Source organism: Stenotrophomonas sp. YJH_SMC_119 (assembly GCF_059368315.1).
On sequence record NZ_JCAFRP010000004.1, the window covers coordinates 167322 to 224279 of the forward strand.

Below are 56958 nucleotides of genomic sequence, written 5' to 3' on the forward strand. Positions count from 1 at the left end.
CCTGGCGGTACTCGGTCAGGGCCTGGGCCAGGTACTGCTGGGTCTGGCCGCCGATCTTCGGCACCCGGTAGCTGGGGTAGGCGTTCTTGTAGCCGGTGATGCCGTGGCACCCCTGGCAGGTGTAGGCCAGCACGCGGCCATTGTCGAAGTTGCCGGTGGGCGCGGCAGGCGCCGGCGCGGCGGCAGGAGCCGGGGCCGGAGCGGGTGTGGCAGGAGCAGGAGCGGGCTGTGCGGCGGCCCCAAGGGGCAGGAGGACGGCCAGAGCGAGACAAGCGGCGAGCGGCTGCGGGCGCATGGTGTCGTTTCCGGGGATTCGGGTCTGGTCGTTCCGGCGTGGGGTACGGAACGCCCCGAGTATAGCCTCAGGTTTCATCTAGCTGAAATGGGGTCGGGCCGACCAGCGGCGTGAAGACACCATGACCTTTGGGATATGGTGTTGCCGTGAAGTGGTGCATTACTTTGCTACCACACCTGTCCACGCATCCTCCAGGGACCTGACGATGTCGCACCCAACCTTCCTGTCCGGCCGTCGCAGCGGAATCTGCGCTGCCGCACTGCTGATCTCCACCTCCCTGCTGCTGGGCGGTTGCGCCGCAGGGCCCAATTCCGAAGCCAAGGCCGCCGAGACCAAGGAGGAGAAGAAGGTCGATGCGGTCCCGGTCGAAGTGGCCGTGGCCAGCCATCGCGCGGTCGCGGCCAGTTACACAGGCACCGCCGCGCTGGAACCGCGCGCCGAGTCGCAGGTGGTGGCCAAGACCTCCGGTGTGGCGCTGGCGGTGCTGGTCGAGGAAGGCCAGCGGGTCACCGCCGGCCAGCCGCTGGTGCGCCTGGACCCGGACCGCGCACGCTTGGCCGTAGCCCAGAGCGAAGCGCAGATGCGCAAGCTGGAAAACAACTACCAGCGTGCACAGAAACTGGTTGGTCAGCAGATGGTCAGTGCTGCCGATGTCGACCAGCTGCGCTTTGATCTGGAAAACGTCCGTGCGCAGTACCGTCTGGCGACGCTGGAGCTGTCCTACACCACCGTCGTGGCGCCGATTTCCGGCGTGATCGCATCGCGCTCGATCAAGACCGGCAACTTCGTGCAGATCAACACGCCGATCTTCCGCATCGTCGACAACTCGCGCCTGGAAGCCACCCTCAACGTGCCCGAACGCGAGCTGGCCACGCTGCGTGCCGGCCAGCCGGTGACGTTGGCCGCCGATGCGCTGCCGGGCCAGAGCTTCACCGGCACCGTCGATCGCATCGCGCCGGTGGTGGATTCGGGCAGCGGCACGTTTCGCGTGGTCAGCGCCTTCGATGGCGCCGCGCACGCGCTGCAGCCCGGCATGTTCGGGCGCATCCGCATCGATTACGACCAGCGTGCCGATGCGCTCGTGGTGCCGCGCCTGGCGCTGCTCGACGACGGTGAGCCGGCGGTGTTCCGGGTGCGCGAAGGCAAGGTCGCACGTGTTCCGGTCAAGCTGGGTTACGCCGAGGGCCCGTGGGTGGAGATCCGTGATGGCCTGGCGGCCGGTGATCAGGTGGTCACCGCCGGCAAGGTCGCGCTGCGCGACGGTACCGCGGTGCAGGTGATCGCCGATCCGAAGGCAAAGGCGAAGACGGTCGCAGCGGCCGCCAAGCCGGCAGACAAGGCCGGGAGCAAGCAATGACCGCCCCGGGCCACGACCACGGTGCCTCGCCGGCGAGCGATGGCGCCGCCGCCGGCATGCGCGGCGGCCTGGTGGAATTCGCCACCCGCCGCCGCGTGACCATCGCCATGTGCACGGTCACCCTGCTGCTGTTCGGCCTGATCGCGCTGGGCAACCTCAAGGTCAACCTGTTGCCCGACCTGAGCTACCCGACGCTGACCGTGCGCACCGAGTACACCGGTTCGGCGCCGACCGAAATCGAAACCCTGATCACCCAGCCGGTCGAAGAGGCGGTCGGCGTGGTCAAGAACCTGCGCAAGCTGAAGTCGGTTTCGCGAACCGGCCAGAGCGACGTGGTGCTGGAGTTCGCCTGGGGCACCAACATGGACCAGGCCAGCCTGGAGGTGCGTGACAAGATGGAAGCGCTGAACCTGCCACTGGAGGCCAAGGCCCCGGTGCTGCTGCGCTTCAATCCGTCCACCGAGCCGATCATGCGCCTGGTGCTGTCGAACAAGGTGGCGCCGACCAGCGATGCCGATGCGGTCCGCGAGCTGACCGGCCTGCGCCGCTATGCCGATGAAGACCTGAAGAAGAAGCTGGAGCCGGTTGCCGGCGTGGCAGCGGTCAAGGTCGGCGGCGGCCTGGAAGACGAGATCCAGGTCGACATCGACCAGCAGAAGCTGGCCCAGCTGAACCTGCCGATCGACACCGTCATCAAGCGCCTGAAGGACGAGAACATCAACATCTCCGGCGGTCGCCTGGAGGAGGGGTCGCAGCGCTTCCTGGTGCGCACCGTCAACCAGTTCGCCGACCTGGAGGAGATCCGCAACCTGCTGGTCACCACCCAGGGCTCGAACGGAAGTGCAGCCGACTCGGCATTGCAGCAGATGTTCAACATCGCCGCGTCGACCGGTTCGGCCGCAGCCATCGCGGCGGCTTCGGCGGCGCAGAGCGCATCGTCCGGTGGTGGCTCCAGCGTGGTCGCCAATGGCGTGCCGGTGCGCCTGAAGGACGTGGCCACCGTTCGCCAGGGTTACAAGGAACGCGAAGCGGTGATCCGCCTGGGCGGCAAGGAATCGGTTGAACTGGCCATCTACAAGGAAGGCGACGCCAACACCGTCTCCACCGCCGAAGCGCTGCGCAAGCGCCTGGAGCAGATCAAGGGCACGTTCCCGTCCGACGTCGAGATGACCACCATCGAGGACCAGTCGCGCTTCATCGAGCACGCCATCGCCGACGTCAAGAAGGATGCGGTGATCGGTGGCCTGCTGGCGATCCTGATCATCTTCCTGTTCCTGCGTGATGGCTGGAGCACGTTCGTGATCAGCCTGTCCTTGCCGGTCTCGATCATCGCCACCTTCTTCTTCATGGGCCAGCTCGGCCTCAGCTTGAACGTGATGTCGCTGGGCGGCCTGGCATTGGCCACCGGCCTGGTGGTGGACGACTCGATCGTGGTGCTGGAGAGCATTGCCAAGGCCCGCGAGCGTGGCCTGGGCGTCCTGCAGGCAGCGATCGTCGGTACCCGCGAAGTGAGCATGGCGGTGGTCGCCTCGACCCTGACCACCATCGCCGTGTTCCTGCCGCTGGTGTTCGTCGATGGCATCGCCGGCCAGCTCTTCCGCGACCAGGCATTGACCGTGGCGATCGCCATTGCGATCTCGCTGCTGGTATCGATGACGCTGATTCCGATGCTGAGCTCGCTGAAGGGCCGGCCGCCGCTGGCATTCCCGGAAGAGGCGCCGAACGAACCGTGGCAGCCGCAGAACCGCTGGCAGAAGCCGGTGGCGCTGGGCCGTCGTGGTGCCGTCGCAACCGCGCGCTGGAGCTTCTATGCGCTGGCCTTGCTGGTCGTGCGTGCGTGGCGGGGCGTCGTGGCCGTGGTCGGCCCGGTGATGCGCAAGGCCAGCGACCTGGCAATGAAGCCCTACGCCGGTGCCGAGCGCGGCTATCTGCGCCTGTTGCCGAGCGCGCTGGCCCATCCGGGCAAGGTGCTCGGCGTGGCCACGATCATCTTCGTGGCGACCATGGCGCTGGTGCCGATGCTCGGTGCCGACCTGATCCCGCAGCTGGCGCAGGACCGTTTCGAGATGACGGTGAAGCTGCCGGCCGGCACGCCGCTCAAGCAGACCGATGCGCTGGTGCGCGAGCTGCAGCTGGCCCACGGCAACGGCGAGGGCGTGGCCTCGCTGTACGGTGTCAGTGGCAGCGGCACCCGCCTGGATGCCAGCCCGACCGAGAGCGGCGAGAACATCGGCAAGCTGACCGTGGTGATGGAAGGCGGCGGCAATGCACGCACCGAAGCGGAGATCACCGAGCGCCTGCGCGACAGCATGGGCCAGCACGCGGGGGCACAGGTCGACTTCGCGCGGCCGGCGTTGTTCAGCTTCTCCACGCCGCTGGAAATCGAGCTGCGCGGGCAGGACATGGCGACGTTGGAAGTAGCTGGCCAGCGCCTGGCGGCGATGCTGCGTGGCAATGCGCACTACGCCGACGTGAAGTCCACGGTGGAAGAGGGCTTCCCGGAAATCCAGATCCGCTTCGACCAGGAACGTGCCGGTGCGCTGGGCCTGACCACCCGCCAGATCGCCGACGTGGTGGTGAAGAAGGTGCGTGGCGACGTGGCCACCCGCTACAGCTTCCGCGACCGCAAGATCGACGTGCTGGTGCGTGCCCAGGAAGGCGACCGCGCCAGCGTGGAGAGCATCCGCCGGTTGATCGTCAATCCGGGCAGCACCCGGCCGGTCACGCTGGATGCGGTGGCCGACGTGGTTGCCACCACTGGCCCCAGCGAGATCCATCGCGCCGACCAGACCCGCGTTGCGGTGGTCTCGGCCAACCTGCGCGACATCGACCTCGGCGCGGCCATGCGCGAAGTGCAGCAGATGGTGGCCGAACAGCCGCTGGGCGCGGGTGTCGGCCTGCACATCGGTGGCCAGGGCGAGGAGCTGGCGCAGGCGGCGAAGTCGTTGATCTTCGCCTTCGGCCTGGCGATCTTCCTGGTCTACCTGGTGATGGCCTCGCAGTTCGAATCGCTGCTGCATCCGTTCGTGATCCTGTTCACCATCCCGCTGGCGCTGGTCGGCGCGATCCTGGCACTGATGCTGACCGGCAAGCCCATCTCGGTGGTGGTGTTCATCGGCCTGATCCTGCTGGTCGGCCTGGTCACCAAGAACGCGATCATCCTGATCGACAAGGTCAACCAGCTGCGCGAGGCCGGCGTGGCCAAGCACGAGGCGCTGGTGGAAGGTGCACGCTCGCGCCTGCGGCCGATCATCATGACCACGCTGTGCACGCTGTTCGGCTTCCTGCCGCTGGCGGTGGCGATGGGCGAGGGCGCCGAAGTACGCGCGCCGATGGCGATCACCGTGATCGGTGGCCTGCTGGTGTCGACCCTGCTTACCCTGCTGGTGATCCCGGTGGTCTACGACCTGATGGACCGCCGTGGTGACGCCTACTACCGCGAGCGTGGCCGCAAGCACGCCGGCGAGATCGAGCCGGGCGCAGCAGGCAGCGCGGCGGGTGCGGAGGAGCCGGCATGAGTGTTGCCGAGTTCTCCATCCGCCGCCCGGTCACCACCATCATGTGCTTCGTGTCACTGGTGGTGATCGGCCTGATCGCCTCGTTCCGGTTGCCGCTGGAAGCGTTGCCGGACATTTCCGCGCCCTTCCTGTTCGTGCAGATTCCGTACACCGGTTCAACCCCGGAGGAAGTGGAGCGGACCATCATCCGCCCGGTGGAGGAATCGCTGGCGACGATGACCGGCATCAAGCGCATGCGCTCGTCGGCCACCTCCGAGGCGGCGCTGATCTTCATCGAGTTCAGCGACTGGGACCGCGACATCGCCATCGCCGCCTCCGATGCACGCGAACGCATCGATGCGATCCGCAGCGATCTGCCCGACGACCTGCAGCGCTACAACGTGTTCAAGTGGTCCAGCAGCGACCAGCCGGTGCTGAAGGTGCGCCTGGCCAGCACCAGCGACCTGACCACCGCTTACGACATGCTCGACCGCGAGTTCAAGCGGCGCATCGAGCGTATCCCCGGCGTGGCCCGCGTCGACATTACCGGCGCGCCGCCGAACGAGGTGGAGATCGCCATTGATCCGAACCGGCTCAACGCGCATGGGCTGAGCATCAACGAGCTGAGTGACCGCCTGCGCACGCTGAACTTCTCGATCTCGGCCGGGCAGATCGACGACAACGGCCAGCGCGTGCGCGTGCAGCCGGTGGGCGAGATCACCGACCTGCAGGAAATGCGCGACCTGGTGATCAACGCCAAGGGCCTGCGCCTGGGCGACATCGCCGACGTGCGCCTGAAGCCGGCGCGGATGAACTACGGGCGCCGCCTGGACGGCAACCCGGCGGTCGGGCTGGATATCTTCAAGGAGCGCAGTGCCAACATGGTGGAGGTGTCGCGCGCGGCGCTGGCCGAGGTTGAAGCGATCCGTGCCGAAGCGTCGATGCGCGACGTGCAGATCAAGGTGATCGACAACCAGGGCAAGGCGGTGACCTCCTCGCTGCTGGAACTGGCCGAGGCCGGTGCGGTCGGCCTGATCCTGTCGATCACGGTGCTGTTCTTCTTCCTGCGCCATTGGCCGTCCACGCTGATGGTGACCCTGGCCATTCCGATCTGCTTCACCATCACCCTGGGTTTCATGTACTTCGTCGGGGTGACGCTGAACATCCTGACCATGATGGGCCTGCTGTTGGCGGTGGGCATGCTGGTCGACAACGCCGTGGTGGTGGTGGAGAGCATCTACCAGGAGCGCGAGCGCATGCCGGGACAGCCGCGCCTGGCCTCGATCATCGGCACCCGCAACGTGGCCATCGCGCTCAGTGCTGGCACCTTGTGCCACTGCATCGTGTTCGTGCCGAACCTGTTTGGCGAGACCAACAACATCAGCATCTTCATGGCGCAGATCGCGATCACCATCTCGGTCTCGCTGCTGGCCTCCTGGCTGGTCGCGGTCAGCCTGATCCCGATGCTGTCCGCGCGCATGGCCACGCCCAAGCTGGTGCACTCGCAGACCGGACTGATCGCGCGGCTGCAGCGCCGCTACGCCAGGCTGCTGGACTGGTCGCTGCACCATCGCGGCTGGAGCCTGCTCGGCATCGTGCTGGTGGTGCTGGTCAGCCTGGTGCCGATGAAGCTGACCAAGGTCGACATGTTCGGTGGGGATGGCGGCAAGGACATCTTCATCGGCTACATGTGGAAGGGCGCCTACACCTATCGGCAGATGTCCGAGGAGGTGGCGCGCGTGGAGAACTGGATCGACGCCAACCGCGAGCGCCTGCACGTCAAGCAGGTGTACTCCTGGTACAGCGAGCAGGAAGGCAGCTCGACCGTGGTCACCCTGGACGAGAAGTACGCCAAGGACATCAAGGCGCTGCAGGAAGAGCTGCGCAAGGGCCTGCCGAAGTCGGCCCGCACCGACTACTTCGTTGGCAACCAGGGCGGTGATGGCGGCGGTGGCGGCAACCAGGGCGTGCAGGTGCAGCTGGTGGGCGACTCCAGTTCGATGCTGCAGGAGATCGGCCAGGAAGTGGTGCCGCTGCTGGCCCAGCGTGCCGAGCTGCGCGACGTGCGCATCGACAATGGCGAGAAGGGCGGCGAGCTGAAGGTGCGCGTCGACCGCGAGCGCGCCGCGGCGTTCGGCTTCAATGCCGAGCAGGTCGCCAGCTTCGTCGGCCTGGCCCTGCGCGGTGCGCCGATGCGCGAGTTCCGCCGCGGCGACAATGAAGTACCGGTATGGGTGCGCTTCGCTGGCGCCGAGCAGAGCAGCCCGGAAGACCTGGCCGGCTTCAGCGTGCGCACCGGCGACGGTCGCAGCGTGCCACTGCTGAGCCTGGTCACCGTTGACGTCGGTTCATCGGCGACCCAGATCGGTCGTACCAACCGCCAGACCACGCTCACCATCAAGGCCAACCTGGCCGAGAAGGTCACCGCGCCCGATGGCCGCAAGGCGATGGAATCGGTGCTCAAGCCGATGAACTTCCCGGCCGGCTATGGCTTCACCTTCGATGGCGGCGACTACGGCAACGACGACGAAGCGATGCAGCAGATGGTGTTCAACCTGCTGATCGCGCTGATGATGATCTACGTGGTGATGGCGGCGGTGTTCGAGTCGCTGCTGTTCCCGGCGGCGATCATGAGCGGCGTGCTGTTCTCGATCTTCGGCGTGTTCTGGCTGTTCTGGATCACCGGTACCTCGTTCGGGATCATGTCCTTCATCGGCATCCTGGTGCTGATGGGCGTGGTGGTGAACAACGGCATCGTGATGATCGAGCACATCAACAACCTGCGGCGCGGCGGCATGGGACGCACGCAGGCGCTGGTGGAGGGTTCACGCGAGCGCCTGCGCCCGATCATGATGACGATGGGCACGGCGATCCTGGCGATGGTGCCGATCTCGCTGACCAATACGCAGATGTTCGGCAACGGCCCGGAGTACGCGCCGATGGCGCGCGCGATTGCCGGCGGCCTGGCGTTCTCCACGGTGGTCAGCCTGCTGTTCCTGCCGACCATCTATGCAGTGCTGGATGACCTGCGCAATGCCGTGACGCGGTTGATCCGCCGCGCGCGTGGAGTGGAAATGGTAGAGCCGGGCGCTGCCCGGCTGTAATGCACATCAACGTGTTGTGGTGTGGGGGAGGCCGGTCGTAGTGGGGCGGCCTCCCCCTTTTTCTGCCGGGCATGGCGTGCCAACCAAGGTTGGCACCTACCAGAGCGCAGTCGAGCTTGGCTCGACGCTACACGGAACAATCAACCCGCCACCTTGCCCCACACCTTGAAGGTGGTCAGCCACAGGCCGAGCATGCTGCCGATGTTGGTCAGCATGAACGTCAGCACCACGCGGGTGACGCGGTTGCGGTACCAGCCCTTCAGGCTCTGCGCGTCGTCGCGCAGCTTCAGGAAGTCCTCGTACGCCGGCTTGCGCAGGCGCGCTTCCACCAGCGCCGAGAATGCGCCGGTCGGGATGCTCAGGCGGAACGGCTTGAACGGGGCCACCGCGATCGCGGTGAGGATGCTCAGCGGGTGGCCGCCTGCCAGCAGGCAGCCCAGGCCCGCCAGGCCGCCGGTATACATCGCCCAGGTCGCCAGCAGTTCGGTACCCACGCCGAGGCCGCCGCGGTAGAAGCCCACGCCGATGCCGGTCGCCACGATGGCCAGGATGCCCAGCGTGAACCACGGAATGTTGCGCTTCTTCGGCACCGCCTCCAGCTCGGCGCGCAGCGGTGCCGGTGCCTCGGTGTCGGTTTCCAGGTAACGCGCCAAGCCTGCCAGATGACCCGCACCGACAACCGCCAGCACTTCACGCTGCTGCGGGTTGTGTTCCTCGCGCAGGCGCGTGGCCATGTAGCGGTCGCGCTCGCCGATGATGGTCTCGTACAGTGCCGGGCTCTCGCTGGCAAACTCGCCGAAGCTCGATTCCAGCATGTCGCCCTGCTTGAGCTTTTCGATCTCGTTCTCGCCCACTTCCTCGGACGAGAACAGGCCGGCGCCGAGACCGGCAACCAGCTTCAGCTTGCCGAAGAAGCCCAGCCGCTGCGAGGCGCGGCGGAAGGTCAGGCCGACCTCGCGGTCGATCAGGTGCACCGGCAGGTCGCGTTCGCGCGCCAGTTCCACCGCGCGTTTCAGTTCCGCGCCCGGCTCGATGTCCAGCTGTTCGGCCAGGCGACGCTGGTAGGCGGACAGGGCCAGGTTGGCGGCGAACAGGGCGACGCGGCCCTTGCGGATCACCTCGACCAGGTCGAGCTTGGCCAGCGTGTCCGGGTCGCTCAGCGCCTGCAGGCGCTGCGGGTCCAGTTCAACGGCCACGGCATCGAAGCGGCCGCTGTCGATGGCCTTTTCCACCGCCTCGACGCTGGCGCGTGAGACATGGGCGGTGCCCAGCAGGGTGTAGCGCACGCCGTCGCGTTCAACAACGCGTACCGGCTGGCCGGCGAACAGGTCGTCGCCGGTCTCGGGAAGGGTTTCGGTCATGGGTTCATTCATTGGAAGGTGCAGTGTCGGCGCCATCGCCGAGCGCGCGCTGCATCTGCACGGTATCCAGCCAGCGGCCATGCTTGCGGCCGAGGCCACGGAACACGCCGACCAGCTCGAAGCCGAAGCGTTCGTGCAGCTTGATTGAAGCGGTATTGGTCGGTTCGCCGATCACCGCCACCATCTGCCGGTAGCCACGCGCCACGCAGGCGTCGATCAACGCCTGCAGCAGGCCGGTGCCAACGCCCTTGCCCTGGAACGCAGCATCGACGTAGACCGAGTTTTCCACGGTCCACTGGTAGGCAACGCGGGTGCGGTAGGTGTTGGCGTAGGCATAGCCGGCCACCTGGCCGTCAATCTCGGCGACCAGGTAGGGGAAGCCGCGGTCGATGATGTCGCGCATGCGGCGCAGCATCTCGGACGCGTCCGGGATGTCGTACTCGTAAGTGTTGACGAAGTCGGTCACTTCCACCGCGTAGATCGCGGTGATCGCGGCGATGTCGGCCGGGCCGGCATCACGGATGAGGACGGCCATGCGCGGGCTCCGGCTCAGTCGATGTAGCGCTTGAGCAGGTCGCCGTAGGCATCGATGCGGCGGTCGCGCAGGAACGGCCAGATGCGGCGCACATGCTCGCTGCGCTGCAGGTCGACATCGCACAGCAGAACCGTGGCATCGGTGCCGGCTTCGGCCAGGAATTCGCCCTGCGGGCCCAGCACGTGGCTGTTGCCCCAGAACTGGATGCCGGAGGCGCCCAGCGGCGAGGCCTCGTGGCCGACGCGGTTGCAGCTCAGCACCGGCAGGCCGTTGGCCACGGCGTGGCCGCGGTGGCTCAGCACCCAGGCGTCGCGCTGGCGGGTCTTCTCGTCCTGCACGTCGTCCGGGTCCCAGCCGATCGCGGTCGGGTAGAGCAGCAGTTCGGCACCGGCCAGCGCCATCAGGCGCGCCGCTTCCGGGTACCACTGGTCCCAGCACACCAGCACGCCAAGGCGACCCACCGAGGTATCGATCGGCTCGAAGCCGATGTCGCCCGGGGTGAAGTAGAACTTCTCGTAGAAGCCCGGATCGTCCGGAATATGCATCTTGCGGTACTTGCCGAGCAGCGTACCGTCCTTCTCGAACACCACGGCGGTGTTGTGGTACAGGCCGGCGGCGCGGCGTTCGAACAGCGAGCCGACCAGCACCACGCCGTGCTGCTTCGCCAGTGCGCCCAGGCGCTCGGTGCTGGGGCCCGGAATCGGCTCGGCCAGGTCGAATTCGTCCACCGATTCGTGCTGGCAGAAGTACGGACCGTTATGCAGTTCCTGCAGCAGCACCAGCTTGGCACCCTGCGCAGCCGCCTCGGCCACGCGTGCTTCGATCACCGCCAGGTTGGCGGCGGCATCACCGTGGTTGCGCTCCTGGATCAGGGCGACGGTAAGGGGGCTGCGCGAGTTCATGCGGGGCGTTCCTGCGGGGGAAAACCAGCATGTTAGCGCGGATGGGCGGCGACGGCGTGTCGCGCGCTGAATGGGTGCGCTCGGTAGTGCCGGCCGCTGGCCGGCAATCCCGTGGATCCATCAGGCGGTGCAGGGTTGCCGGCCAGCGGCCGGCACCACCGTCAGACCTTCAACAGCCCTTCCGGCAGCTGCATGGTGATGCAGTGCAGGCTGCCGTTCTGCCAGATCAGCGAGCGGCAGGGCACCTGCACGATCTCGCGGCCCGGGTGCGCCTGGGCCAGCACATCGCGGGCCAGGTCGTCGGCCGGGTCGCCATAGGCCGGCATCAGCACTGCACCATTGACGATCAGGTAGTTGGCGTACGACGCAGCCAGGCGGCGGCCTTCGTCGATCACCGGCTGTGCCCACGGCAGCGGGAACAGGCGGTACGGCTGCCCATCCTTGGTGCGCAGTGCGGCCAGCTCGTTGCCCATCGCCTGCAGTTCGGCGTAGTGCGAGTCGCTCTCGTCGTCACAGGCCTGGTAGACGATGCTGTCGGTCGAGGCGAAGCGGGCGAGGGTGTCGATGTGCGCGTCGGTGTCGTCGCCTTCCAGGTAGCCGTGGTCCAGCCACAGCACGCGGTCCTGCTGCAGCCAGTCGGCCAGGTCGGCACTCAGGCTGGCGCGGTCGCGGTCCGGATGGCGCTCGTGCAGGCACTTCCAGGTGGTCAGCAGGGTGCCTTCGCCATCGGTCTCGATGCCGCCGCCTTCCAGCGCGAACGGGATGCTGCGCACCGGCGCGTCGTTGAACACGCCGGCGTGGTCCAGCACGCCCACCAGCTGGTCATCCAGGGTGGCGTCGAACTTGCCGCCCCAACCGGTGAAGCGGAAATCCAGCAGCTGGAAACCGCCGTCGGCACGGCGCAGGGTGATCGGGCCGGAGTCGCGCAGCCAGGTATCGTCGTAGGCGGCCGTGGTGAAGTGGACCTTGTCCATGTCGATGCGGTTGGAGCGCAGTCGCATTTCGGCATAGGTCTCCACATCGTCGTCGGCCACGCAGATCAGCACCGGCTGGAAGCGGGTGATGGCCGCGACCAGGGCGATGTAGGTCTCTTCCACCTGGCCCAGGCGATCGGCCCAGTCGGTGTCGGCGGTGGGCCAGGCAATCAGGACGCCGCTCTGGGCTTCCCACTCGGCAGGAAAACGAAGGGTCTGGTTCATGGTCTCGCTACACAGGCCCGCCCACGGCGGGTAAAGGGATCAACGGATCGGCGGTTTCGGGCCGATTTCGTTCGGGTCCGCCTGGTTGGCCACCACGTCGATCACCTTCTGCTTCTCGAAGTAGACGGTGAACTGCGGGTACACCCAGCGGTTGATGGTCGGCCATTGCCGCTTCTGCCCACCACGCGGCTGCAGCTGTTCGCTCGGCGCGCCGAACTGCGCCTGTACCTGCTGCATGCTCTGGCCGCTCACGGGCAGGGCACCGGCCGGCTTCTCGCGGGCGCGGTCGACAAGCAGGGTATCGGCCAGCGCCGGTGTGGCGGCGGCCAGGGTGGCCATCACGGCCAGGGCGGACAGGTAACGCTTCATCTCGATCTACTCCCCAGTGGTCAAGAAAGGCGATTACAGCAAAATCAGCAGGAAAAAGCCGCATAAACAAAAAACCGCCCGAAGGCGGTTTCTTGCATCGGGTCGGCCCCGCGTAGGGCCAGCCGCAGCCGTGAAGGCTGTTGGGCTTAGCGCTGACGCGCCTTGAAACGCGGGTTCGACTTGCAGATGACGAAGATCTTGCCGCGACGACGGACGACCTTGCAGTCGCGGTGACGGGCCTTCGCCGACTTCAGGGAGGACAGGACTTTCATGGCATACCTCGGCGTAAACAGTAGTTGTTCGGGTGGAGCGTGGCCGCGATATGCGAAAGACAATCGGCAGTTGACGCTCGTTCAAGCCCGCCATTCTACCGGGCTTTTCCTCGTGGTTTCAAGTGGTTGCACAAAAGATCCCGCTGGGGGTGTCTGGCAGGGGCTAGAATGGCCCCTTCACACGCTCTGGGAACCCCATGAATCCACTCGCTCCCGTCCTGACCATCGACGGCCCTTCCGGGGCCGGCAAGGGTACCATCAGCCGCATCATCGCGCGCCGGATGGGCTGGCATTACCTGGATTCGGGGGCGCTGTACCGCGCGGTGGGCGTGGCCGCGAGCTGGGCCGACATCGACACCTCCGACGCCTCGGCGCTGGTGCGCTGCACCTTCGACACCCATGTTCAGTTTGTTGAACAGGGCGAGTCGATGCGGGTCATGGTCAACGGCACCGATGCCACCGACGAGCTGCGCCTGGAGACCACTGGCGCTCTGGCTTCTGCCATCGCCGCCATTCCCGAGGTGCGCGCCGCGCTGAAGGAGCGCCAGCGCGCATTCAGGGAGCTGCCCGGCCTGGTCGCCGATGGCCGCGACATGGGTACGGTGATCTTCAAGGACGCCCCCTACAAGGTCTTCCTGACCGCCAGTGCCGAGGAGCGCGCCGAGCGCCGGCATAAGCAGTTGAAAGACAAGGGGGTTTCTGTTAACTTTGATGACCTCCTGCGCGAGATCATGGCCCGCGACGCCCGTGATGCCCAGCGTACCGTGGCGCCCCTGAAGCCGGCAGACGATGCTGTCCTCATCGACACCACAGGCATCGGCATCGATGATGTCGTTGCCCGAGTGATGGATCTGCTTCCGGTTCCGGCTGCCTGATCCGTTCGCGCGGGAGCACTGCCAGCTGCATCGGTGGTGGTCGCGCAAAGCAGTGCTGTACCAGCTCCGTCGCGCAATGATGCGTGGCGGTTTTCCTACTACACACGACCTGCGTTTCCGGGGTCGACCAACAGGCGGGCGGTCGCCATTCCCCTGAAGGGGACGCCACCGACCCATGTGTCCAACAGAGTAAATCTAATGACCGAATCATTTGCCGAACTGTTTGAAGCCAGCCAGGCCAACCTGGCCAAGCTGAAGCCGGGCGCCATCGTCAGCGGTACCGTTGTTGAAGTCCGCGGCGACGTCGTGGTGATCAACGCTGGCCTGAAGTCCGAAGGCATCGTGCCGATCGAACAGTTCCGTAACGACGCTGGCGAAATCGACGTCGCCGAAGGCGACATCGTCAAGGTCGCCCTCGACTCGATCGAGAACGGCTTCGGCGAAACCGTCCTGTCGCGCGAGAAGGCCAAGCGCGCGATGGTGTGGGACGAGCTGGAAGAAGCGTTGGAAAAGAACGAAACCATCACCGGCCGCATCAGCGGCAAGGTCAAGGGTGGTTTCACCGTGGATATCAAGGATGTCCGCGCCTTCCTGCCGGGTTCCCTGGTCGATGTGCGCCCGGTGCGCGATCCGGCCTACCTGGAAGGCAAGGAACTCGAGTTCAAGCTCATCAAGCTGGACCGCAAGCGTAACAACGTCGTGGTCTCGCGCCGCGCTGTCGTCGAAAGCGAGCACTCGGAAGAGCGCGAGCAGCTGATGGACAAGCTGCAGGAAGGCGCGATCCTGAAGGGTGTCGTCAAGAACCTGACCGATTACGGCGCGTTCGTGGACCTGGGCGGCATCGACGGCCTGCTGCACATCACCGACATGGCGTGGAAGCGCGTGCGTCACCCGTCGGAAGTCGTGAACGTCGGCGACGAGCTGGACGTCCGCGTGCTGAAGTTCGACCGCGAGCGCAACCGCGTTTCGCTGGGCCTGAAGCAGCTGGGCGAGGATCCGTGGGACAACATCGGCCGTCGTTACCCGGCCAACAGCCGCGTCTTCGGCAAGGTCTCCAACGTCACCGATTACGGTGCGTTCGTTGAGATCGAGCCGGGCGTCGAAGGCCTGGTGCACGTCTCCGAGATGGATTGGACCAACAAGAACGTCAACCCGTCCAAGGTTGTGCAGGTTGGTGACGAAGTCGAAGTGATGGTGCTGGACGTCGATGAAGAGCGTCGCCGTATCTCGCTGGGCATGAAGCAGGTTGCCGCCAATCCGTGGGAAACCTTCGCTGCCACCCACAAGAAGGGTGACAAGGTGTCGGGCCAGATCAAGTCGATCACCGACTTCGGCATCTTCATCGGCCTGGACGGCGGCATCGACGGCCTGGTCCACCTGTCCGACATCAGCTGGAACACCACCGGCGAAGACGTCGTTCGCAACTTCAAGAAGGGCGATACCCTGGACGCCGTCGTCCTGGCTGTCGATCCGGAGCGCGAGCGCATCTCCCTGGGCGTGAAGCAGCTGGAGCAGGATCCGTTCGGCCAGTACATGGCTGCCAATCCGAAGGGCTCCAAGGTCGAAGGCGTGGTGAAGGAAGTCGACGCCAAGGGCGCGATCATCGAGCTGGCTGACGGCATCGAGGGTTACGTTTCGGCTCGCGACATCGCCAACGAGCGCGTTGACGACGCCACCCAGCACCTGAAGGTCGGCGACAAGATCGAAGCCAAGTTCGTGGGCATGGACCGCAAGGGCCGCACCCTGCAGCTGTCGATCAAGGCCAAGGACGACGCGGAAATGCGCGAAGTGCTGGAGGAATACCAGTCCTCTTCGGCTTCCAGCGGCACCACCCAGCTGGGCGCGCTGCTGCGTGCACAGCTGAACGGCAACAAGTCCGAGTAATCGGCCTTACGCTGTTTGTTGTTTCCTGGACGGCCCGGGCTTCTGCCCGGGCCGTTTCAGGCTGAGATGCCCCTGATGTGAGCCGGTGATGACCAAATCCGAACTGATCGAAATCCTTGCGCGCCGCCAGGCGCACCTGAAGGCCGATGATGTCGATCTGGCGGTGAAGTCGTTGCTGGAAATGATGGGCGGATCGCTGTCCGCCGGGGATCGCATCGAAATCCGTGGTTTTGGCAGCTTCTCGCTGCACTATCGTCCGCCGCGCCTGGGTCGCAACCCGAAGACCGGCCAATCGGTTGCCCTGCCGGGCAAGCACGTCCCCCATTTCAAGCCGGGCAAGGAACTGCGCGAGCGGGTCAGCAGTGTGCTGCCGCTGGACGCCGATCCGGCCTGAGCCCCGTCGCGCCACCGCGTGCGAATCCAGCCGCGGGTCGGATAAGCTACGGACTCCTGCCACTGGAGCTGTCGCATGAAGGTCTTTCGTCTGCTGGTCCTGCTGGCGGTCCTGATCCTTGGGCTGATCATTGGTGCGGTCAACATGACCGCGATGTCGATCAACCTGCTTTTCACTCAATTGCACACCTCGGTGGGCGTGGCGCTGATCGCTGCACTGCTGGTGGGTGTCGTGGTCGGTGCCGGCCTGGTACTGGTGAGCGTGGTCATTCCGCTCTACAGCCAGCTGCGCCGTGCCAACAAGTCCGTGGCGGCAACGCCGGCCGCGGGTGTTTCCCCCCAATCTTTTGATGGACGCTGATCGAAGATGGATTTCGTCACCGAGTGGCTTTGGTTTTTCCTGTTCGTTCCGCTGGCCGCACTGGCCGGGTGGGTGATCGGCCGGCGCGGTGGCCAGCGCCACGGTGACAACCAGGTCAGCCGCCTGTCCAGCACCTACTTCCGTGGCCTGAACTACCTGCTCAACGAGCAGCCGGACAAGGCCATCGAACTGTTCCTGCACATCGCCGAGCTGGACAAGGAAACCTTCGAGACCCAGGTCGCGCTGGGCCACCTGTTCCGCCGCCGCGGTGAAGTCGACCGCGCCATCCGCCTGCACCAGGGGCTGGTCAACCGCCACGACCTGAGCGACGCGCAGCGCGTGCAGGCCCTGCTGGCGCTGGGCGAGGACTATATGAAGTCCGGCCTGCTGGACCGTGCAGAGACCGTGTTCACCGAACTGGCGCAGCTGGACCAGCGCGCCCCGCAGGCGCTCAAGCACCTGATCGGCATCTACCAGGCTGAGCGTGACTGGGAAAAGGCGATCGACAACGCCACCCGCTTCGAAGACGTCACCGGCGAGCCGATGGGCAAGCTGATCGGGCAGTTCGAGTGCGAACTGGCCGAACGTTTCCGCGGCGCCGGCAAGCTGGAAGAGGCGAGGGCAGCGATTGCCCGGGCCTACCAGGCCGATGCGATGTCGGTGCGTGCCGGCATCATTGAGGGTCGCCTGGAAACCGATGCCGGCAATCCGGAAGCGGCCGTGCGCGCCTTCGAGCGCGCCGCGCGCAACGATCCGGAGTACCTGCCGGAGCTGCTGCCGGCGCTGATGCAGAACTATCGCAAGGTGGGCGATCTGGCAGGCGCACGTGCGTTCCTGTCGGAAATGACCGAGCACTACCGTGGCATCGCCCCGGTGCTGGCCCTGACCCGGCTGATGGAAGAGCAGGAGGGCGTGGCTCCGGCCCGAGCCTACCTTGGCCGCCAGCTCAAGGATCGTCCGTCGGTGCGTGGCGAATCGGCGCTGATCGACCTGACCCTGGCCGAGGGCGCCGATTCGACGGCGACCCTGCATGACCTCAAGCACATCACCGACCAGCTGCTGGTGCGCAATCCCGCTTACCGCTGCACCCGTTGCGGGTTCGGTGCACGCACCCACCACTGGCAGTGCCCGAGCTGCAAGGAGTGGGGCACGGTCAAGCCACTGCTGAACTACGCGGTGCTCTGATCCATGCCGTGGCTCGTGATGGGCGCGCTGCTGGGGCTGGCCCTGCTGAGTGCGGGGTTGACCTGGGCGGCACGGGGTTATGCCCTGCGCCAGCAACTGCTGGACCAGCCCGGCGAGCGTCGCAGCCATAGCGTGGCAACGCCGCGCGGTGGTGGCATCGCCATCGTCATCAGCCTGCTGGTCACCGCCGGTGCAGCGATGTGGGTCTGGCCTGAATCGACACCGAGCCTGCTGGTGGCCAGCCTGGGCCTGGTGCTGGTGGCGGGCATCGGCTGGTGGGACGACCACCGGCCGTTGCCGGCCATGCGCCGCCTGCTGGTGCACTTCATTGCCGCCGCGCTGCTGGCCGCCCTGGTCAAGGTGCATGGTGGAAGCTGGTTGCTGGCCGGGCTGGTGCTGGTATTCACCGCCTCGTTGATCAACATCTGGAACTTCATGGATGGCATCAACGGTATTGCCGCCAGCCAGGCCATTGTTGTTGCGCTGGGCCTGGCGCCGGTGCTGCCCTGGCCGTATTCGCTGGCCGCGGTGGCGCTGGGCCTGGCCTGCCTGGGCTTCCTGCCGTTCAATTTCCCACGGGCCCGGATCTTCATGGGTGATGTCGGAAGTGGCGCGCTGGGCTATGCAGTCGCCGTCGTCCTCGCGATCGCTGCGGTGCGTACCGATATCAACTGGATCCTGCTGCTGGTGCCGGCTTCGGCGTTCCTCGTGGACGCGGGCTTCACACTGGCGGCGCGCATCATCTCAGGACAACGCTGGATGGAACCCCATACCCAGCACGTCTACCAGCGGGCGGTGCAGGCAGGAGCCAGCCACGCCCAGGTGACAGGGATGTACTTTGCTTTGGGCCTGTTCAGTATTACAGTGCTTAATGTCTGCTCCAATTTGCAGCCGAGGTGGGAGGCTGTCCTGGCGGTCGCGTGGTTTCTCGCGCTGAGCGTCCTCTGGATCCTCCTGCGCAATGGATTGCGTCACCGACAAGGAAATACCTGACTTATGGCTTCACCCTGGCGGGACAGAATCCTCGGCCTGATGCCGCGTTCGGCCATCGTCTGCCACGACCTGTTCATGGTCTGGGCATGCTGGCAGCTGCTCCACGCCGGGCGGTACTCGATCCTCCCCAACGCGCCCTCGCTTCCGCTCTGGAATGTCGACACCACCCTGGTGCTGCTGCTGCAGGGCCTGGTGTTCTGGCGCGTGGGCCTGTATCGCGGGCTGTGGCGTTTCGCCAGCGTCAGCGACCTGCTGAACATCTTCAAGGCCAGCTTCATCGGCCTGGTCGGCATCGTGCTGGTGCTGATGTGGAAGCGTTTCGACGGCGTGCCGATGTCGGTGCTGGTGATCTATCCGTTCGCGCTGTCGGCGCTGCTGGGCGCGCCGCGCCTGCTGTACCGGGCCTGGAAGGATTACCAGGCACTGCAGTCGGATTCGAGCGCGCGCCGCGTGCTGATCCTCGGTGCGGGGCAAGCCGCCGAGACGCTGGTCCGCGATCTGCGCCGCTCCGGCAACTTCGAACCGGTCGGCCTGCTGGACGACGCACCGCACCTGCGCGGCGCCAAGCTGCAGGGCCTGCCGATCCTGGGCAGCCTCGATGATGCCCCGGCGGTGGTCCGCGAGACTGCGGCCAAGTTGCTGGTGATCGCCATGCCCTCGCTGGATGCCGCAGGCATGCAGCGGGTGGTCGCCATCTGCGAAAGCACCGGCGTGCCGTTCCGCACCGTGCCCAAGCTGAGCGACATCCTGCAGGGGCAGTCGCTGCCCGGCCAACTGAAGGAAGTGGCGATCGAGGATCTGCTCGGCCGCAAGCCGATCACCCCGGACTGGAACCTGATCCGGGGCTGGTTGGGCGGTCGCACCGTGATGGTGACCGGTGCCGGTGGCTCGATCGGCTCGGAGCTGTGCCGCCAGTGCGCGCGCCACGGTGCCGGCCGCATCATCCTGCTGGAGATCAGCGAACTGCTGCTGCTGACCATCGAGGGTGAGCTGCGTCGCAGCTTCCCCGATATCGAGATCGAAGCGGTGCTGGGCGACTGTGGCGATCCTGCGGTGATCCGCCATGCGCTGTCGCTGCATCCGGTCGACACCGCGTTTCATGCCGCAGCGTACAAGCATGTACCGGTGCTGGAACGGCAGCTGCGCGAAGCTGTGCGCAACAACATCCTGGCGACCGAGAACGTGGCCCGCGCCTGCCTGGAAGCGCGCGTCGAGCATTTCGTGTTCATCTCCACCGACAAGGCGGTCGATCCGGTCAACGCGCTGGGTGCCAGCAAGCGCTATGCCGAGATGATCTGCCAGAGCCTGGACCAGAAGTCCACGCACACCCGTTTCGTTACCGTGCGCTTCGGCAACGTGCTGGCCTCGGCCGGCAGCGTGGTGCCGCTGTTCCGCGAGCAGATCCTGCGCGGTGGTCCGGTCACGGTCACCGATCCGGAAGTCACCCGCTACTTCATGACCATCCCCGAGGCCTGCCAGTTGATCCTGCAGGCCGCAGCCTCGGCCTCGCACGGTGCGATCTACACGCTCGACATGGGCGAGCCGGTGCCGATCCGGCTGCTGGCCGAGCAGATGATCCGTCTGGCGGGCAAGCAGCCGTACAAGGATGTGCAGATCATCTATACCGGCCTGCGTCCGGGTGAGAAGCTGCACGAGACGCTGTTCTATTCGGACGAGGACTACCGCGCAACCGCGCATCCGAAGGTCCTTGAGGCCGGCGTGCGCATGTTCTCGCGCGATCTGGTGCTGGGCAACGTCCCGCGCCTGCGCGAGGCGGTGTGCAGCTACGACACCGAAACCATCAAGGAAGTCCTGTTCGCGACGATGCCCGAGTTCTCGCCAATCGAACAGGATGCTTACATTTCATCCGCTAAAGTCGTGCCCTTTCCCGCACGCGAGGCCAACAGGCACCAATGAGCAAGCGAATTCGCAAAGCAGTTTTCCCCGTAGCGGGTTTGGGGACGCGTTTTTTGCCAGCAACCAAGACCGTGCCGAAGGAGATGCTGCCGATCATTGACCGGCCGCTGATCCAGTACGCCGTGGATGAAGCAATCGAGGCCGGCTGTGACACGCTGGTGTTCATCACCAACCGCTACAAGCACGCGGTCGCCGACTACTTCGACAAGGCCTACGAGCTGGAGCAGAAGCTCGAGCGCGCCGGCAAGCAGGAGCAGCTGGAGCTGATCCGTCACGTGCTGCCCAATGGCGTGCGCGCGATCTTCGTGACCCAGGCCGAGGCGCTGGGCCTGGGCCATGCGGTGCTGTGTGCCAAGGCCGTGATCGGTGACGAGCCGTTCGCGGTACTGCTGCCGGACGACCTGATCTGGAACCGCGGCGACAGCGCGCTGAAGCAGATGGCCGATCTCAACGAAGCCAGTGGCGCCAGCGTCATTGCCGTTGAAGATGTGCCGCACGACAAGACCGCCAGTTACGGCATCGTCGCGACCGAGGCCTTCGATGGCCGCAAGGGCCGTATTTCGCAGATCGTGGAGAAGCCGAAGCCGGAGGACGCGCCGAGCGACCTGGCCGTGGTCGGCCGCTACGTGCTGAGTCCGAAGATCTTCGAGCTGCTGGAGCAGACCGGCAGCGGTGCCGGCGGCGAGATCCAGCTGACCGATGCGATCGCGCAGCTGCTGAAGACCGAAGAGGTGGATGCCTACCGTTTCGAGGGCACTCGTTTCGACTGCGGTACGCACCTGGGGCTGGTGGAAGCGACGATCCGCTTCGCGCTGGACAACCCGAAGCTGGCAGGGCCGGCGCGGGAGAAGCTGACGGCGATGTTGGCGGAATAAGGTTTATCAAGCGCTCCGTTCGCGGCGCCTTGATTGATACGTGGTGGGTGGTACGGGTGGGCCTTTGCAGGACACGCCGTAAACCCATCCATGGGGGCTCGATGGCGCCATCCATGGCGCCAACGGTCCTGCAAAGGCCCACCCGTCCCGCCTGCCAAGTTTCCTGCGGGCGCGGACGGGAAGGGCGGAATCAAGGGCGGGAGCACAAGCAAAAAAAGGCAGCCTATGGCTGCCTTTTTTGATTGTTGGGGTCAGATCCCTTTGCGCAGCAAAGGGCTCTGACCCCAGCTTTTGACCTTGCTTTTGCTAAACCCTCCGCCGCGCGGAATGTTGGGTGGCGCGGGTGGGTGAGGCTGACCGGGACTGTCAGCGGCATGGGCCAGGCGCATGCGCCTGGCGGGTTGGGCAGGGCGCCCAACCCCGGCCTTGCTGCGTGCGCAGGATTGCGCACGCTAGCAAGCCGCTGCCAAGCCCCCATGGGTGAGGGCGCTTTGCTTGCGAAGCACTGCTTCGCAAGCGCCCGAACGCACAGCCGCCAGCGGCTGGGCCGGTCTGGGGGTTCACGGCGTGTCCCGGGCAGCCTCACCCCACCCGGGCCCCACAGCCAACCGACACTCCAGCCGGCAACGCCTTGATCCTTACAGCGCCTCGAAAATACCCGCCGCGCCCATGCCGGTGCCGATGCACATCGTCACCATGCCGTACTTCTGCTGGCGACGACGCAGGCCGTGCAGCAGGGTGGCGGTACGGATCGCGCCGGTCGCACCCAGCGGGTGGCCCAGGGCAATCGCGCCACCCAGCGGGTTGACCTTGCTCGGGTCCAGGCCGCAATCGCGGATCACCGCCAGCGACTGCGCGGCGAACGCTTCGTTCAGTTCAATCCAATCCAGCTGGTCCTGGGTCAGGCCGGCCTGCTTCAGTGCCTTCGGGATCGCGGCGATCGGGCCGATGCCCATCACTTCCGGGCGCACGCCGGCCACCGAGAAGCTGACGAAACGGGCCAGCGGGGTCAGGCCGTAGTCCTTGATCGCCTGTTCCGAGGCCAGCAGCACGGCACCGGCGCCGTCGCTCATCTGCGACGAGTTACCGGCGGTGACGGTGCCGCCGAACTGGCCGTTGCGGAACACCGGGCGCAGCTTGGCCAGGCCTTCAGCCGAGGAATCCGGGCGCGGGCCTTCGTCGGTGTCGGCGATCTTGTTGCGGGTGATGATGCGCTGGCCATCGGCCAGGTCCGGCAGGTGCGAGACGATCTCGTACGGGCTGATCTCGTCCTTGAACTCGCCGTTCTGGATCGCGGCCATGGCCTTCTGGTGCGAGGCGAGGGCGAAGGCGTCCTGGTCTTCGCGCGAGACCTTCCACTCTTCGGCCACCTTCTCGGCAGTGATGCCCATGCCGTAGGCGATGGCCACGTGGTCGTTGTCGAACACGCTCGGCGCCATGGCGATCTTGTTGCCCATCATCGGCACCATCGACATCGACTCGGTGCCACCGGCCAGCATCAGGTCGGCGTTGCCCAGGCGGATCGCGTCGGCGGCCTGCGCCACGGCCTGCAGGCCGGAGGAGCAGAAGCGGTTCACGGTCTGTGCGGCGATGGTGTTGGGCAGGCCGGCCAGCAGCACGCCGATGCGCGCCACGTTCATGCCCTGCTCGGCTTCCGGCATGGCGCAGCCGATGATCGCGTCATCGATGCGGTTGACGTCCACGCCCGGGGCCTGGGCGACGACGCTGCGCAGCACGTGCGCAAGCATGTCGTCGGGGCGGGTGTTGCGGAACATGCCCTTGGGCGCCTTGCCGACCGGGGTGCGGGTGGCGGCGACGATGTAGGCGTCCTGGATTTGCTTGGTCATTGCAGTGATCTCTCGAATTTTTTAGCCGGGGTGCCGACCAACGGTCGGCACCCACCAGAGGCAGAGGAGTGCCAACCAGGGGTCGGCACCCGCCATCAATCAGTTACGCAGCGGCTTGCCGGTCTTCAGCATGTGCGCGATGCGGGCCTGGGTCTTTTCCTGCTGGGCCAGTTCGACGAAGTGCTTGCGCTCCAGGGTCAGCAGCCACTCTTCGTCCACCAGGGTGCCGCGGTCGACCTTGCCACCGCACAGCACGGTGGCGATGCGTTCGGCGATCTCGTAGTCGTACGGGCTGATGAAACGGCCTTCCAGCATGTTGACCAGCATCATCTTGAAGGTGGCGATGCCCACGTCACCGGCCACCTGGATGCGGCGTGCCGGCAGCGGCGGACGGTAGCCCGCTTCGGCCAGTGCACGGGCTTCGGCCTTGGCGATGTGCAGGGCCTCGTAGCTGTTGAACACCACCTTGTCGGTACTGCGCAGCAGGCCCAGTTCCTTGGCGTTGACCGCCGAGTTGGACACCTTGGCCATCGCCACGGTCTCGAAGGTCTTCTTCAGTTCGGCGAACACGTCACCGCCCGGGCCTGCGGCCTGCGAGGCACGCACGGCCAGTTCCTTCAGGCCGCCACCGGCCGGCAGCAGGCCGACACCGGCCTCGACCAGGCCGATGTAGCTTTCCAGGAAGGCCACGGTCTTGGCGCTGTGCATCTGGAACTCGCAGCCGCCGCCCAGGGCCAGGCCACGCACCGCTGCCACCACCGGCACCAGCGAGTACTTGATGCGCTGGCTGGTGCGCTGGAAGTTGGCGACCATTTCCTCGAACTGGTCGACCTTGCCGGCCTGCAGCAGGCCCAGTGCACCGGCCAGGTCGGCACCGGCGGAGAAGGGTTCCTTCTGCTGCCAGATCACCAGGCCCTGGAAGTCCTTCTCGGCGCGGCTCACGCATTCCTGCAGGCCGTCCAGCACCTGGTCGGACACGGTGTTCATCTTGGTCTTGAAGCTGACCACGGCGATGCCATCACCGTCGTGCCACATGCGCAGGCCGTCGTTCTCGAACACGGTCTCGCCCGGCGCGAACTTCTCGCCCAGCAGCGGATCCGGGAAGCGCTGGCGCTGGTACACCGGCAGCGACGAGCGCGGCAGCTTGGCGTTGCGCGACGGGCTGTAGCTGCCCTCGGCGGCATGCACGCCGTCGCGGCCATCGAAGACCCAATCCGGCAGCGGGGCATTGCTCATGCTCTTGCCGGCGACGATGTCATCGGCGATCCACTGCGCCACCTGCTTCCAGCCGGCGGCCTGCCAGGTTTCGAACGGGCCCAGCGACCAGCCGTAGCCCCAGCGGATGGCCAGGTCGACATCACGCGCGGTCTCGGCAATGTCGGCCAGGTGGTAGGCGCTGTAGTGGAACAGGTCGCGGAAGGTCGCCCACAGGAACTGCGCCTGCGGATGCTGGCTCTCGCGCAGCTTGGCGAACTTCTCGGCCGGGTTCTTGATCTTCAGGATCTCGACCACTTCCGGTGCGGCAGTGCGGTCGGCCGGGCGGTAGTCCTGCTTCTCCAGGTCCAGCACGACGATGTCCTTGCCGACCTTGCGGAAGATGCCGGCGCCGGTCTTCTGGCCCAACGCGCCCTTGGAAATCAGCGCGTCCAGCCACTTCGGCGACTTGAAGAACTCATGCCACGGGTCATTCGGCAGGGTGTCGCCCATGGTCTTGATGACGTGGGCCATGGTGTCCAGGCCGACCACGTCGGAGGTGCGGTAGGTGGCCGACTTCGGGCGGCCGACCAGCGGGCCGGTCAGGCCGTCCACTTCATCGAAGCCCAGGCCGAACTGCTGGGTGTGGTGGATGGTGGACAGGATCGAGAACACGCCGATGCGGTTGCCGATGAAGTTCGGGGTGTCCTTGGCGTACACCACACCCTTGCCCAGGGTGGTGACCAGGAATGCTTCCAGTCCTTCCAGCACGGCGGCATCGGTGGTGGTGGCCGGGATCAGCTCGGCCAGGTGCATGTAGCGCGGCGGGTTGAAGAAGTGCACGCCGCAGAAGCGGTGGCGCAGCTGTTCGGGCAGCACGTCGGCCAGCTTGTTGATGCCCAGGCCCGAGGTGTTGGAGGCCAGCACCGCGTGGTCGGCCACGAACGGGGCGATCTTCTTGTACAGGTCCTGCTTCCAGTCCATGCGCTCGGCGATGGCCTCGATGATCAGGTCGCAGTCCTTCAGCTGCTCCAGGCCGGACTCGTAGTTGGCCGGGGTGATGGCTTCGGCCAGCGACTTGCTGGCCAGCGGCGCCGGGCTCAGCTTGCCCAGGTTGGCGATCGCCTTCAGCACGATGCCGTCGGCCGGACCTTCCTTGGCAGGCAGGTCGAACAGCACGGTGTCGACGCCAGCGTTGGTGAGGTGGGCGGCGATCTGGGCACCCATGACGCCGGCACCCAGCACGGCGGCGCGGCGGACTAGCAGGGAATTGGACATGGTGTAGGGCCTTTGTTGGTCAGCAGTTACTGGGTGGAATCAAGGGAAGCGGGCAGGGCGCTGGCGCGTGCGGCGGCGCGGAACCCGGCTTCGGCGAAATGGATCAGTTCGTGGGCGGCATGGGCACGATGCGCCGCTTCGGTGACACCGGCGGGACGCTTGATCAGCCCGAAGTCGGCCATCGCATAGGTCAGCGAGCCGGCCAGGAAGTCGAGGCGCCAGTACAGCTCCTCCTTGCTCAGGTCCGGCACGCATTCGCCGATGGCCTTGCCGAACGCACGCAGCACGTGGCCGTAGTGGTCTGACAGGAACTTGCGCAGGTTGTCGTTCTTCTCGGCGTAGGCGCGGGCGATCACGCGCACGAAGGCGCCGCCGTTCTGGCGGTCCTGGGCCAGCGCCAGGGCCGGCTCGACGAAGGCAGCCAGCACCGGGCGCAGTTCACCCGGGTGCTCGGCGCGGGCGCGCTCGAGCTGCGACAGGCGGGCACCGGTCATCTCGTCCATGCGGCGGCGGAACACCTCGTTGACCAGGTTTTCCTTGGAGCCGAAGTGGTAGTTGACCGCGGCGATGTTGACGTCGGCCTGGCTGGTCACCTGGCGCAGCGAGGTGCCGGCGAAGCCGTGCTGGGCGAACAGCTCCTCGGCCGCGCCGAGGATCCGGTCCTTGGTCGAGAAGTGGGCGGGCTTGGCCATCGGTGGGCGGACCTTAATCAAACGATTGTTTGATACTAGGACCAGACGGTACCGTATGGCATTTTGCAGTGCAGCAAAATCGGCCGACCCGGTCAGATTTCACTCAGGTGGGTGAATGGGCGCAAAGGGTAGTGCCGGCCGCTGGCCGGCAACCTCGGGCAGCCAGTGGGGCACCAGCCTGCCGGCCAGCGGCCGGCACTACCACCCTGCCGCTTTATCTTTTACAATTCGCCTACGTTTATCAGGCTAAGCCCGCGTCCCGACGCGGGTTTTTTTCATGTTACCCTTCGGGCCATCAGCGGCCCGATTCCATTGGAGACATCCCATGGCGCTGGAGCGCACCCTTTCGATCATCAAGCCGGACGCCGTTGCCAAGAACGTCATCGGCGAAATCTACGCCCGCTTCGAGAAGGCTGGCCTGAAGGTCGTGGCCGCCAAGTACAAGCAGCTGTCGCGCCGTGAAGCCGAAGGCTTCTACGCCGTGCACCGCGAACGTCCGTTCTTCAACGCGCTGGTCGAGTTCATGATCTCCGGCCCGGTGATGATCCAGGCCCTGGAAGGCGAAAACGCCGTCCTGGCCCACCGCGACCTGCTGGGCGCCACCAACCCGAAGGAAGCCGCGCCGGGCACCATCCGCGCCGACTTCGCCGAATCCATCGATGCCAACGCCGCCCACGGCTCGGACTCGGTCGAGAATGCCGCGATTGAGATCGCCTACTTCTTCGCCGCCACCGAAGTCGTTTCGCGCTGAGAGTAATGCCGTGAACGAGGTCGTACAGTCCCCCGCCATCCAGCCGCTGCCGAAGTCGGCACCCACGGCTGGCAAGCAGAACCTGCTCGACCTCGATCGCGCGGGCCTGGAGAAGTTCTTCGTCGAGGTTCTCGGCGAAAAGAAGTTCCGTGCCCATCAGGTGATGAAGTGGATCCACCATCGCTACGTCACCGACTTCGATGAAATGACCGACCTCGGCAAGGTCCTGCGCGCCAAGCTGCAGGCCCATGCCGAGGTGCTGGTTCCCAACATCGTGTTCGACAAGCCCTCCGCCGACGGCACCCACAAGTGGCTGCTGGCGATGGGCGTGGATGGCAAGAACGCCATCGAGACCGTGTACATCCCGGACAAGACCCGCGGCACGCTGTGCGTGTCTTCGCAGGTCGGTTGCGGCCTGAACTGCACGTTCTGCTCCACTGCTACCCAGGGCTTCAACCGCAATCTGACCACCGCCGAGATCATCGGCCAGGTGTGGGTTGCCGCGCGCCACCTGGGCAACGTCCCGCACCAGATGCGCCGCCTCACCAACGTGGTGATGATGGGCATGGGCGAGCCGCTGATGAATTTCGACAACGTCGTGCGCGCCATGAGCGTGATGCGCGACGACCTGGGCTACGGCCTGGCCAACAAGCGCGTGACCCTGTCGACCTCCGGCCTGGTGCCGCAGATCGACCGCCTGTCTGCCGAAAGCGACGTGTCGCTGGCGGTGTCGCTGCATGCGCCGAACGACGCGCTGCGCGAGACCCTGGTGCCGCTCAACAAGAAGTACCCGATCGCCGAGCTGATGGCCTCGTGCGCACGCTACCTGCGCGCCAACAAGCGCCGCGAATCGGTCACCTTCGAATACACCCTGATGAAGGGCATCAACGACAAGCCGGAGCATGCTCGCGAGCTGGCCCGCCTGATGCGCCAGTTCGACAACGCGGTGCAGGCCAAGGATTCGGGCAAGGTCAACCTGATTCCGTTCAACCCGTTCCCGGGTACCCGCTACGAGCGTTCGGAAGAGGCGCACATCCGCGCCTTCCAGAAGATCCTGCTCGACAGCAACGTGCTGACCATGGTCCGCCGTACCCGTGGCGACGACATCGACGCCGCCTGTGGCCAGCTCAAGGGCCAGGTGATGGACCGCACCCGCCGCCAGGCGGAGTTCAACAAGACGCTGCAGGCGGGGAAGGGGAGCGATGCCGCGGCCTGACCGCCTCTGGCTGGTTCTGCTCGCAGGCACGCTGGCCCTCGCGGTCGGCGGCTGCAAATCCCATCCCAAGGCCAAGCTTGGCCCGAGCGAGGCGCCGGTCTACTCCGTCCGTGATCCGGAAGGGGTGCGACAGCAGGTGCGCTGGCAGGAGTTGCTGACCCTGGCCGGCCGCGACATCCAGGGCGGCAATCTCGATGCTGCCGAGCGCAAGGCGCGCGAAGCCCAGAAGCTGGTGCCGACGGCCCCCGACGGCCTGGTCCTGCTTGCGGGCATCGACGAGCGTCGCGGTCGCAGCCAGCAGGCCGGCGAGAACTTCCGCAAGGCTGCCGAACTGGCGCCGCAACGTGGCGACGTGCTCAACAACTATGGTGCCTGGCTGTGCCAGCAGGGCCAGGCGGCCGAATCGCTGGTGTGGTTCGATCGTGCCCAGCGGGCGCCGGGCAATCCCGCCGTCGCCGAAGCGCAGTCCAATGCCGGCAGCTGTGCGCTGGATGCAGGCCAGTTCGAGCGTGCCGAGCGCGACCTGCGCGCGGCGCTGTCGGCGCTGCCGGGAAACCCGGTCGCGCTGGAGGCCATGGCCCAGCTCAGCTTCCGCCAGGGCCGCTACATGGAGGCCCGGGCCTTCGCCGAACGTAGGATTGCGGCTGCACCCGCAACGCGTTCCGTGTTACAACTTGCGTCTCAAATCGAAGCGCGGCTGGGTGATCGGGCGGCATCTGACCGCTATCTTCAGCGCATTCGACAGGAATTTCCGCAGGAAGCGGGCTCCTAACTCCAGGGTTGATGCATTGTGATTGATGACCAGACTGTGAGCGCTCTCGAGACTGCGGCCGGCTGCGGCACCCGCCTGCGCCAGGCCCGTGAAGCGGCCGGACTGACCCTTGAGGATGTCGGCTCGCGCCTGCGCATGCCAGTCCAGGTGGTCAGGTCGCTGGAGGAAGAGCAGTGGCAGAAGCTGGGCGCGCCAGTCTTCGTGCGCGGCCAGTTGCGCAGCTACGCGCGCCTGCTCGACGTCGATGTGAGCCAGCTGCTGGAGCAGGCCCAGGTGGGTCCTGTCGTGCCGCCCACCCTGGTCAGCCATACCCATACCCCGCGTGCGCGCCGCATTGCCGAGAATCTCGGCCGGCGCGTGCTGTACGTCGGCATCACCGCCGTGCTGGCCGTGCCGGTGTGGTTCGCCACCCGCGGCCATTTCGATGGCAGTGCCACGCCGTCGCCGAACACGGCCTCGCTGGACGCGATCCCGGCCGCTGTGCCGGTGGCCCCGTCCGCTGCGGGTGTCGAGCCGGCAGCCCCGGCTGAAGTCGCGAGTGCCCCGGCCAGCAAGCCGGCCGCAACCCCGTATGTCGCTTCGCTGTCCCCGGTGCCGCGTTCGGCACCCGCTGCGCCCGCAGCCGCCAATACGCTGGAGATGCAGTTCAGCGGCGACAGCTGGGTCGATATCGGTGGTCCGGACGGCGCCACGGTCGAAAAGGCGCTGATCAAGTCCGGCGAGAGCCGCAGCTTCACGCCGGGCCAGGTGACCCGGGTGACCCTGGGCAACGCCTCGGCGGTCCAGGTTCAGCAGAACGGCGCTATCGTCGATCTGACCCCCTACCAGCGAGCCAACGTGGCACGCTTTCAGGTATCCTCTGAAGGCTCCGTAGTCCCGGTTTCGCACTGAGGCGCGGTTTCACCACCTTCGATTAAACCCAATGGTCCCTCCCGATGGGCGGGGCGAGAGTACGCATGGCGATCGACGATCTGCTCGACGAGCACGAACAAAGTGAACGCGTCCGCAGCTGGCTGCGGAAGAATGGCGCCAGCATCCTCGGTGGCGTAGCCATCGCGATCGGTGCCATTGCCGGCTGGCAGTGGTACCAGAAGGATCAGGGCGGCAAGCTGGCCTCGGCCAACGTGGAATACCAGAAGGCCCTGGTCGGTCTTCAGCAGAACAAGCTCGACGACGCTGCCAAGGCAGTGAAGGCGCTCGAAGCGGGCCCGTCCAGCATCTATGGCGACCTCGCGGCGCTGCAGCTGGCCAAGGCCCAGGTCGACGCCGGCAAGAACGAAGAAGCGCTGGCCACCCTGCGCGCCGTGAAGGTCGAAAGCGACCTGCAGCGCGTGGTCGACCAGCGTGTGGCCCGCCTGCTGGTGGCCACCGGCAAGAGCGACGAGGCGATCAAGCTGCTGGGCAGCGCCACCGACAGCAGCAGCCTGGAAATCCATGGCGATGCGCTGATGGCGCAGGGCAAGCGCGATGACGCCCGCGCACAGTACGAGAAGGCGCTGAAGTCGCTGGACGTGGCAGCGCCGCAGCGGCGCCTGCTGGAAACCAAGGTTATGGATGCCGGCGGCACGGTCGCCGCCCCTGCGGAGTCGGTTTGATGAGTCAGAAGGTCATGATCACCCGCGTCGCCACCGTGCTCCTGATGGGCATGGCCCTGACCGGCTGCAGCACCATGAAGGGCTGGTTCGCCGGCAAGGACGCGGCAGCGAAGAAGGCCCAGGAGCCGGCTGAGCTGGTCAAGTTCGAGCCGAGCGTCAAGGTCAACAAGGCCTGGTCGGTCAACCTCGGCAAGGGCGAGCGCCGCATCGGCGTGCGCCAGGGCCCGGCGGTGGCCAATGGCCACGTGTTTGCCGCGGCGATCACCGGTGGCGTGCACGCCATCGACCTGCAGACCGGCAAGAAGGTCTGGACCTGGGAGCCGCAGAAGGAAAAGAAGAAGCCGAAGCTGCGCCTGTCCGGCGGCCCGGGTGTCGGTGAGAACCTGGTCGTGATCGGCACGCTCGATGGCCAGGTCATCGCCCTGGACATCAATGACGGCAGCGAGAAGTGGCGCGCCCGTGTTCCGGGTGAGGTCATTGCCGCGCCGGCCGTGGCCCAGGGCCTGGTGTTCGTGCGCAGCAACGACGGCCGCGTCACCGCGTTCGATGCCGGCAACGGCACGCAGAAGTGGTTCAACCCGAGCGAACTGCCGGCGCTGACCGTGCGCGGCAACGCGCCGGTGGTCACCGGTCCGGGCGTGTTGTTCATCGGCAAGGACGAAGGCGCGGTTGCCGCGCTGGCCATGCAGGATGGGCGTACCCTGTGGGAACAGAACCTTGGCAACGGCGAAGGCCGTACCGAGCTGGACCGCATGGCCGATGTCGACGGTGCTCCGGTGCTGGAGGGCAACACCCTCTTCGTGAGCAGCTTCAAGAACCAGACCATGGCCATCGAAGGCCCGACCGGTCGCCCGCTGTGGGCGCGCGACCATGGCGGTGCAGGTGGCGTGGCGGTGTCGTCGGGCAATGTGTTCGTCACCGACAACAAGGGTGGCGTGTTCGGCTTGGACAAGGCGACCGGCGCTGCCATGTGGTCGCAGACCGAGCTGGCGCGTCGTTCGCTGACCGGCCCGGCGCTGCACGGTGATTACGTGGTCGTCGGCGACTACAAGGGATACGTGCACTGGTTGAAGACCTCCGATGGTGCGATGGCGGCACGGGCGAAGAGCGGCGGTGACGCCCTGCTGGCCCAGCCGGTCGTCGTCGACGGGGTGCTGCTGGTGCAGAACGTGGATGGCAAGCTGACCGCCTTCCGGTTGGCAAATTAAAAATTGGAGTAATCGCGATGCTGCCTTTGGTCGCCCTGGTTGGACGGCCGAATGTCGGCAAGTCGACTATTTTCAATGCGCTTACGCGCACCCGCGACGCGCTGGTCCATGACCAGCCCGGCGTCACCCGTGACCGCAACTACGGCGTCTGCCGCCTCGACGAGGACAACCATTTCCTCGTCGTGGATACCGGCGGTATTGCCGGGGAAGACGAAGGCCTGGCTGGTGCCACCACGCGCCAGGCCCGGGCTGCGGCGGCCGAAGCCGATCTGATCCTGTTCGTCGTCGACGCCCGCGAGGGCACCTCGGCGCTGGACGACGAGATCCTGGCCTGGCTGCGCAAGCTGTCGCGCCCGACGCTGCTGCTGATCAACAAGATCGACGGCACCGACGAGGACAGCGTGCGTTCGGAATTCGCCCGTTACGGCTTCGGCGAGATGCTGACCGTTTCGGCCGCGCATCGCCAGGGCCTGGACGACCTGCTGGACGAAGTGATCCAGCGCCTGCCGGAAGAAGGCAGCGGAGAAGAGCTGGACAACGATCCGAACCGTATCCGCATCGCCTTCGTCGGACGTCCGAACGTGGGCAAGTCGACCCTGGTCAACCGCATCCTCGGCGAGGAGCGCATGATCGCCTCCGACGTGCCGGGCACCACCCGCGACTCGATCGCGGTGGACCTGGAGCGCGATGGACGTGAGTACCGCCTGATCGACACCGCCGGCCTGCGCCGCCGTTCGCGCGTGGACGAGGTCGTCGAGAAGTTCTCGGTGGTCAAGACCATGCAGTCGATCGAGCAGTGCCAGGTCGCCGTGCTGATGCTGGACGCCACCGAAGGCGTGACCGACCAGGACGCCACCGTGCTCGGTGCCGTGCTCGATGCCGGCCGCGCGCTGGTGATCGCCATCAACAAGTGGGATGGCCTGACCGAGTACCAGCGCGAACAGGCTGAAACCATGCTGTCGCTGAAGCTGGGCTTCGTGCCCTGGGCCGAATCGGTGCGCATTTCGGCCAAGCACGGCTCGGGCCTGCGCGAGCTGTTCCGTGCGGTGCACCGCGCGCACGAATCGGCGAACAAGACCTTCACCACCAGCGAAGTGAACAAGGCGCTGGAAGTGGCGTACGAGACCAATCCGCCGCCGACCATCCGCGGCCACGTCTCCAAGCTGCGTTACGTGCACCCGGCCGGCGCCAACCCGCCGACCTTCATCGTGCACGGCACCCGCCTGAAGGAGCTGCAGGAATCGTACAAGCGCTACCTGGAGAACTTCTTCCGCAAGCGCTTCAAGCTGATCGGCACGCCGGTGAGCTTCATCTTCCGCGAGGGCACCAACCCGTACGAGGGCAAGAAGAACGTCCTCACCGAGCGGCAGGTCAAGGCCAAGCGGCGCTTGATGAAGCACGTCAAGGGCAAGTGATTCACGGGAAGGCGGCCGCAGGGCCGCCTTTCTTGTGTGTGGTCGTGCCGGCCGCTGGCCGGCAACCTCGTGAACACGCCAGGCATCATCGGGTTGCCGGCCAGCGGCCGGCACTACCCTTACGTCTACAGTCCTCGATCATGGCGAACTGTTGCGACGAGCGCGGCAATGCGGCAACGCGCATGGGGAACTGCGGGGCGCGGCCATCATCGGTTTGGGCAGCTGCGCCTGCCCCGTGAGGCTCGCCCAGACCAGGGTGGTACCCAGTACCCCTGCCAGGTACGCCACCGACACCGCGCCGATCACCAGACCCGCCGCATGCTCCAGCCACGGAAGCAATCGGCAACATCCCTGTGCCCAGCGCGGATGGCTGCCGAGCCACGCCATCAGCAGGCCGAGCGACAGCGCGACACCGCCCAGGCAGGCCACGTAAGCGGCCTTTGTATCCATGTCGGCAACGAGGCCGCTGACCAGGGCGGCAACCGCGAACTGCAGCGTCCAGTTGTTGATGCTGGCGAGCGCCAACAGGCATCCAGCCTCGGCGTGCGGCCAACGGGAGCGGGCCTTCAGGCCCCAGGGCATCTGCAGGGAAAGCGGAGAGAGGGAGGTCAGCCCGGCATCGCGCAGGCACATGCCCGCCAGCCGCAGCAGCAGCAGGCAACCCGCGCACTCCATCGCCAGCGTCCACAGGCCGCGGTTTCCCAGCATGCCCGCCGCAACGAAGGCCGTGGCGCAGATGGTGCCCGTACCGATGGCGATACCGAACGATGCGGCCATGGCCGCGTGCCCGCCAGCGCCCATCGCGGTGCGCAGGATCTTCGCGTGATTCGACGCAGGCAGGAGCATGGCGAAGCTGTACAGCACCGCGACGATGAAGAACTGCTGCACGAAAACCTGCCCCCAAACTACAGAAAGTGCCGAGTGTGGGCTGCGCTGGACGCGCCGTATTGAACGCTATTGCGACAGGCGCGAATTACCGGCATCAGCCCACCCACAGCGACACGGCGATCCAGAGCGCCAGCGCAATCATCAGCAGCCCTGCGGCCCGTTCCAGCCAGGGCAGGGCACGCGCGAATCGACCCAGCACCCATGGGTGGCCGACCAGCGCGGCAACCAGCAGATCCCATAGCAGGACGATGCCGAACATCCACGCGCCATAGAAGAACTTCGTTGCGGCGCTGGCCTGCGGACCGTTGAGCATTGCCGCCAGCGTTGCGTAGAACAGCGCATTCTTCGGGTTCAGCAGCGCAGACAGGGCACCCAGCGCTGCCGCCCTCCACCATCCGTGGGCACCACCCGCTCGCGATCCGTCGGCAGCTTCAGGTGCCTGCAACGTCGTCGAATCCGCATGGCGCAGGAACAGCGTGCCGAGGTACAGCAGGAACCCGCAGCCCGCCAACTGCACCGCAATGAACCCTGCGCTGCCTGGGCGCAGCATGGCCGTTCCGGTGAAAGCGGCCACGATGAAGACGCCATTGCCGACGGCGATGCCTGCGCAGGCACCACTGGCGGTGCGCCAGCCCGAGGTGATCGCGGTGCGTGCAACGAGGAAGAAGTCGGGGCCGGGTGAGAGCAGGGCGAGAAAATGTACGGTGGCGATGACCAGGAACTGTTCCATCGGGTCCGGCGGCGGCTGGCTGGGGCGCCAGTCTGCGGATGCGCCGCGCGATGGTATTGAACGTTATTGCAGGCTCAGCGCCGGTATTGGCCCGGGGTCGCACCGGCGTGGGCCTTGAAGACCCGCTGGAAATGGCTCTGGTCGGCAAAGCCCAGCGCATGCGCGACCACGGCCAGTGCCTGCCCTTCGCACAGCCGCCGGCGGGCCTCCTGGATGCGTTGGTCGATCTGCCAGGCGTGCGGTGTCAGGCCCGTGGCGCGTCGGAAGGCGCGGATCAGCTGGTAGCGGCTCATGCCTGCCAGCGATGCCAGCTCCTGCAGGGCCGGGGTGTGTTCTAGCCGCTGGCGCAGGACGTCCATCACCGGCTGCAAGCGCTGCTGTAACGCGGCATCTTCAAGCGGGCCGGCGACGGCTACACCATCGTGTTCATCCAGATCGCCGACGAACGCGATCAGGGCCGCTTCCTTGACGCTGACCGGATCGTCGGAGAACAGCGTCTCGTTGAGCTGGCAGTACTGCTGGTAGCGCGGGCGATGGCTGGAAATCCGGATCGGCTCCTGCTGCCAGTCGGGTTCGGGCAGGTCGTCATACTCGGCGCGGACCTCGGCCATCCAGCGCGGGTCCAGATGCAGCATCTGGTAGCTCCAGAGCTGGCCGGGGAGGGGGTTGCAGGCGTGCACGCGGCCTGCGGGTACGCCGACCAGACTGCCGGGCTGCAGCAGGCGCGGTCCTTCCGTGGCGCCGGTGAACAGGCTGCTGCCGGCGTCGACAGCGCCGATCGAGAAGGTGTCATGGCTGTGCGGGCGATGGCAGGCGCGGCTGTCGCATGCCCGTCGGCTTTCGACGAAGGGCATGCGCGGGTCACGCCAGAATTCGGTGGCAGAGCGCACGCAGCGGTTCCGGGATGCAGGGACAACGCCCGCATGGTGCCATGTTCGGGGCAGGGCGCGTCGAGGGTGTCTGCGCGATAATGCCGCCATGAGCATCCAAGAGCTTTCCCCCGCGCAGGCACGCGAGCGCCTGGCCCATGGCGCGGTGCTGATCGATGTGCGCGAAGCGCACGAGCGGGCCGGCGGGATGGCCGAGGGCGCGCGCGGCGTGGCCAAGGGCGAACTGCAGGCCGACCCGGCCGCACACCTGCCGCGGCACGACCAGGAGATCCTGCTGATCTGCCAGAGCGGCAAGCGCTCGGCCGATGCCGCGCAGTTCCTGCTGCAGGCCGGCTACACAAACGTCGCTTCCGTGACGGGCGGCACCGTGGCCTGGCGCGAGCAGTCGCTGCCGCTGGTGCAGCCGCTGGCCAGCGCCGCCGACCGCGACTTCTACGACCGCTATTCGCGGCACCTGCTGCTGCCGCAGGTGGGCGAGGCCGGCCAGCGCCGGCTGCAGCAGTCGCGCGTGTTGGTGCTGGGCGCGGGTGGGCTGGGCGCACCGGCGGGGTTCTACCTGGCTGCCGCCGGGGTGGGGCACCTGCGCTTCGCCGACCACGATCGCGTGGAGCGCAGCAACCTGCACCGGCAGATCGTGCATACCGAAGCCAGCGTCGGCCAGCTCAAGGTCGATTCGGCGCGTGAGCGGCTGCTGGCGCTCAACCCCTCGATCGAGGTCGAGGCGGTGCCGGAGCGGGTCACCTCCGAGAACGTGGATGCATTGCTGGACGGCGTGGACGTGGTCCTGGACGGCTCGGACAACTTCCCGCTGCGCTACCTGCTCAACGACGCCTGCATCAAGCACGCGATACCGATGGTGTACGCCGCCATCGAGCGCTTCGATGGCCAGGTAAGCGTGTTTGACGCCGGCCGCCAGCGCGGCGTGGCGCCGTGCTACCGCTGCCTGTTCCCGGAGCCACCGCCGCCGGAGTTCGCGCCGAACTGTTCCGAGGCCGGTGTGCTGGGCGTGCTGCCGGGATTGGCTGGTGTGCTGCAGGCCACCGAAGTGCTGAAGCTGCTGCTGGGCATCGGCGAGCCGCTGGTCGGCCGCCTACTGCGCTTCGACGCGCTGGGCATGCGCTTCCGCGAGACCGGCATCCGGCCGGACCCGCACTGCCCGGTGTGCGCGCCGGACGTGCCATTCCCGGGGTATATCGATTACGCCGCGTTCTGCTGGGGTGGGTGAGGCTGGCCGGCGAATGCCTTGGTAGATGCCGACCTTGGTCGGCGTTTTCGTGCCAACCAAGGTTGGCACCTACCGAAGCGGGTGCATGGTGGCACCCACCGACGCGGATGCATGGTTTCGGGATGATGCTGGGGGTAGTTCCCTACATCGTTCCACCTCCAAGACAATCCGACGCAACATGCGTGCTATTGCCGTCATCGGCATTGCTCTATTGTTGAACCCGATTCTGGATCTTGGGGAACACACCGCATGGCGGTAGAAGCAGCGACCAGCGAGCTGGTCAAGGTCGTGGCCCTGTTGGGCGCGGCGGTGGTGATGGTGCCTTTGTTCCGCCGGGCCGGCCTGGGCTCGGTGCTGGGCTACTTCGCCGCTGGCCTGGCGATCGGACCGTTCGGGCTGGGCTGGTTCTCCGACCCGCAGGCCATCCTGCATACCGCCGAGCTCGGCGTGGTGATGTTCCTGTTCGTGATCGGCCTGGAAATGCGGCCCTCGCACCTGTGGAGCCTCCGCAAGGAAATCTTCGGGCTGGGCACGCTGCAGATCGTCACCTGTGCGCTGGTGCTGACCAGCATCGCCAAACTGTTCGGCCTGCCGTGGCAGGTGGCCTTCATCGGCGCCACCGGCTTCGTGCTCACCTCCACTGCGGTGGTGATGCAGCTGCTGGCCGAGCGCGGTGACATCGCGCTGCCGTCGGGGCAGAAGATCGTCTCCATCCTGCTGTTCGAAGACCTGCTGATCGTGCCGTTGCTGGCGCTGGTGGCCTGGATGGGCCCGAGCGCGGGCAGCGCCGATGGCGAGGGTTCGCGTTGGCTGTCGGTGGCGATCGGTGTGGGTGCCATCGTCGGCCTGGTGCTGGTCGGCCGCTTCCTGCTCAACCCACTGTTCCGCGTGCTGGCCGAGTCGAAGGCGCGCGAGGTGATGACCGCCGCCGCGCTGCTGGTGGTGCTGGGTGCGGCGCTGCTGATGCAGCTGTCCGGCCTGTCGATGGCGATGGGCGCGTTCCTGGCCGGCGTGCTGCTGAGCGAATCGACCTTCCGCCACCAGATCGAAGCGGATATCGAACCGTTCCGCGGCATCCTGCTGGGCCTGTTCTTCCTCAGCGTGGGCATGGCGCTGGACCTGGGCGTGGTGGCCGGCAACTGGCAGCTGATCCTCGGCCTGGTGCTGGCGCTGATGGCAGCCAAGGCGCTGTGCATCTACGTAGTCGCGCGCATCATGGGCAGCGACCACGCGCAGGCGCTGGATCGTGGCGTGCTGATGGCGCAGGGCGGCGAGTTCGCCTTCGTGCTGTTCTCTGCCGCCGCATCGGCCGGCGTGATCAACCTGGAGATCAATGCCAACTTCACCGCCGTGGTGGTGCTGTCGATGGCGCTGACCCCGCTGGTGGTGCTGGTCTACAAGCGCATCGCGCCGAAGCCGACGGTGAACATGGACGGCGTGGACGAGGCCGAGGGCCTGTCCGGCAGTGTGCTGCTGATCGGCTTCGGCCGCTTCGGCCAGGTCGCCAGCCAGTCGCTGCTGGCGCGCGACGTGGACGTGACCATCATCGACAACGATGTGGAGATGATCCAGAGCGCGGCGCGCTTCGGTTTCAAGATCTACTACGGCGACGGTACGCGACTGGACGTGCTGCATGCCTCGGGCGCGGCGACTGCACGTGCGATTGCGGTCTGCGTGGACAAGGCCGAGGCCGCCGACCGCATCGTTGAACTGGTGGCACACGAGTTCCCCCAGGCCAAGCTGATGGTGCGCTCGTTCGACCGCGAACATTCGCTGCGGCTGATCCATGCCGGTGTCGATTTCCAGATCCGCGAGACGTTTGAATCGGCAGTGCTGTTCGGTCAGGCCGCGCTGGTGGAGCTGGGTGCGGATGAAGACGATGCGGTGGAGATTGCCGAGCAGATCCGCCGCCGCGACGCCGAGCGCTTCGAACTGGAGATTGCCGGTGGTGGTCTGAATGCCGGCGCCAAGATGGTGTTTGGCAACTCCGGCCAGGGCGTACCGACGCCGACGCCGTTCACCGCGCCGAAGCGGGCAAGCAAGACGTTGAACCCGCAGGACGTGCCGGAAGAGGAAGAGTAAAGCCCGGTCGTGCCGGCCGCTGGCCGGCAGATACGGAATCGTTCCGACGTCATGAGGTTGCCGGCCAGCGGCCGGCACTACCGTGAGGGGAATTGCCGGAGCCGGCGGTTGGTAGTGCCGGCCGCTGGCCGGCAGATACGGAAACGTTCCGACGTCATGGGGTTGCCGGCCAGCGGCCGGCACTACCGTGTGGGGAATTGCCGAAGCCGGTGGTTGGTCGTGCCGGCCGCTGGCCGGCAGATATGGAAGCGTTCCGGCGTCATGGGGTTGCCGCCCAGCGGCCGGCACTACCGTGTGGGAAATTGCCGAAGCCGGCGGTTGGTTATGCCGGCCGCTGGCCGGCAGATACGCAAACGTTCCGACGTCATCGGGTTGCCGGCCAGCGGCCGGCACTACCGTGTGGGGAATTGCCGAAGCCGGTGGTTGGTAGTGCCGGCCGCTGGCCGGCAGATACGGAAACGTTCCGACGTCATGGGGTTGCCGGCCAGCGGCCGGCACTACCCGGGTCGGGAATTGCCGAAGCCGGTGGTTGGTAGTGCCGGCCGCTGGCCGGCAGATACGGAAACGTTCCGACGTCGTGGGGTTGCCGGCCAGCGGCCGGCACTACCCGTGTGGAGAATTGCCGAAGCCGGCGGTTGGTAGTGCCGGCCGCTGGCCGGCAGATATGGAAACGTTCCGACGTCGTGGGGTTGCCGGCCAGCGGCCGGCACTACCCGGGTCGGGAATTGCCGAAGCCGGTGGTTGGTAGTGCCGGCCGCTGGCCGGCAGATACGGAAACGTTCCGACGTCGTGGGGTTGCCGGCCAGCGGCCGGCACTACCCGGGTCGGGAATTGCCGAAGCCGGTGGTTGGTAGTGCCGGCCGCTGGCCGGCAGATACGGAAACGTTCCGACGTCATGGAGTTGCCGGCCAGCGGCCGGCACTACCGGTGCGCGGAGTCGGCGCACGGCGGTGGGCGAGGGGGCCTGAATCAGGGACAATAGCGTCCCCGCCGCCCCACGCCCGCTCCCGATGACCGATTCCGCCTCCCAGCATCCTGCCCGCATCCTTGATGGCCGCCGTATCGCCGAGGACCTGCTCGACAGCCTGAAGGTGCGCGTCGACGCTCGCGTGGCCGCCGGTGGTAGCCGCCCGGGCCTGGCCGTGGTGCTGGTCGGTGGCGACCCGGCCTCGACTGTGTACGTGCGCAACAAGCGCCGTGCCGCCGAGAAGGTCGGCATCGAGGCGCATGACTACGATCTACCGGCTGGTACCACCGAAGCCGAGCTGCTCGACCTGATCGACCAGCTCAACGCCGATCCGAAGATCAACGGCATCCTGATCCAGCTGCCGCTGCCGGGCATCCCCGACGCGCGCCGGCTGATCCAGCGCATTGACCCGCGCAAGGACGTGGACGGCTTCCACCCGGAAAACGTCGGTCACCTGGCCCTGCGCGAGTTCGGCCTGCGCCCGTGCACCCCGCGCGGCATCACCACGCTGCTGGGCCACACCGACCAGCCGGTGCGTGGCCGCAACGCCACCATCGTGGGCGTCAGCAACCACGTCGGCCGCCCGATGGGCCTGGAGCTGCTGATTGCCGGCTGCACTGTGACCAGCTGCCACAAGTTCACCCCGAAGGACGTGCTGGAACAGGCCGTGCGCAACGCCGACATCCTGGTGGTGGCGGTGGGCCGCCCGGGCATCGTGCCGGGCGAGTGGGTGAAGCCGGGCGCTGTGGTGATCGACGTGGGTATCAATCGGTTGGACGACGGCCGGCTGGTGGGCGATGTCGGGTTTGAGGCCGCTGCCCAGCGGGCCAGCTGGATCACCCCGGTGCCGGGTGGTGTCGGCCCGATGACCGTGGCCACGTTGATGCAGAACACCCTGGAAGCGGCGGAAGCGCTGAGCTGACCTGCGATTGGGGAGAACTGCTGTTGGTGGGTGCGGACCGTTGGTCGGCACAATGCCGGGGCAGGGTGATGCCCCGCTCCTGGTAGGTGCCAACCTTGGTTGGCACGATCCGTCCGGCACCTGGACCCCAAGGTGGGGTGAGGGCCTCTGGCTGTTTGTGCCAACCAAGGTTGGCACCTACAAAAGGCGCTCCAGTGCTGGCCTGAGTGATCCTCTTAAGGTGGATGCCGACCGTTGGTCGGCACAATGCAGGAGCACAGGTGTCTGAAGGGTAGTGCGGACCAACGGTCCGCACCCACCAAAGGCAGGCTGATGACCCGCTCCTGGTGGGTGCCAACCAAGGTTGGCACCCACCAAAGCGGTAGGCGGCCCCCTGAACCAGTCACCGCCCGCGCGACACTGCATCGCATCTACCCCCTGCCACGCGGCGCGAAAAAGGGGTAAAATGTCGCGCTTCCCCACATCTCGGGTATGCCGATGCTGCGCATCCAGGCTGAAGCACTCACTTACGACGACGTCTCGCTCGTCCCCGCCCACTCGACCATCCTGCCCAAGGACGTCAACCTCGAAACGCGGTTGACTCGCGACCTGAAGCTCAAGCTTCCGATCCTGTCCGCAGCCATGGATACCGTCACCGAAGCCCGCCTGGCCATCGCCATGGCCCAGCTCGGCGGCATGGGCATCATCCACAAGAATCTCAGCCTGGAACAGCAGGCCGCGGAAGTGGCCAAGGTCAAGAAGTTCGAGGCCGGTGTCATCCGCGACCCGATCACCGTCGGTCCGGAAACCACCATCCGCGACGTGCTGGCCCTGACCCAGGCACACAACATCTCCGGCGTGCCGGTGGTGGGCAGCGATGGCCTGCTGGCCGGCATCGTGACGCACCGCGACATGCGCTTCGAGACCGAGCTGGACGATCCGGTCCGCCACATCATGACCAAGAAGGATCGCCTGATCACGGTCAAGGAAGGCGCCGCGTCTGATGAAGTGCTGCAGCTGCTGCACCGCAACCGCATCGAAAAGGTGCTGGTGGTCAACGATTCGTTCGAACTGCGTGGCCTGATCACCGTCAAGGACATCCAGAAGAACACCGACTTCCCGAACGCTGCCAAGGATCTGTCGACCCGCCTGCTGGTCGGCGCTGCCGTCGGCGTGGGTGGCGATACCGATCGCCGCGTGGAAGCGCTGGTCGCCGCCGGCGTGGACGTGATCGTGGTCGATACCGCGCACGGCCACTCGCAGGGCGTGCTGGACCGCGTCAGCTGGGTCAAGAAGAACTTCCCGCACGTGCAGGTCATCGGTGGCAACATCTGCACCGGCGAAGCCGCATTGGCGCTGCTGGACAGCGGCGCGGACGCGGTCAAGGTCGGCATCGGCCCGGGCTCGATCTGCACCACCCGCGTCGTCGCCGGCGTCGGCGTGCCGCAGGTCACCGCCATTGATCTGGTGGCCGAAGCGCTGCAGGACCGCATCCCGCTGATCGCCGACGGTGGCATCCGCTACTCGGGCGACATCGGCAAGGCGCTGGCCGCCGGTGCCTCGACCATCATGGTCGGCGGCCTGCTGGCCGGTACCGAGGAATCGCCGGGCGAGACCGAGCTGTACCAGGGCCGTTCGTACAAGAGCTACCGCGGCATGGGTTCGCTGGCTGCCATGGAGAAGGGGTCGAAGGACCGCTACTTCCAGGACGCCGCCACCGCCGACAAGCTGGTGCCGGAAGGCATCGAAGGCCGCGTGCCGTACCGCGGCCCGGTGGGCGGCATCATCCACCAGCTGATGGGCGGCCTGCGCGCCACCATGGGCTACGTGGGCTGCGCCACCATCGAAGACATGCGCAGCAAGCCCAAGTTCGTGAAGATCAGCGGCGCCGGCCAGCGTGAGAGCCACGTCCACGACGTGACGATCACCAAAGAGCCGCCGAACTACCGCGCCTGATGCGGGCCGAGCAAAGAGGAACGGGGAAGCACTTCCCGTTCCTCTTTCTCCATCTGCCGCCGTAAATCTGATTTCGTTTTCCCTACTGCATTGCCGGGGCGCCATGACCAACATCCATAACGACAAGATCCTCATCCTCGATTTCGGCGCGCAGTACACGCAGCTGATCGCCCGCCGCATCCGCGAGCTGGGCGTCTACTGCGAAATCTGGGCGTGGGACCACAACCCGGCCGAGATCGCCGGCTTCGGCGCCAAGGGCATCATCCTGTCCGGTGGCCCGGAATCGACCACGCTGCCGGGTGCGCCGGCCGCGCCGCAGGAAGTGTTCGACAGCGGCCTGCCGATCTTCGGCATCTGCTACGGCATGCAGACCCTGGCCGCGCAGCTGGGCGGTGCCACCGAAGCGGCGGATCAGCGCGAGTTCGGCCACGCCGAAGTGAACGTGATCAACCCGGATGCACTGTTCAAGGGCCTGAGCGACCACGGCGGCGAGCCGAAGCTGAATGTCTGGATGAGCCACGGCGACCACGTCTCCGTTGCACCGCCGGGCTTCACCATCACCGCCACCACCGACCGCATTCCGGTGGCCGCCATGGCCAACGAAGAAAAGCGCTGGTACGGCGTGCAGTTCCACCCGGAAGTGACCCACACCCTGCAGGGCCAGGCGCTGCTGCGCCGCTTCGTGGTGGACGTGTGCGGCTGCCAGACCCTGTGGACCGCCGCCAACATCATCGACGACCAGATCGCCCGCGTGCGCGAACAGGTGGGCGATGACGAAGTGATCCTGGGCCTGTCCGGCGGCGTCGATTCGTCCGTGGTGGCCGCGCTGCTGCACAAGGCCATCGGCGAGAAGCTGACCTGCGTGTTCGTGGATACCGGCCTGCTGCGCTGGCAGGAAGGCGACCAGGTGATGGCGATGTTCGCCGAGCACATGGGCGTAAAGGTCGTACGCGTGAATGCCGCCGATCGTTACTTCGCCGCGCTGGAAGGCGTGAGCGACCCGGAAGCCAAGCGCAAGATCATCGGCAACCTGTTCGTTGAGATCTTCGACGAAGAGTCGAACAAGCTGAGCAACGCCAAGTGGCTGGCGCAGGGCACCATCTACCCGGACGTGATCGAGTCGGCTGGCAGCAAGACCGGCAAGGCGCACGTGATCAAGAGCCACCACAACGTGGGCGGCCTGCCGGAGCACATGAAGCTGGGCCTGGTGGAGCCGCTGCGCGAGCTGTTCAAGGACGAAGTGCGCCGCCTCGGCGTTGAGCTGGGCCTGCCGCGCACCATGGTCTACCGCCATCCGTTCCCGGGCCCGGGCCTGGGCGTGCGTATCCTGGGCGAAGTGAAGCGCGAATACGCCGAGCTGCTGGCCAAGGCCGATGCCATCTTCATTGATGAGCTGCGCAAGGCCGACCTGTACGACAAGACCAGCCAGGCGTTTGCCGTGTTCCTGCCGGTGAAGTCGGTGGGCGTGGTGGGCGACGCGCGTGCTTATGAGTGGGTGATTGCGCTGCGTGCGGTGGAGACGATTGACTTCATGACGGCGCACTGGGCACATCTGCCGTATGAGTTCCTGGGGACGGTGAGCAACCGGATCATCAATGAGTTGCGGGGAGTGTCGAGGGTTGTTTATGACATCTCGGGGAAGCCGCCGGCGACCATTGAGTGGGAATGAGTTGAAAGAACGAGGGCGCCGAGAGGCGCCCTTTTTTGTTCGCCGCGAGCGCTGATGAGGTGCTTTGCGCCATTCATTGCCATTTGCATCCCAAGCGGCTTCCCGGCACTCGGGGTCAATTCGAGGCAGCTTGTCCAAGATCTTCTGTGGTCGTAAGATCAAAACGATCAACACCTAATTTCTCAGGCATACACAACGGATTGCTATGCAAATGCGAGAGGCGGAAAAGCTTCGGAAAAGTTGGGGGAATAAGCCCTGCAATCACCCTCGAGTTGAGCAGGAGTATCACTTGGGGTCAAATACGGGTGAGTTCGTATGCACAACCTGTGGAGAATCCAAGGAAAGGCGTGATTGGAATATTAGGGCAGAAGAAAAAGGGTGAACGCTCGTTGACATCCGAGATTCAAGTGAGGCAGCCACTGTGGCTGTTCGCATCGGGCCAATTCATATTCTATGGATGAGCCGTTGAGTTCTCAGAATTCTGGAGTCTTAGAATGAGTTCATGGCAACGACAGCTTCAAGATGTCGGATTTGCGAAGACCAAAATTTCTAAGAACTTCGAATTAACTGAAGTCGAGCAGACTTTAGGAAATATTGACCAAATTTATGGCGTTGAGCCAATTCAAGAGCTCGTGCCAAGGGTTGGTGTGGGTATGGGGCCCAGCTATAGCCATAATTTCGGATTAGGGGTATTTCCATTTCATACCGATATGGCTCACTGGAGCATCCCTCCGCGCTACTTTGCGCTTATTTGTATCGTGGGATCCCGTGACGTGAAGACAAATATAGTGCACAGAGATAGTCTGATTGACCCGCAGGAACGGGACTTCTTTAAGAAGGCAATTTTGCGATCTCGGAGGCCGCTTGATGGTCGTCAGGTTCCACTAAGAATGGTGGATGGTGACATATTTCGTTGGGATACACTATTCCTTCAGCCCGTAAATTCGATAGCAGTCCGTGCTGTGCGAATGATTAACGATCGTATTCGGGATGTGAGTATTAGTAGCGTTGCCCTAGATGAGCCTGGCCAAGTACTGGTGGTGGACAATTGGCGAACCCTGCACGGCAGGTCGGAAGTGTCGTCGAGTTCTCGTGGAAGAGTGCTGAAAAGGGTCTACTTGGAGTGAGGGAGGATAGATGGCAGTTAGGGTCGATCACGAGTGGTCAAAGAGCTCCTACTTAGCCAAGTCTGACTTGTATTCGGAGGCTATGCAGGCTAATTCTACCGATTGGCAGTATGGGCTTTGGTCAACTTTCCTCATGGAAATGTTGATAAGAGCATCAATTTCGCATGTGTCGCCGGCGCTTGTGGCAGACGGTTCCGACTGGAATAATATTCTTTATGCACTTGGGCATGCTCCGAAGAAGGCTAAATTCGTTCCTCGAACCGCCCCTATTACAGAATTAATTGGGCGCGCCGAAGAATTGGTCCCTGCGTTTACGCGCGAGCATGTCAACTTTTGCTTGGCACATTTCTCAAAGAGAAACTCGGAGCTTCATTCTGGAAACCTGAACTTTGAAAGCTCTAGCTCGTCGTCCTGGCGGCCGCACTTCTTTGCTGTCTGCGATGTGCTCTTGAGTCATTGTGGGTCTTCTTTAGAAAATCTTTTCGGAGATGCTGAGGCAAAAGAGGCGAGGGAAGATATATCAGCACTTAATGATGGCGCCGCGAAGAGCGTCCTTGGTGCTATCAATGCCCATAAGGTTGTTTGGGATTCGAAGTCAGACGAGGACAGGAAGACGGCTCTGGACCAGGCTGCGGCTGCGTCTTTGCGCCACTATGGTCATCGAGTTAATTGTCCTTCCTGTACCGCCACTGCGCTCGTGCAGGGGCGCGCAATGGGCGTAGCCAAAACATCAACTGCGGAAGATGGTGTTGTTGAACGTCAAGCAATGCGGCCAGAGGAGTTCTTCTGCGTTGCATGCGGCTTGAAGATTTCAGGATACTCAAAGCTTCTTGCTTGTGGATTGGGTGATAGTTATGTTTCGACTAGTCATTATGATGCGATAGAGTACTTTGGCATTGATGTTGATAGGCTGGCGCGAAATATGTGGGAAGATGACAATAATGAGTACTGATCATCAAGGTACTAGCGTCGGTGTTCTTGATCCAGTCAGGCGTCGACTTCTGACTCTTGAGCGGCGTAGCCAAGCAGGCGCGAAGCAATGAGCCGAAAATTTGATCTCGATGCGCGTGCGGAGAGGATGCAGCGGAAGGAAGAGCCGTTTCGGCTCCACGGGAAGCTGCGATCAGTCCACTTTCTGCGAGGCGTTATGTCACGCGCAAGCATGAGCCTTCCGGCGTTCTACTATTTTCTTGGCACCGCGCAGGCTGCTGAAGATATGGATGCTTCGGGCGACTTGCCCTTTCGCGTATCGCAGTCGTACCTAGAGTTCTCAACGCTGAACTCGCTGTCCCTGAACTGCCGGAAAGTCTTTGATCATGCCGCCAAGCCAGACCTTACTGGAGGTAATTTCGGCCGCTTGTCCGACGGAGTGCTTGAAGAGCATGCGCACTACTGGTCCGAGCGAGGAAGCAATACTTTCGAAGATGCTCATCGCGCCCTCGTCTTTTTAAGGGAATTCTTTCGTGAATACGCGCGGACAGATACTGACCTACTCAAGGCTCCCGGTCGACTCCACAAGCGGATCGGCCTTCTAAAGCAACATGCCGATCGCACGGCAGCGCATCTTTCTTTACAGGAGTACGAGCTCGAACTTCTCGATATGATGCATGTTGTAGCTGCGCTTGTGATCGTGGGGGAGGTGATTCGAAGCTTCGATGCGCCCTCAATGGGTAGCGATTACTTCAACGATATCGACGCGGCATCCCTGGCGGCAGCGTCGCGTACTTTTCCATCTATGCGCGATTTTCGCCTGCTCGGACATGTGAAGGTAGACCAGCAGGCGCGCGCCTACTGGAGGATGTACCAATACGAGAGTATCCCGCGCTTCTTCGATCAGCTCGAGTTCGCGTTGGGGTAGGGCTGGCCAAATGCCGGAGGATGGCCTTATGACATCGCCGCGTAGAAGACTGCGGCTCATTCGGTCTCGTTTGCATGCATCGTCCTTTCCGGAGGATGACCGAACTGGCTTGCTGGGTCTCGCCGCTCTCGACCGTGATTGGTCATGGATGGAGGAATTTGCTCCGATGCTCTTCAGCCGGGTGGAGCTGCCATGTTCGCTCCTGGCAGGAGGCGCGTGTTAATCAATGTGACGCCCAATCAAATCTGCTGTACGTTGCTCCGGTCAGGCAGGTCACTCCGGCCTAACCTCCCGACAAGCCCACTCAGCCAATCCCCGGCAAGCCAGAAATAGCCCATCAACCACCCCCTCATCCAGATGCCGCTCTGGTTCCGCTGCCACCCGGCAGCGGTCTGCCGAGTGCAGCACCTCCAGCACCGTTAGCAGCCCGACCAACGCGCGTTCGGTCCTCGCCAGGCTCACGCGGCGCCCGGGAGAGACGTCGTTCTCCGGCCAGGGCAGTCCATCAGCGCCCTCGCAGCCACGCATGCGCTTGAGGATGCCGAGCAGGGAATTCAGGTCGTGCAGGGGAGTGTCGTCGTTGATGGGCTCAACAACGGTGTACGAGGAAAAGGTATCGGATTCGTTCATGGCGTCGGCTTCCGTGGCTGTGCTTAACAGCGCCACCGTGAAGAGGTGGCGGACGATGCGTGGCTGCAAACCGGGATGAAATAGCACCATAGACCGGTGGGCCCGAGGGCCCCCACGCACCGCCCGCCAGAAAGGCCGACGGATTGCCCGCCGGCACCGGTTAAGGACGGTGCCGACGGGCAAGCGCAAACTACAGGTGCATCTCTCATCACGGGTTTGCAGACCCGCTGCCACCCTTTTTCGGTGGCGCGCCATGGTGTTTACGCGGCCGCTTCGAATGCCAATAGAAATTCGCGAAGGAATCGCTGAATCCGAGAGCGAAGAACTATTGTTGCACTCTCCATGCGTGCAGCACGCGACACCGCCGGACGCATTTGCGCAGCTGCTCTGCTGATGGCGAATCAAGCTGGCGCAATCGCCCACGCCACAAGCGAATAGCGCGACGGTCTTCTTTGCAACAGTTCTTAGTCAGCCTTGGCAGGCAGTGGCACCCGACAGAGCGCACACCCCGAAAATCGGTTCAAACCCGACACCGCCAAGGAGCCTTCCTGCTTCAACCAGCGCGATCCTCAGTCGCATTCCCCACCAGCAACTCAATCATTGCCCGCGCCGCGGCCGACTGCCGCCGATGCGGCGCATAGATCACCGAGAACGGCCGCGACCGCCCCCGCAGCTGCGGCAGCACTTCTACCAGCTGCCCGCGCTGCAACCGCTCGCGCACGATGAATTCGTAGCTCTGGCAGATGCCGATGCCCTGTTCGGCCAGCGACACCACGCCCAGCACATCGTCGGAGGTCTCGATGGACGAACGCGGCAGCCACTCCACGTCGCGCCCGCCGTCGCGGAAGATCCACGGCGCCAGCCGCCCGGTACGCGGCATGACGAAGGGCAGGCACAGGTGCTGCTGCAGGTCGTCCAGCGTCTGCGGCGTACCCCGGTGCTGCAGGTACTCCGGCGAAGCCACCAACAGCAGTGGCGCATCCTCCAGCTTCCGCCCCACCAGCCCGCTGTCCGGCAGCTGGCCCAGGCGGATGGCGAGGTCGAAGCCTTCGGCCACCAGGTCCACGTTGCGGTTGGTGATGTTCAGTTCCACCTGCACCTGCGGGTACTGCTGCGCAAAGCGCGCCAGCACGGGCGGCAGCCGGTAGTGACCATAGGTGGTGGGCACGCTCAGGCGCACGCGGCCGGCCAGCGCACCGTCCTGGGCCAGTACGTCGCGCTCGGCGTCGTCCAGCAGGCCGAAGGCGGTGCGTACCTGTTCCAGATAGAGCCGCCCGGCGTCGGTCAGACCCACGCGGCGGGTGGTCCGCTGCAGCAGCTGCCGGCCCAGCCGCGCTTCCAGGCGGGTGACCGCGCGGCTCAGCACCGAGGGCGTGGTGGACAGCGCCACCGCGCCGGCGGTGAACGAGCCGTGCTCGACCACCGCCAGGAACACCTCCACATCGCCCAGGTAGTCGAACTTGCGGCTCATTTGGCTCTCCGGGGAACAGATGTTTTGCGATGGAGCCAATTTATCGCCGCTGGGGCGATGAATAAAGTGGCGGCCATTCCCCGATAGGAGCTCCCCATGAACCTGATGACCCGGCTGGCCGCAGCGCTGGCCCTGACCCTGGCCGCCAGCGGCGCGCATGCCGCCAACGTGCTGGTGGTGTTGTCCGACGAAAACCACCTGGACCTGAAGGACGGCAAGGTGCTGTCCACCGGCTTCTATCTCAACGAGTTGATGCAGCCGGTCAAGCTGCTGCTGCACGCGGGCCACGAGGTGACCTTCGCCACGCCGCAGGGGCGGGCGCCGACGGTGGATGCGTCCTCGGTGACGCCGGCGTACTTCGGCAACGATGCCGCGCAGTTGAAGCTGCATAAAGATCTGCTGGAGAAGCTGGCGTTGACCTCGCCGACGGCCTCGCCGGTGGTCAGCCTGGCGCGCATCGAGCAGCAGGGGTATGCGCGTTTCGATGCGGTCTACATTCCCGGTGGCCACGCACCGATGCAGGACCTGCTGAAGAGCCCGGCGCTGGGTCGGCTGCTGGCCGACTTCCACCAGCGCAACAAGACCACCGCCCTGGTCTGCCACGGGCCGATCGCGCTGCTGTCCACGCTGCCGGATGCTGCGGGCTTCGTGGCAAAGCTGGAAGCCGGTGCGATGCCGGCCACGCCGAAGTGGATCTACAGGGGCTACCAGATGACGGTGATCAGCAACCAGGAAGAAGAGCAGGCCAAGCCGATGCTGGGCGGCGGTGAGATGAAGTTCTACCCGCAGACCGCGTTGCAGCGGGCGGGTGCGCTGTTCAGCAGCAATGCCACGCCGTGGACCGGGCATGTGGTGGTGGACCGCGAGCTGATTACCGGGCAGAACCCGGCTTCGGCGCTGGAGGTGGGGCAGCGGTTGGTGGAGCGGTTGAAGTAAGGCGGGGTCTGCATCGCATGCCGTGTCGTGGCAACATGGTGGGCTGGCCTCGTCCTTCTGGGCGGGGCCGGTTTTCCAGGCAGGCCCTCGAACACGACATGCGAACGTCTTTTTTCATTCTCTCCGCCCTGTGCCTTGGCCTACTGTCCGGCTGTGCCAGTGGCCCGGAGGAGCACGCTTCCAGCCGCGAGATCACCAGTGCGTTCGTCGCCGACGACGGCCAGCTGTACCTGTTGCCGCGCTATGACGAGCCGATGCGCTTCAATGCCGCGCCATTCCGCGAGTACCGCGCGCTGATGGACAGCCCGCTGCGCGAGGCGGTGGCCTGCGCGCAGATGTACTTCCATGAAGACTGGCGCGACCCGGCCAACAAGGCCAAGGTGCACGGCAGCTATGCGCTGCTGCTGCGGCCGCAGCAGGTGACGGCAGAGCTGGCCGGACAGTTCAAGCTGGAGCGGATTGAGGTGCTCCCGCGTGAGGCCAAGGCCGTGGAGGAGCGGGCGCGCTACTACCTGCCGATGGACCGGACCCGTTACGCGCTGGCGTTTGACCGCGCCTGCAATCTTTCAAGGAAGGGCGGCAGCTATTACAGCGCGCTGTTCGAGGGCGACGGCGAGCGGGTGAAGTTGCCGGATGCTGCGGCGCTGGCAGAGAAGGGGAAGCTGGCACAGCCGATCAACGCGCGGGCGCAGCGGATCCTGCCAGAGAGGGAGGACAAGCCGGGTGTGGGTTCGGCGGCGAGCAAGGTGCTGGGCGCCGCGTTGGTACCGGTAGCGGTGCCGGTGTTTGTGTTGAGCCTGCCGTTCCTGGGGCCGGACCATTGGAAGTGAAAAGGCGTTGAGGCGAGAGCCATCCACGCGTGACGTGGATCTACTTGGGTATCGCCTGAAAGTTCATCCTGGAGATCTGTGTGCCCAGCACGCTGGAAACTGTTTTGAAGACCGTAGGTTTCATTGTCCTCGCGGCACTTCCGTTGGTGATCCTCTGGTTCACCCTTCGGCGAATGTCAGCAACTGCTTGCTCGTCTGTGAAATCGGGGCTGCATTTGCATGCCCCGCGCCGGATTTCCGGCAGGTCCATGACCTTGGTGATGGTGGATGGCAAAGAGGATCGGGAGCACTACTTCTTCGATGCGGCGTCCTTTTACCTGCAGCGTGGGCCGGTGCCTACGGCGGTTCCGCTTTCGCAGATCACCTCAGTCACACGAACGTCCGACAGGATCTACGGGCGCTATGTCTGGCAGGTGTGCTTCAGCAAAGCATCGGGCAGGAAGTGCGTGACGTTCACCAACAACCTGACGCTGTTCAACCGCGATTTCCTGCTGTTCCTGGAGGCGGTGCGGCAGGCCAACCCGCTGGCGACCGTTGATCGGGCGGGCATCCGCTTCTAATGGTGGGCCGACATCGGGCGCTAGTTAAAGGGGGTTGGCCCGTGTAGGTACACTGGCGGCCTACGCCCAATGGAAGCTCGCCCATGTTCAGTGGAAAGGTTGCAGTAGTCACCGGCTCCACCAGCGGTATCGGTCTTGGCATTGCCACCGCGCTGGCCCGGCAAGGCGCCGACATCGTACTGAATGGCTTCGGCGATGCGGCGGAGATCGAACGCATCCGTTCCAAGCTGGAAACCGAGTTCGGCGTGCGGGTGGTGCACGATGCTGCCAACCTGTCCCGTGGCGAGGCAGTGCGCGGGATGATTGAGCATGCCGTCGCGACGATGGGCCGCATCGACATCCTCGTAAATAACGCAGGCATCCAGCACACCGCCTCGATCGAGGAGTTTCCTGTCGAGAAGTGGGATGCGATCCTGGCGTTGAATCTCTCGGCCGTGTTCCATGCCACGGCGGCGGCCTTGCCCCATATGAAGCAGCAGGGCGCCGGTCGCATCATCAACATCGCATCCGTGCACGGCCTGGTGGGCTCGGTGAACAAGTCGGCCTATGTGGCGGCCAAGCACGGCGTGGTGGGGTTTACCAAGGTGACCGCGCTGGAGAATGCGGGCAGCGGCATTACCGCCAATGCCATCTGCCCGGGCTGGGTGCGGACGGCGCTGGTCGAGCAGCAGATCACTGCGCTGGCCGAGCGCGATGGCACGGATCAGGAGACCGCCGCGCGTGCGCTGCTGGCTGAGAAGCAGCCCTCGTTGCAGTTTGTAACGCCCGAGCAGCTGGGCGAGATGGTGGTGTTCCTGGCCTCGGATGCCGCTGCACAGATCACCGGCACGGCGCTGCCGGTGGATGGGGGCTGGACGGCGCGCTAGCTGGCTGGCTGTGCTTTACGCTGCAGCATGGGCAATGCCACCAGCGTGGCGAGAATGGTGAACAGCACCAGCGACGAGCCTACCGTGCCGAAGCCCAGGCCGCCCTTTTCCAGCGGCTTGGTGAGCAGGTCGCCGAAAGTGGCGCCAAACGGGCGGGTGAGTACGAAGGCGATCCAGAACAGGATGACCCGGTTGATGCCCTTGATGCGGCTGGCCAGTGCGGTAAGCGCGATGAGGCTGCCGATCAGCAGTGCGCCACCGGTGAAGCCGAGCCCGGAGTCGTCGGCGAGGAAGTCGCCCAGCGCGGTGCCGAGCGTGTTGGAGAACAGCACGGCGGTCCAGTAGAAGCCTTCGGCGCGGCGCGATGCGATGTTGCTGACCGAGATCGACTTTTCCGACATGCGCCAGGCCAGCAGCACCAGCGCCAGGCAGCCGGCCAGCAGACTGGCGCCGGTGGCGTAGCCCAGGCCGAGCGTGCGGTCGATCAGGTCGGACATGGTGGTGCCGGCCGTGCTGGTCGCCAGCACCACCGACCAGAACAGCACCGGGTGGCAGCGTCGCGCCGATAACTGCATGCCCAGCAGGCCGGCGAAGATCGCCAGCAGGATGGCCGAGCTGGCCACGTAGCCGAGGTTGAGCGTCATCGACAGCAGGTCGCCGGCGGTCTCGCCGAGGGTGGTGGCGGCGATCTTCATCACCCAGAAGCCGAGGGTGACCGCCGCCACTTTGCTGTGCAGGGAATCTGCGTCTGAAGCACGCATCGAACGTCGCCAGGGATGCCTGTGGGCGATGCTGTGGCGGCGGGCGTCAGAGCGCGGTCGGAACCGGGTTCGGTGAGGGTGAGCGTGGGGGCGGCGTTCAGCCGATGCTGGCGGGGGCCGGCAGGCGTGCCAGCAGGGCGTCCCAGTCGGCCACGAAGCAGCCGTTGTGCCCACGGTTGCACTCGGTGATCCACGCGTCCAGCGATTCGCTCTGTGCGCGGTAGCCGCTGACATCGCCCAGGACGGCGAAGTGCAGACGGTAGTTCACCAGCATCTGCAGCCATTGCCCGGCCATGCCGGAGCGCAGCTCGAAGAAGTCCGCCGATAGGCGCTGCACCGGCACGGCGATCCACTCGGCCTGGTGCCCAAGGGCATCGCCGACCAGGTCGCGCAGGGCGTTGCCATCCAGCAGCGGGCCTGTATCGGCGCTGCGCAGGACGCGGGTGCTGCCGATCTGTTCTACATGTGTGTGCATCGTGCGCTCTGAAGTTCGTATCGTCCGCCCAGTATGGTCATGGGAGAGGCCGACAGTAAGCAGATGCAGCATGAATCTGGCGAACGAACGCGCTAGGCTGCGCCGGGCGCCCGCACGAGGCGGGTTCACGATACCGGGAAAGGGCATGGCAGGGTGGAAAGGACGTTCGTTGTTGATGGCGGTGCTGGTGTGTTCGGGCCTGCCGGTTGCAGCCGCCGAGCTGTGCACGGCCAGCGCCTATGGTGACGGGCAGGGCAACCTCGTGGTGCTGGGCGCACCCGCTGCAGCACCGGCCACGGGCCAGCGCTATCTGATGCTGGACGGGCGACGCGGTGCCACCGGCGATCCCAACGCACCGGTAAGCTGCAGCGGCGAGGTGGTCAGCTTCAGGACCCCCGCCGGAACCACGCAGCGCTGGCAGCGCCTGGCGAGCCGCGATACCGATGCAACGTTCATCAGCGCGGGAACCAAGCTGGTCGGGCAGTTGATCGAGCCGGCAGGGCCGGCAGACCCGACGCGGCCGCTGGTGGTGTTGGTGCACGGCTCGGAACGCACGATGGCGGTGGCGGCGATCTACCAGCGCATGCTGGTGGCCCAGGGCATTTCGGTGTTCGCCTACCAGAAGCGTGGGACCGGCGATTCGGAAGGCGAGTACACCCAGAACTTCGAGCTGCTGGCTGACGATGCAGCGGCGGCGCTTGCCAAGGCACGTGAGCTGGCGGCGGGGCGTTTCGGTCGGGCCGGCTACTTCGGTGGTAGCCAGGGCGGGTGGATCGCGCCGCTGGCGGCGACGCGCTCGCAGGCGGATTTCGTGGCGATCGGTTTCGGCCTGGTGGTGTCGCCGATCGAGGAGGACCGCGAGCAGCTGTTCGACGAGGCACGCCGCATGCAGCTGGATGCAACGGCGATGAAGCAGGTCGGCCAGCTTTCAGACGCGACCGCGCAGTTGATGCGCACGCATTTCAAAGAAGGGCTCGAGGCGCTGGCGAAGGTGCGTACGGAGATCGGTGCCGCACCGTGGGCAAAGAACATCAGCGGCGAATACAGCGGCGACATGCTGCGCATGAGTGACGCCGACCTGCGCCGGATCGGCCGCGCGCGATTCGACAACCTGGAGCTGATCTGGGACTACGACGCCGAGGCCGCGCTGCGCCGCCTGAAGGTGCCGTTGCTGTGGGTGCTGGCCGAGCAGGACCGCGCCGCGCCGATTGCCGCCACGCGTTCGATCCTGTCGCGCCTGCGCGCGTCGGGGCAACCGATCGACACCTACCTGTTCCCGGATACCGACCACGGCATGGTCGAGTTCCGCACCGATGCCGAGGGCAACCGGGTGTCGACGCGGATCACCGACGGCTACCTGCGCCTGCTGGCCGATTGGATCAAGCAGGATGTGCATGGCAGTTATGGACGTTCGCGCAGATTGAGCGATTGACCGGATGGGGAGCGCCAGCGGCGGATGGCGCTCCGCCGCCGATTGCGGCACGACTCAGTTCGGCTTCGCAAATACGTCCAATCCCTTGCCGGTTTCCAGCAGCGACTTCAGGCTCGACAGCACGATCGGCCAGCCCTGGCGGATGCCGGTATCCATGCCGCTGCCCGGTTCCAGCTCCTCATGGGTAACCGTCAGCCGCACCATGTCCTGATAGGGCACGATGTCGAAGGTGACGCGGCTGTAAGCATCCGGGTTGTCGGCCTGCGAGGCGGCGGCCCAGGTGATGACCAGGCGCGAGGGCGGGGTGCTTTCCACCACTTCACCGACCAGCTCGACCGAGCGCGTTTCGTTGGCACGCACGTGCTGCCAGCGCGAGCCGGGCTTCCAGTCCGAGACGTTCTCGTGGCCCCAGTAGCGGCGGGCGATCTCGGGGCGGGTGATGGCCTCGAACACCTTCTGTGGCGTGGACGCGATGTAGATCACGTGGATGAAGCGGGTTGACTCTGCAGACATCGTCATTCTCCTTCCAGTTCGCGTTTCAGGTCATGCAGCAGGCTCAGGCGCTGCTGCTCGAACTTGCGTACCCAGCGCTCGTAGACTTCATGCAGCGGTACCGGGTTGATGAAGTGCAGCTTCTCGCGGCCACGGCGCACAGTGCTGATCAGGTTGGCGTCTTCCAGAAGACCCAGGTGCTGAGTGACCGATTGCCGGGCCATGTCCAGGTGCTCGCACAGCTGGCCCAAGGTCTGGCCGTTGTGTTCGCAGAGCAGATCCAGCAGCGTCCGGCGCGTGGGATCGGCCAGTGCCTTGAACACCTTGTCTGCGTCGCGCACGTGGTCTACCGCCATGGGGATGTCTTCAATTCCAGTTGTCGATCCTGACGTCGTGGGGGTTGGGCTGGCCCTTGCCGGTCTCCAGCAGGGCCTTCAGGCTCATCAGGAACACCGCCCACTTGGTGCTGCAGTGGGAGGTGAACTCGACGCGCTCCTTCCAGCCTTCATGGGTGAACAGGACGATGCAGTAATCGCCTTCCTGCTTCAGCACGAAGCGCGCGTGGGTGCCGATCCATTCGGCGGGACCGGCGATGAACCGCCAGAGCACGAGCTCGCCTGGAATGAGCTGTTCCAGCTTCATTTCCATCGCGCCGATCTCCTGGCCGTTGTTCGTGAAACGCGCCTTGACCGTGCCGCCGACCTCACGGTCGCCCCGGGTGTCTTCGGCCCACCAGGCGGCGACGCCTTCGGGCGTGGCCAGGGCCTGGTACACCTGGCTTGCGGGGGCCTTGATGCCGACCCTGTGTGCGATATCCACCATTGCAGGTTCCTCGCGATGGGCCGGCAGGCGCCGCCCTTGGGATGGACT

At 65.4% G+C, this 56958-nt stretch carries 51 protein-coding genes (1 of these 51 cut by a window edge); 31 read left to right on the forward strand and 20 right to left on the reverse strand.

Translation table 11 applies throughout. The features are described 5' to 3' along the window. Positions 1-295, reverse strand: the 5' portion of a protein-coding gene (locus tag AC5P6S_RS08355) for a c-type cytochrome (protein ID WP_005413034.1). The gene continues 95 nt to the left of window position 1, outside the view; only the first 295 of its 390 coding nucleotides appear in the window; the start codon lies at positions 293-295; the stop codon falls past the left edge of the window. 205 nt (positions 296-500) lie between these two features. Between AC5P6S_RS08355 and AC5P6S_RS08360 the strand changes: the two genes are divergently transcribed. Genes AC5P6S_RS08360 through AC5P6S_RS08370 form a run of 3 tightly spaced genes read left to right on the forward strand, consistent with a single transcriptional unit; the run spans position 501 to position 8253 of the window. After that, the gene (locus AC5P6S_RS08360; RefSeq protein ID WP_021204157.1) at positions 501-1652 is read left to right on the forward strand and encodes an efflux RND transporter periplasmic adaptor subunit; all 1152 of its coding nucleotides are present in this window, start codon (positions 501-503) and stop codon (positions 1650-1652) included. Further along, on the forward strand, positions 1649-5170 hold the full coding sequence (locus AC5P6S_RS08365; protein ID WP_164281507.1) for an efflux RND transporter permease subunit: 3522 nt from the start codon (positions 1649-1651) through the stop codon (positions 5168-5170). Before AC5P6S_RS08360 ends, AC5P6S_RS08365 begins: the two co-directional genes overlap by 4 nt. Then, positions 5167-8253, forward strand: a complete 3087-nt coding sequence (locus AC5P6S_RS08370) for an efflux RND transporter permease subunit (protein WP_099497432.1) — start codon at positions 5167-5169, stop codon at positions 8251-8253. The genes AC5P6S_RS08365 and AC5P6S_RS08370 overlap by 4 nt, the downstream gene beginning before the upstream one ends. Positions 8254-8393: 140 nt before the next feature. Here the strand turns inward: AC5P6S_RS08370 and AC5P6S_RS08375 are convergent, their stop codons facing one another. The 6 genes from AC5P6S_RS08375 to ykgO all read right to left on the reverse strand — a co-directional run bounded on the left by AC5P6S_RS08375 (position 8394) and on the right by ykgO (position 12891). Further along, positions 8394-9614, reverse strand: coding sequence for a TraB/GumN family protein (locus tag AC5P6S_RS08375; RefSeq protein WP_005409278.1), 1221 nt, complete (start codon positions 9612-9614; stop codon positions 8394-8396). A gap of 4 nt (positions 9615-9618) precedes the next feature. Then, a complete protein-coding gene (locus AC5P6S_RS08380) occupies positions 9619-10149 on the reverse strand; it encodes a GNAT family N-acetyltransferase (protein WP_005409279.1) in 531 nt (176 codons plus the stop codon). A 14-nt stretch (positions 10150-10163) separates the two neighbouring features. Beyond that, complete coding sequence (locus tag AC5P6S_RS08385) at positions 10164-11051, reverse strand: carbon-nitrogen hydrolase (protein WP_099497433.1); 888 nt, start codon at positions 11049-11051, stop codon at positions 10164-10166. A gap of 161 nt (positions 11052-11212) precedes the next feature. Further along, positions 11213-12250, reverse strand: coding sequence for an agmatine deiminase family protein (locus AC5P6S_RS08390; protein WP_005409281.1), 1038 nt, complete (start codon positions 12248-12250; stop codon positions 11213-11215). 39 nt (positions 12251-12289) lie between these two features. Continuing rightward, positions 12290-12589 carry a hypothetical protein gene (locus AC5P6S_RS08395; protein ID WP_394253865.1) on the reverse strand — a complete coding sequence of 100 codons (300 nt, stop codon included), beginning with the start codon at positions 12587-12589 and terminating at the stop codon, positions 12290-12292. Between the two features lie 176 nt (positions 12590-12765). After that, entirely contained in the window at positions 12766-12891 is a 126-nt protein-coding gene (ykgO, locus tag AC5P6S_RS08400; protein ID WP_005409283.1) for a type B 50S ribosomal protein L36, read from the reverse strand. 197 nt (positions 12892-13088) lie between these two features. Between ykgO and cmk the strand changes: the two genes are divergently transcribed. The 8 genes from cmk to galU all read left to right on the forward strand — a co-directional run bounded on the left by cmk (position 13089) and on the right by galU (position 21374). Further along, on the forward strand, positions 13089-13766 hold the full coding sequence (cmk, locus tag AC5P6S_RS08405; RefSeq protein WP_005409284.1) for a (d)CMP kinase: 678 nt from the start codon (positions 13089-13091) through the stop codon (positions 13764-13766). Positions 13767-13964: 198 nt separating this feature from the next. Further along, complete coding sequence (gene rpsA, locus AC5P6S_RS08410; protein ID WP_005409285.1) at positions 13965-15650, forward strand: 30S ribosomal protein S1; 1686 nt, start codon at positions 13965-13967, stop codon at positions 15648-15650. Positions 15651-15738: 88 nt separating this feature from the next. Further along, complete coding sequence (locus tag AC5P6S_RS08415; RefSeq protein ID WP_049397760.1) at positions 15739-16044, forward strand: integration host factor subunit beta; 306 nt, start codon at positions 15739-15741, stop codon at positions 16042-16044. Positions 16045-16119: 75 nt separating this feature from the next. Beyond that, positions 16120-16404: a lipopolysaccharide assembly protein LapA domain-containing protein gene (locus AC5P6S_RS08420; protein WP_005409287.1), complete on the forward strand. Its 285-nt coding sequence runs from the start codon at positions 16120-16122 to the stop codon at positions 16402-16404. Positions 16405-16410: 6 nt separating this feature from the next. Further along, positions 16411-17589: a lipopolysaccharide assembly protein LapB gene (lapB, locus tag AC5P6S_RS08425; protein WP_005409288.1), complete on the forward strand. Its 1179-nt coding sequence runs from the start codon at positions 16411-16413 to the stop codon at positions 17587-17589. A 3-nt stretch (positions 17590-17592) separates the two neighbouring features. Next, positions 17593-18582, forward strand: a complete 990-nt coding sequence (locus tag AC5P6S_RS08430) for an MraY family glycosyltransferase (protein WP_049397758.1) — start codon at positions 17593-17595, stop codon at positions 18580-18582. A gap of 3 nt (positions 18583-18585) precedes the next feature. Beyond that, complete coding sequence (locus AC5P6S_RS08435) at positions 18586-20499, forward strand: polysaccharide biosynthesis protein (protein WP_005413043.1); 1914 nt, start codon at positions 18586-18588, stop codon at positions 20497-20499. Beyond that, positions 20496-21374, forward strand: a complete 879-nt coding sequence (galU, locus tag AC5P6S_RS08440; RefSeq protein ID WP_005409291.1) for a UTP--glucose-1-phosphate uridylyltransferase GalU — start codon at positions 20496-20498, stop codon at positions 21372-21374. The genes AC5P6S_RS08435 and galU overlap by 4 nt, the downstream gene beginning before the upstream one ends. Positions 21375-22012: 638 nt before the next feature. Here the strand turns inward: galU and AC5P6S_RS08445 are convergent. The 3 genes from AC5P6S_RS08445 to AC5P6S_RS08455 all read right to left on the reverse strand — a co-directional run bounded on the left by AC5P6S_RS08445 (position 22013) and on the right by AC5P6S_RS08455 (position 26385). Beyond that, positions 22013-23221 carry an acetyl-CoA C-acyltransferase gene (locus AC5P6S_RS08445; protein WP_005409292.1) on the reverse strand — a complete coding sequence of 403 codons (1209 nt, stop codon included), beginning with the start codon at positions 23219-23221 and terminating at the stop codon, positions 22013-22015. Between the two features lie 99 nt (positions 23222-23320). Beyond that, complete coding sequence (locus AC5P6S_RS08450) at positions 23321-25693, reverse strand: 3-hydroxyacyl-CoA dehydrogenase/enoyl-CoA hydratase family protein (RefSeq protein ID WP_010484579.1); 2373 nt, start codon at positions 25691-25693, stop codon at positions 23321-23323. 26 nt (positions 25694-25719) lie between these two features. Further along, positions 25720-26385, reverse strand: a complete 666-nt coding sequence (locus tag AC5P6S_RS08455; RefSeq protein ID WP_005413120.1) for a TetR/AcrR family transcriptional regulator — start codon at positions 26383-26385, stop codon at positions 25720-25722. A gap of 325 nt (positions 26386-26710) precedes the next feature. Between AC5P6S_RS08455 and ndk the strand changes: the two genes are divergently transcribed. From ndk to der, 7 genes are all read left to right on the forward strand, one after another. Then, on the forward strand, positions 26711-27136 hold the full coding sequence (gene ndk / locus AC5P6S_RS08460) for a nucleoside-diphosphate kinase (RefSeq protein WP_005409295.1): 426 nt from the start codon (positions 26711-26713) through the stop codon (positions 27134-27136). Positions 27137-27146: 10 nt separating this feature from the next. Further along, a complete protein-coding gene (gene rlmN, locus AC5P6S_RS08465; protein WP_005409296.1) occupies positions 27147-28352 on the forward strand; it encodes a dual-specificity RNA methyltransferase RlmN in 1206 nt (401 codons plus the stop codon). Continuing rightward, entirely contained in the window at positions 28339-29124 is a 786-nt protein-coding gene (locus AC5P6S_RS08470) for a tetratricopeptide repeat protein (RefSeq protein ID WP_005409297.1), read from the forward strand. Before rlmN ends, AC5P6S_RS08470 begins: the two co-directional genes overlap by 14 nt. Positions 29125-29142: 18 nt before the next feature. After that, on the forward strand, positions 29143-30015 hold the full coding sequence (locus AC5P6S_RS08475; protein ID WP_005409298.1) for a RodZ domain-containing protein: 873 nt from the start codon (positions 29143-29145) through the stop codon (positions 30013-30015). 65 nt (positions 30016-30080) lie between these two features. Then, entirely contained in the window at positions 30081-30719 is a 639-nt protein-coding gene (locus AC5P6S_RS08480) for a YfgM family protein (protein ID WP_005409299.1), read from the forward strand. Then, positions 30719-31927: an outer membrane protein assembly factor BamB gene (gene bamB / locus AC5P6S_RS08485; RefSeq protein ID WP_005409300.1), complete on the forward strand. Its 1209-nt coding sequence runs from the start codon at positions 30719-30721 to the stop codon at positions 31925-31927. Before AC5P6S_RS08480 ends, bamB begins: the two co-directional genes overlap by 1 nt. A gap of 17 nt (positions 31928-31944) precedes the next feature. Beyond that, positions 31945-33342, forward strand: coding sequence for a ribosome biogenesis GTPase Der (gene der / locus AC5P6S_RS08490; protein ID WP_012479950.1), 1398 nt, complete (start codon positions 31945-31947; stop codon positions 33340-33342). 138 nt (positions 33343-33480) lie between these two features. Here the strand turns inward: der and AC5P6S_RS08495 are convergent, their stop codons facing one another. The 3 genes from AC5P6S_RS08495 to AC5P6S_RS08505 all read right to left on the reverse strand — a co-directional run bounded on the left by AC5P6S_RS08495 (position 33481) and on the right by AC5P6S_RS08505 (position 35850). Beyond that, a complete protein-coding gene (locus AC5P6S_RS08495) occupies positions 33481-34230 on the reverse strand; it encodes a lysine transporter LysE (protein WP_099526842.1) in 750 nt (249 codons plus the stop codon). 94 nt (positions 34231-34324) lie between these two features. Next, the gene (locus AC5P6S_RS08500) at positions 34325-34960 is read right to left on the reverse strand and encodes a LysE family translocator (RefSeq protein ID WP_099497438.1); all 636 of its coding nucleotides are present in this window, start codon (positions 34958-34960) and stop codon (positions 34325-34327) included. A gap of 74 nt (positions 34961-35034) precedes the next feature. Beyond that, a complete protein-coding gene (locus tag AC5P6S_RS08505; protein WP_099497439.1) occupies positions 35035-35850 on the reverse strand; it encodes a helix-turn-helix domain-containing protein in 816 nt (271 codons plus the stop codon). Between the two features lie 88 nt (positions 35851-35938). Here AC5P6S_RS08505 and moeB point away from each other — a divergent pair, with 88 nt between their 5' ends. The 8 genes from moeB (at position 35939) to AC5P6S_RS08545 (ending at position 47635) form a co-directional block, all read left to right on the forward strand. Beyond that, on the forward strand, positions 35939-37075 hold the full coding sequence (gene moeB, locus AC5P6S_RS08510) for a molybdopterin-synthase adenylyltransferase MoeB (RefSeq protein WP_164173210.1): 1137 nt from the start codon (positions 35939-35941) through the stop codon (positions 37073-37075). Positions 37076-37324: 249 nt separating this feature from the next. After that, the gene (locus tag AC5P6S_RS08515; RefSeq protein WP_005413113.1) at positions 37325-39157 is read left to right on the forward strand and encodes a monovalent cation:proton antiporter-2 (CPA2) family protein; all 1833 of its coding nucleotides are present in this window, start codon (positions 37325-37327) and stop codon (positions 39155-39157) included. 1010 nt (positions 39158-40167) lie between these two features. After that, positions 40168-41046, forward strand: coding sequence for a bifunctional methylenetetrahydrofolate dehydrogenase/methenyltetrahydrofolate cyclohydrolase FolD (gene folD, locus AC5P6S_RS08520; protein WP_005413112.1), 879 nt, complete (start codon positions 40168-40170; stop codon positions 41044-41046). A 477-nt stretch (positions 41047-41523) separates the two neighbouring features. Then, the gene (gene guaB / locus AC5P6S_RS08525) at positions 41524-42981 is read left to right on the forward strand and encodes an IMP dehydrogenase (protein WP_075676539.1); all 1458 of its coding nucleotides are present in this window, start codon (positions 41524-41526) and stop codon (positions 42979-42981) included. A gap of 103 nt (positions 42982-43084) precedes the next feature. Then, the gene (gene guaA, locus AC5P6S_RS08530) at positions 43085-44650 is read left to right on the forward strand and encodes a glutamine-hydrolyzing GMP synthase (RefSeq protein WP_076739215.1); all 1566 of its coding nucleotides are present in this window, start codon (positions 43085-43087) and stop codon (positions 44648-44650) included. Between the two features lie 494 nt (positions 44651-45144). Further along, the gene (locus AC5P6S_RS08535) at positions 45145-45777 is read left to right on the forward strand and encodes a Fe(II)-2OG oxygenase family protein (protein ID WP_143569553.1); all 633 of its coding nucleotides are present in this window, start codon (positions 45145-45147) and stop codon (positions 45775-45777) included. Positions 45778-45787: 10 nt separating this feature from the next. After that, positions 45788-46729, forward strand: coding sequence for a hypothetical protein (locus AC5P6S_RS08540; RefSeq protein ID WP_123958489.1), 942 nt, complete (start codon positions 45788-45790; stop codon positions 46727-46729). Positions 46730-46816: 87 nt separating this feature from the next. Further along, positions 46817-47635 carry a hypothetical protein gene (locus AC5P6S_RS08545; RefSeq protein ID WP_099484503.1) on the forward strand — a complete coding sequence of 273 codons (819 nt, stop codon included), beginning with the start codon at positions 46817-46819 and terminating at the stop codon, positions 47633-47635. 273 nt (positions 47636-47908) lie between these two features. Here AC5P6S_RS08545 and AC5P6S_RS08550 read toward each other — a convergent pair whose 3' ends face one another. After that, a complete protein-coding gene (locus AC5P6S_RS08550; protein WP_099484516.1) occupies positions 47909-48265 on the reverse strand; it encodes a hypothetical protein in 357 nt (118 codons plus the stop codon). Between the two features lie 553 nt (positions 48266-48818). Continuing rightward, positions 48819-49736 carry a LysR family transcriptional regulator gene (locus tag AC5P6S_RS08555; RefSeq protein WP_099484504.1) on the reverse strand — a complete coding sequence of 306 codons (918 nt, stop codon included), beginning with the start codon at positions 49734-49736 and terminating at the stop codon, positions 48819-48821. A 96-nt stretch (positions 49737-49832) separates the two neighbouring features. Between AC5P6S_RS08555 and AC5P6S_RS08560 the strand changes: the two genes are divergently transcribed. From AC5P6S_RS08560 to AC5P6S_RS08575, 4 genes are all read left to right on the forward strand, one after another. Next, a complete protein-coding gene (locus tag AC5P6S_RS08560) occupies positions 49833-50672 on the forward strand; it encodes a type 1 glutamine amidotransferase domain-containing protein (RefSeq protein ID WP_164225672.1) in 840 nt (279 codons plus the stop codon). A gap of 98 nt (positions 50673-50770) precedes the next feature. After that, positions 50771-51502 carry a hypothetical protein gene (locus AC5P6S_RS08565; RefSeq protein WP_099484506.1) on the forward strand — a complete coding sequence of 244 codons (732 nt, stop codon included), beginning with the start codon at positions 50771-50773 and terminating at the stop codon, positions 51500-51502. An 80-nt stretch (positions 51503-51582) separates the two neighbouring features. After that, positions 51583-52062 carry a hypothetical protein gene (locus AC5P6S_RS08570; RefSeq protein ID WP_239502358.1) on the forward strand — a complete coding sequence of 160 codons (480 nt, stop codon included), beginning with the start codon at positions 51583-51585 and terminating at the stop codon, positions 52060-52062. 83 nt (positions 52063-52145) lie between these two features. Then, complete coding sequence (locus tag AC5P6S_RS08575; RefSeq protein WP_164173356.1) at positions 52146-52928, forward strand: 3-hydroxybutyrate dehydrogenase; 783 nt, start codon at positions 52146-52148, stop codon at positions 52926-52928. Here the strand turns inward: AC5P6S_RS08575 and AC5P6S_RS08580 are convergent. Both AC5P6S_RS08580 and AC5P6S_RS08585 read right to left on the reverse strand, forming a co-directional pair. After that, positions 52925-53689 (reverse strand): COG4705 family protein, encoded by a 765-nt coding sequence (locus tag AC5P6S_RS08580; protein WP_100438426.1) that lies wholly within the window; start codon positions 53687-53689, stop codon positions 52925-52927. The genes AC5P6S_RS08575 and AC5P6S_RS08580 overlap by 4 nt on opposite strands. A gap of 97 nt (positions 53690-53786) precedes the next feature. Then, positions 53787-54164 carry a DUF4180 domain-containing protein gene (locus AC5P6S_RS08585; RefSeq protein ID WP_100438427.1) on the reverse strand — a complete coding sequence of 126 codons (378 nt, stop codon included), beginning with the start codon at positions 54162-54164 and terminating at the stop codon, positions 53787-53789. A gap of 145 nt (positions 54165-54309) precedes the next feature. Here AC5P6S_RS08585 and AC5P6S_RS08590 point away from each other — a divergent pair, with 145 nt between their 5' ends. Beyond that, on the forward strand, positions 54310-55596 hold the full coding sequence (locus AC5P6S_RS08590; protein WP_164173358.1) for an alpha/beta hydrolase family protein: 1287 nt from the start codon (positions 54310-54312) through the stop codon (positions 55594-55596). 54 nt (positions 55597-55650) lie between these two features. On the opposite strand, the gene AC5P6S_RS08595 is transcribed toward AC5P6S_RS08590, so the two are convergent. Genes AC5P6S_RS08595 through AC5P6S_RS08605 form a run of 3 tightly spaced genes read right to left on the reverse strand, consistent with a single transcriptional unit; the run spans position 55651 to position 56910 of the window. Beyond that, positions 55651-56109: an SRPBCC family protein gene (locus AC5P6S_RS08595; protein WP_049452673.1), complete on the reverse strand. Its 459-nt coding sequence runs from the start codon at positions 56107-56109 to the stop codon at positions 55651-55653. Between the two features lie 2 nt (positions 56110-56111). Beyond that, the gene (locus AC5P6S_RS08600) at positions 56112-56444 is read right to left on the reverse strand and encodes an ArsR/SmtB family transcription factor (RefSeq protein ID WP_062606310.1); all 333 of its coding nucleotides are present in this window, start codon (positions 56442-56444) and stop codon (positions 56112-56114) included. A 10-nt stretch (positions 56445-56454) separates the two neighbouring features. Further along, on the reverse strand, positions 56455-56910 hold the full coding sequence (locus AC5P6S_RS08605; RefSeq protein ID WP_024958133.1) for an SRPBCC family protein: 456 nt from the start codon (positions 56908-56910) through the stop codon (positions 56455-56457). Positions 56911-56958: the final 48 nt, after the last annotated feature.

Coding starts and splice junctions, on each gene's coding strand:
- AC5P6S_RS08565 (WP_099484506.1), top strand. CDS start 50,771: ATGCGAACGTCTTTTTTCATTCTCTCCGCCCTGTGCCTTGGCCTACTG.
- AC5P6S_RS08515 (WP_005413113.1), top strand. CDS start 37,325: ATGGCGGTAGAAGCAGCGACCAGCGAGCTGGTCAAGGTCGTGGCCCTG.
- AC5P6S_RS08450 (WP_010484579.1), bottom strand. CDS start 25,693: ATGTCCAATTCCCTGCTAGTCCGCCGCGCCGCCGTGCTGGGTGCCGGC.
- AC5P6S_RS08395 (WP_394253865.1), bottom strand. CDS start 12,589: ATGGCCACCCTGGCCGCCGCCACACCGGCGCTGGCCGATACCCTGCTT.
- AC5P6S_RS08480 (WP_005409299.1), top strand. CDS start 30,081: ATGGCGATCGACGATCTGCTCGACGAGCACGAACAAAGTGAACGCGTC.
- AC5P6S_RS08590 (WP_164173358.1), top strand. CDS start 54,310: ATGGCAGGGTGGAAAGGACGTTCGTTGTTGATGGCGGTGCTGGTGTGT.
- AC5P6S_RS08500 (WP_099497438.1), bottom strand. CDS start 34,960: ATGGAACAGTTCCTGGTCATCGCCACCGTACATTTTCTCGCCCTGCTC.
- AC5P6S_RS08535 (WP_143569553.1), top strand. CDS start 45,145: ATGAGTTCATGGCAACGACAGCTTCAAGATGTCGGATTTGCGAAGACC.
- AC5P6S_RS08545 (WP_099484503.1), top strand. CDS start 46,817: ATGAGCCGAAAATTTGATCTCGATGCGCGTGCGGAGAGGATGCAGCGG.
- AC5P6S_RS08455 (WP_005413120.1), bottom strand. CDS start 26,385: ATGGCCAAGCCCGCCCACTTCTCGACCAAGGACCGGATCCTCGGCGCG.
- folD (WP_005413112.1), top strand. CDS start 40,168: ATGACCGATTCCGCCTCCCAGCATCCTGCCCGCATCCTTGATGGCCGC.
- AC5P6S_RS08435 (WP_005413043.1), top strand. CDS start 18,586: ATGGCTTCACCCTGGCGGGACAGAATCCTCGGCCTGATGCCGCGTTCG.
- galU (WP_005409291.1), top strand. CDS start 20,496: ATGAGCAAGCGAATTCGCAAAGCAGTTTTCCCCGTAGCGGGTTTGGGG.
- AC5P6S_RS08560 (WP_164225672.1), top strand. CDS start 49,833: ATGAACCTGATGACCCGGCTGGCCGCAGCGCTGGCCCTGACCCTGGCC.
- AC5P6S_RS08540 (WP_123958489.1), top strand. CDS start 45,788: ATGGCAGTTAGGGTCGATCACGAGTGGTCAAAGAGCTCCTACTTAGCC.
- AC5P6S_RS08550 (WP_099484516.1), bottom strand. CDS start 48,265: ATGAACGAATCCGATACCTTTTCCTCGTACACCGTTGTTGAGCCCATC.
- bamB (WP_005409300.1), top strand. CDS start 30,719: ATGAGTCAGAAGGTCATGATCACCCGCGTCGCCACCGTGCTCCTGATG.
- AC5P6S_RS08585 (WP_100438427.1), bottom strand. CDS start 54,164: ATGCACACACATGTAGAACAGATCGGCAGCACCCGCGTCCTGCGCAGC.
- AC5P6S_RS08375 (WP_005409278.1), bottom strand. CDS start 9,614: ATGACCGAAACCCTTCCCGAGACCGGCGACGACCTGTTCGCCGGCCAG.
- AC5P6S_RS08390 (WP_005409281.1), bottom strand. CDS start 12,250: ATGAACCAGACCCTTCGTTTTCCTGCCGAGTGGGAAGCCCAGAGCGGC.
- AC5P6S_RS08415 (WP_049397760.1), top strand. CDS start 15,739: ATGACCAAATCCGAACTGATCGAAATCCTTGCGCGCCGCCAGGCGCAC.
- guaB (WP_075676539.1), top strand. CDS start 41,524: ATGCTGCGCATCCAGGCTGAAGCACTCACTTACGACGACGTCTCGCTC.
- ykgO (WP_005409283.1), bottom strand. CDS start 12,891: ATGAAAGTCCTGTCCTCCCTGAAGTCGGCGAAGGCCCGTCACCGCGAC.
- AC5P6S_RS08470 (WP_005409297.1), top strand. CDS start 28,339: ATGCCGCGGCCTGACCGCCTCTGGCTGGTTCTGCTCGCAGGCACGCTG.
- AC5P6S_RS08445 (WP_005409292.1), bottom strand. CDS start 23,221: ATGACCAAGCAAATCCAGGACGCCTACATCGTCGCCGCCACCCGCACC.
- lapB (WP_005409288.1), top strand. CDS start 16,411: ATGGATTTCGTCACCGAGTGGCTTTGGTTTTTCCTGTTCGTTCCGCTG.
- AC5P6S_RS08595 (WP_049452673.1), bottom strand. CDS start 56,109: ATGTCTGCAGAGTCAACCCGCTTCATCCACGTGATCTACATCGCGTCC.
- der (WP_012479950.1), top strand. CDS start 31,945: ATGCTGCCTTTGGTCGCCCTGGTTGGACGGCCGAATGTCGGCAAGTCG.
- AC5P6S_RS08605 (WP_024958133.1), bottom strand. CDS start 56,910: ATGGTGGATATCGCACACAGGGTCGGCATCAAGGCCCCCGCAAGCCAG.
- AC5P6S_RS08555 (WP_099484504.1), bottom strand. CDS start 49,736: ATGAGCCGCAAGTTCGACTACCTGGGCGATGTGGAGGTGTTCCTGGCG.
- AC5P6S_RS08430 (WP_049397758.1), top strand. CDS start 17,593: ATGCCGTGGCTCGTGATGGGCGCGCTGCTGGGGCTGGCCCTGCTGAGT.
- guaA (WP_076739215.1), top strand. CDS start 43,085: ATGACCAACATCCATAACGACAAGATCCTCATCCTCGATTTCGGCGCG.
- AC5P6S_RS08365 (WP_164281507.1), top strand. CDS start 1,649: ATGACCGCCCCGGGCCACGACCACGGTGCCTCGCCGGCGAGCGATGGC.
- AC5P6S_RS08580 (WP_100438426.1), bottom strand. CDS start 53,689: ATGCGTGCTTCAGACGCAGATTCCCTGCACAGCAAAGTGGCGGCGGTC.
- AC5P6S_RS08600 (WP_062606310.1), bottom strand. CDS start 56,444: ATGGCGGTAGACCACGTGCGCGACGCAGACAAGGTGTTCAAGGCACTG.
- AC5P6S_RS08360 (WP_021204157.1), top strand. CDS start 501: ATGTCGCACCCAACCTTCCTGTCCGGCCGTCGCAGCGGAATCTGCGCT.
- rpsA (WP_005409285.1), top strand. CDS start 13,965: ATGACCGAATCATTTGCCGAACTGTTTGAAGCCAGCCAGGCCAACCTG.
- AC5P6S_RS08420 (WP_005409287.1), top strand. CDS start 16,120: ATGAAGGTCTTTCGTCTGCTGGTCCTGCTGGCGGTCCTGATCCTTGGG.
- cmk (WP_005409284.1), top strand. CDS start 13,089: ATGAATCCACTCGCTCCCGTCCTGACCATCGACGGCCCTTCCGGGGCC.
- AC5P6S_RS08380 (WP_005409279.1), bottom strand. CDS start 10,149: ATGGCCGTCCTCATCCGTGATGCCGGCCCGGCCGACATCGCCGCGATC.
- moeB (WP_164173210.1), top strand. CDS start 35,939: ATGAGCATCCAAGAGCTTTCCCCCGCGCAGGCACGCGAGCGCCTGGCC.
- AC5P6S_RS08385 (WP_099497433.1), bottom strand. CDS start 11,051: ATGAACTCGCGCAGCCCCCTTACCGTCGCCCTGATCCAGGAGCGCAAC.
- AC5P6S_RS08370 (WP_099497432.1), top strand. CDS start 5,167: ATGAGTGTTGCCGAGTTCTCCATCCGCCGCCCGGTCACCACCATCATG.
- ndk (WP_005409295.1), top strand. CDS start 26,711: ATGGCGCTGGAGCGCACCCTTTCGATCATCAAGCCGGACGCCGTTGCC.
- AC5P6S_RS08575 (WP_164173356.1), top strand. CDS start 52,146: ATGTTCAGTGGAAAGGTTGCAGTAGTCACCGGCTCCACCAGCGGTATC.